This is a genomic window from Nocardia sp. NBC_00565 (assembly GCF_036345915.1).
Lineage (GTDB): Bacteria > Actinomycetota > Actinomycetes > Mycobacteriales > Mycobacteriaceae > Nocardia.
On record NZ_CP107785.1, the window covers coordinates 3,146,108 to 3,203,275 of the forward strand.

Below are 57,168 nucleotides of genomic sequence, written 5' to 3' on the forward strand. Positions count from 1 at the left end.
GTCCGACCGAGCCGACCTTCGATCGCATATGTTCGGCGTCGTTGACGGTATCGCCGGATACCGTCTCGGTCAGCCCGTACGCATCGGCGAACCAGGCATTCGGGAAGGCGGTGGCGATGCGGTCGAGCAGCGGTATGGGCATCTTCTCGCCACCACCGGTGATGAACCGGATCGATGAGGTGTCGCGCTCGGCCAGGTCCGGCAGCTGCAGCAGCGCGTTCATCATCGATGGAGCCAGCCACACATTGGTCGGGCGCAGTCGTTCGATCGCGTCCACGACCGCGGCGGCGTCGAAGCGCCGAAGCAGGCTCAGCCGTCCCCCGGTATGCAGGGTGGCCAGGCCGGGCAGATCCATCCCGCCCACGTGATACAGCGGACCGCACACCAGGGTGTTGTCCTCGGCGGTGAGCGAGAATTCGAGGATATGGGCGAGGTTTTTCCAGATCAGATTCTGATGCGAGATCATCACGCCCTTGGGACGTGAGGTCGTCCCCGAGGTGTACATGAGTCGTTGCAGCGCATCGGGTTCGACATCGACCACCGGAATCGACCGGCACCGGGAGCTCCGCAGCAGCGTGTCGTATTCCAGCCACGAAGGATCCGCAGCGGCGTCCAGCGTCACCTTGTGCCGCAGCCGGGGCAATGCGGGGACCAGCGCATCGATACCGTCGACGAACTCCGTCTCGGTGACGATCGCGACGGCGTCGGAATGCTCGATGATGTACTGCCATTCCGCCGGGGACAGCCGATAGTTGAGCGGCAGAATCGCGGCGCCGATCCGGTTGGCCGCCAGCATGGTTTCGACGAATTCGACGCGGTTGTACAGCAGTACCGCGACGATGTCCCCCGAGTTGACCCCCAGGTCGCGCAACGCCCCCGACAGCGCGTTCACCCGGGTGCGCACCTGGGCGTACGTCAGTTCCCGATCTCCCTCGGACAGAGCGATCTTATCGGCGTACCGGTGCGCGTTCCGCTCGAGCACCGAGGCGAAGTTGAACATTGACGGGCCTCGCTGTTGGGTCGAGGAAGAACCTCGAAGTTTTATGTACCGACTAGACTAATAAACTATGGTGTCGCTGACAACCACCTGATCACGGCAGCGAGTAGCCACCATCGACGACCAGGGAATGCCCGGTGACCCAACGGGATTCATCGCTGGCCAGATAGATGACCGCACCGGCGATATCGTCCGGGGCGCCGAAGCCGAGCGGATGCTTGGCCTCGATCGCGCTCATCGCCTCGACGGGCAGACCTTCGTGCACGGCCGTGGGAAATGTGCCGGGACATACGGCGTTGACCCGTATCCCCTCCTTGGCGTATTCGAGCGCCGCGACCCGGGTCAGGTGGATCACCCCGGCCTTCGACGCGCAGTAGGGCGCCGCATACGCCCACGCGGTCAGACCGCTGACCGATGCGATGTTCACGATGGCGACATTTCCGCGTTTGCGCAGCGCACGCGCGACCGCGCGGATGCCATGGAAGGTTCCGGTCAGGTTGACCGATACGGTGCGCTCCCAATCCGCAGTGGACAGATTGTGGATTCGCGCGTTGGGCGAGACGATGCCGGCGGTATTCACCAGCACATCGACCGCGCCGTACCGCTCGACAGCGGAACTGATGAGCGCGTCGAATCCGTCGCCGTCGGCGACATCGAGCCGCTGCGCCGTCGCGGTGACACCTTTGTCGCCCAAGGTGCGCGCCAACTCCGCCATCGCATCGACGTTCAGGTCGGCGAGGACGAGATTGCGGGCGCCCTCCTCGGCGCAACGCAGCGCGACAACAGATCCGAGCGCGCCGCCCGCGCCGGTCACCACGACGGTCTTTCCTTCGAGCCTGGAACCCATGTTCGGCCTCCCTGATGGGATTGTAACGATTTATTCGAACAACCGGTATAAGAAACCATCCGGACAATTCTGTCAAGATGTGTCTCTGCATGGGCTCACCCGGCGCCGGCTATACGCGCGCACGCCGAATCGAAAGACGCCGACGGAGGCTTCGGCTCAGATCTTGTAGGCCTCGACCGCCGACTCGAGTGCCGCGAGATCACACTTGCCATCGGCGAAACCGTTGAACAATGTCGCGCAGTAGGTCTTGGACAGGAATTTCGCATCCCATTGCTGTCCCGGTTTGACCCACTGGTAGGTGTGATTGTGCATATTGAGAAATTGCAGCATGGCCAAGGTCGGATCGGACTTGCGGAAAGTTCCGTCCTCCATCGCGTCCGTCAGCAGCGACCGCACGATGTTCTCGAATTCGTGACGCCGCTCGAGCATCCGAGTGAGATTCGCCCCGGTCAGCTGGCGGTAATCGTGTTCGTACACCCAGATATGGTCCAGGCGCTCGAAGATGAGATTCAGTAACTCCTCCGAGAGCAGGCGCAGCTTGATCGTCGGCGGCGCGGCCAGATCCTGGATCTTCGCGGCCACGGCCAGCAATGGGTCGAGCACCCGCTCCTGAATTTCGACGAGCAGGTTTTCCTTGGATTTGATGTAGTAGTACAGCGCGCCCTTGGCCAGACCGACCGTATCGCCGATCTCGGTGATCCCGGTCGCGGCGTAGCCCTTCTCCGCGAACAGCGCGGCGGCGGTATCGATGATCTCCTGCCGCTTGACCTCGTATCCCGGTCCATGTCCTGGTGGTCGAGCCATCTGATCCCTCGGGTCGTCGAAGTCGCGTGAGAGGGCAATTATACGCAGAGTCGAACAGTCGGTCGAAACTAGCGTGCTTCGGTGTGTCGCGCACGCCTGTCACGAGCGGGTGTCGAGCGTTTCGCGGATCGCGGCCTCGATACGCGCCTCATCGGGCAGCCAGATCTTCTCCAGCGCCGGAGTGTAAGGCGCGGGCGTCGCACCGGCGGTCACCCGGATCACCGGTGCGTCGAGGTGCCAAAACCCTTCCCGCACCGCGCGGGCCGCCAATTCCGCGCCGACGCCGAACTCCCCGACGGCCTGATGCACGACCACCAGCCGGTTCGTCTTCTGCAGCGAGGTCAGCACGGTGTCGAAATCCAGGGGACTGATGGTCCGCAGATCGATGACTTCGACCGAGATACCCTCGGCGGCAAGGCGATCGGCGACGGCGAGGCAGTCGTACATGGTCTTGGAGTAGGACACCACGGTCACGTCGGTGCCGGGCCGCCGCACGATCGCCTTGCCGAGCGGCACCAGGTGGTCGGCCGGCGGTTCGGCGCCTTTCATGCCGTAGAGCAGACGGTTCTCGATGAAGATCACCGGATTGGGATCCTGGATCGCGGCCCGCAGCAACCCGTAGGTGTCGGCCGGTGTCGACGGCATCACGACCGTCAGGCCCGGAATATGCGCGACCAACGCCTCCAGACTCTGCGAGTGTTGACTGCCCGAGGATTTGCCCGCGCCGAACTGGGTGCGAACGACCAGGGGCATCGTCACCGCGCCGCCGGTCATGAAGCGCAACTTCGCCGCCTGGTTCATCAACTGGTCCAAGCAGACGCCGATGAAGTCGAAGTACATCAACTCCACGACGGGACGATAGCCCGCCATCGCCGCGCCCACCGCGGTACCCATGATCGCGCTTTCCGAGATCGGCGTATCGCGGACGCGACCCGGGTACTGCTCGGCCAGACCACGGGTCAAACCGTAGACATTGCCGCCCTTTCCGACATCGATGCCCGCCAGGAAGACGGTCGGATCGTCCGCGAGTTCCTTGGTCAGAGCGTTCGTGACCGCGTGCATGATCTTCCACGAGCCCGCGGTCGGAGTCGCCGGTTCCGGTATGGCCGCACGCGGGGTTATGACGTAGTCCCCCGCCGTCTCCTCGGCGGGGTACGGCGCGGCGACGGCCTTCTCGATGGCGCTCTCGATCACGGCGTCGACCTCGCGCTCGATGGCTGCCAGGTGTTCGGCCAGACCCTGTCCGCGCATGGTGTCGCCGAGCACGGTCAGCGGGTCGCGTTCTTTCCACGCGGCGAGTTCCGCTGCGTCCCGGTAGCTTTCGGGATCCCCCTCGTAGTGTCCGTGCCAGCGGTACGTGCTGGCTTCGACGATCACCGGTCCCGCTCCGGCGCGCAGGCGATCGACGAGCGTGCGCTGCAACGTCGCCACCTGCACGACGTCGTTTCCGTCGACCTGGTGGAACTCGACACCGTAACCCGCCGCGCGTTCACGCAGCGTGGCCCGGTGCTGGTCGACCGCGGCGGAGAATTCTGAGTAGCCGTTGTTCTCGCAGAAGAAGATGACCGGCAGGTCCCAGACCGCGGCCAGGTTGACCGATTCGTGGAAGACGCCCTGTGCGACGGCGCCGTCACCGAAGAAGGCGACGACCACGCCGCCGCTGTCGCGCAACTGGGCGGCGGTACCGGCACCGACGGCGATGGGTAGTCCGGCGCCCACGATCCCGTTCGCGCCGAAGATCCCCTTGCGCGGATCCGCGATATGCATCGAACCGCCACGGCCCCGGCAGGTTCCGGTTTCCTTGCCCATCAGTTCGGCGAACATGCCTTCGACGTCCAGGCCCTTGGCGATGCAGTGACCGTGTCCGCGATGGGTCGAGGTCACCACGTCGCGGTCGTCGAGCGGCCAACACGCGCCGACCGCGGAAGCCTCCTGGCCGATGGACAGATGCAGGAACCCGGGTATCTGGGTCGCGCGATAGAGCCGAGCGGCGTGATCTTCGAACTTCCGGATCGTCAGCATTCTGCGATACAGCTCCGTCAGCGTCACCGCGCCGCCGATAGCCGTTGTGTCCGAGTTCGATTCAGTCATTGTCATAGGTCTCTGCCGATCGGTTCGTGGAGTCGCACTCGACCCGCCGGTTGACGTGGAGCATCGACTGTCAATATTATACCGGTTGTTCGAAAAAACAAGGCGTCGCGTCGGCGACGGATGCACAGGACGGACTCGACATGGACCTAGACCTGCCCGCCGAGGCAATCGAGCTGCAGAAGTTGTGCCGCGATTTCGCCGAGAAGGAGATCGAGCCGCACGCCGAGTCCTGGTCTGAGCAGGAGCGATTCCCCAGTGATGTCTTTCTGAAGATGGGCGAATTGGACCTCACCGGACTGCTGATTCCGCAGGAATACGGCGGCACCGACGCCGGGTACGTCTCCTACGTCGCGGCCATGGAGGCCATCGGCGCCGCCGACCAGTCCTTCGCCGCCGCGTGGAATGCCCATTCGACGATCGCCTCACTCCCCTTGGCTGCCTTCGGCACCGAGGAACAGAAACACAAATGGCTCACGCCGCTGGCGAAGGGCACCCACATCGGAGCCTTCGGACTGACCGAACCGACCGCGGGATCGGATGCCGCGGGCATTCGGACCACGGCCCGCCAGGACGGCGACGGCTGGGTCGTCAATGGCACGAAGATGTTCATCACCAATGCGGGCACCGTGATCAGCCTCGGGGTCACGATCCTCGCGGTGACCGGCACGAACGACGACGGCACCAAACGGTTCGGCACGTTCTATGTCCCGACCGGCACGCCGGGATATACCGTTAGCCAGCCACTGAAGAAGATCGGCTGGCACGCGATGGATACCCGCGAACTGGTCTTCGACAATTGCCGGATCCCGGCCGAGAACCTGATCGGCGAGGAGGGCAACGGCCTGCGGCAGTTCCTCGATGTACTCGACGGCGGCCGCATCAGCGTTGCCGCACTTGCGCTTTCGCTCGCCCAACAAGCCCTCGAACTCGCGGCCCAGCACGCCGGCCAGCGCGAGCAATTCGGCAAGCGCCTTTCGGCGTTCCAGGCGGTGCAGCACAAACTCGCCGATATGGCCACCGAGGTCGAGGCGGCGCGCAGTCTGGTCTACCGAGCCGCTTGGCTCGCCGACAATGGCCGGCCGTTCGGCCAGGCGGCGGCCATGGCGAAGTTGTACGCCTCCGAGGTGGCCAACCGGGCGGCCAGCGCCAGCGTCCAGATCCACGGCGGCTACGGCTACATCCGGGAATCGAAGATTTCGCGCTTCTACGCCGATGCCAAGATTCTCGAGATCGGCGAGGGCACCAACGAGATCCAGCGCAATGTGATCGCGCGGCAGGTAATCCGTTCGGCCGGAACATAATTCGATATCCCGGTCACGACTACCCGACGGTGGCCGACCTAGTCGGCATTCGAGTTCGCGAGGAAACGCTGCCAGACCGCATGGTCTGTGCGAGGTCCGCCGGGAGTGTCCGCACCGTATCGGGCGATCTCGGCCGCGATATCGAGCGGCACGGACGGCGCGGTCATTTCGCTCAAGGCCTGCTCGATCGCCGAGTCGGGCACCAGCCAGCACACCTCGAATTCGATGCCGTCGGGGTCGGCTCCGTATAGCGCCTTCGTGCAAGCGTGATCGGAGGCGCCGGTCAGCGCCCCGGCGGCCCGCAGCGCGTCCTGGACCCGCCGCAGTTCGCTCAGCGTATCCACCTCCCAGGCCAGGTGGTACAGACCGACCCGTCCGGTGCGGTGCGGCACGGCCGGATCGGGTGACTGGAACAGCCCCAGGTCATGGTCGTTGGCCGAATCCGCCGCCTGCAGGAACACCCCGCCAGGCATACCGCCGATCCGCCGGAATCCGAGGACCTCACCATAGAAAGCGGCCGAGCGCTCCACATCGGAGACGAACAGGACGGCATGGTTCAGTCGCTGAATAGGCATCGAAGCGGCTCCTTTTCGGTTGGTCTGCGCGTACGAGCCGATCACGACCGTGCGCCCGAGACAAGCGAGCGACCCGCTGGGCGGGCGATATCGGCGAACTTACGAACGGGCCGAGCGGTCGATCACCGCCCGGCCCGTATGTCGTTGTCTCCGATTACCTCCACTGGTGACCTATCACGGGAACGGTGAGAAGAAGCCGATCGCGGCACCGATGGCTGCGCCGATGGCGCATCCGACGATGGCTCCGACCAGGAAGAACCAGATCCCGATCAGAACGCCGACCGCACAGCCGATGGTGGCGCCGACGGCGATCGAAATCGGTCCCCAAGCCTGCTGCACGCCGGGCATATCCTGTGACGCGACAGCTTCTTGTGTCGGCCCGCTGACCGGTGTCAGGGTCAACTGCGTGCCGGAGCTGTCCAGCCACGGTGTCACCGCGAGATTCTGTCCGGTCTCCGCGCGCAGTGTCGTCGGGATGGTGCCGACCACCGCACCGTCGTTCGCGAGGACCGTGACCGCGTCGGGGGTGATGACGAATCTGCCGGAGGCGAGGGTCACCAGTGCGCTCGAGTGATCGGCCGCGAGGCTCGTCGTATAGGCGAGCGGGCCGTCCACACCGGTGACGTCGACATTCGCCAACGTCGCCTCGCCATGCGCTGTCACGGTGGCTATGCTGGTCGCCGCGACTGCCATGAACGCGGTTGCCATGAACTTGGTGATGAACATTTGACCTCCAAACATTGCCGGCACCTTGACATTCCCCCGACGAATGTTCTCCGGATAGGTACAATCATGCACCGATGAATTGAGCAATGTCGATGGGGTATTCGGTTACCAAATTACCGAATTGCTGTCTGTTTTCACCCCGGGGGAAATGCGTCTGAATCGGATTTCCCGTCGGTTCAAAGGCACCAGGTAGTTATTGTTTGAATCTGCCGGCGAATCCGCGGAGCGGGAGGTCGGCGCTGGTGAGGATGCCGGGGGGCGCGGCGACCACCGATCGGATCGAGTTGAGGGCGGGTAGTCCGGTGACGGTCATGCCGATGGATGCGAACGATGCCGGGTCCGACAGATCGGTGCCGCGTTTGGGGAGGATCATATGTTTGCTGTAGATGCTCGGGTCGCCGGTGATCTTGGTGATGTAGCAGCCTTTCACATTCCATTTCGGATCCGTGTGAGGTGTCATCTGCCATTCGAGGTGGGACTCGATCCTGGGTTCGCCGTCCACGATGCCCTGGTATTTGATGTAGTTCGCACCCAGCGAGCCTTTGGGCAGGACATACCAGCCGAGATCGACGTCTTCGGTGCATGCGCCTAGTTCGTAGGTGAAGGTGACGTCGTCGAGTTCGAGTCCGAAGCAGTCGGCCATCATGTACACCGAGTCGGCGAATACGCGGGTGAACTTTTCCAGTGATGCCGGGATGGCGGGATCGTCGACCGGGCGGCCGTAACCGACAGCTATCCAGGTCTCGGCCGAGTGATGGCAGGACACGTCGACGGATTCGATGACGGTGACATTCTCGATATCGGCGACGTCGCAGGAGTGGGTGATCCCGAGGATCTGGCACAGGCCGGGATTCATGCCGGTGCCGTAGAAGGTGGAGCCACCGCGCCGGCACGCCGCTTGCAGCACCTCGGTGACCTTTTTCCCCGAGGGGTGTGGGTGGTTCTGGTCGCGGTGGTGGCCGGTGATCCAGTCAGCGGTGGTCACGACATTGATACCGGCTTCGAGGACGCGTTCGTAGAGGGCTTCGTCGGGGAAGACCCCGTGGAAGGTCACGACATCCGGTTTCGCGGCGATGATCTCCTCGACCGTGCCGGTGGCCGCCACTCCGATCGGCGCCAGGCCCGCGATCTCACCCGCGTCGCGGCCGATCTTCTCCGGGGTGTAGCAGTGCAGTCCGATCAACTCGAGATCGGGGTGGTTGCCGAGGCGTTTGATCATCTCGGTACCGACATTGCCGGTCGCGACCTGAAATACGCGGATCTTCTGCTGGGTGTGCACGTCGGATATGGCCTTCCGTTATCGCAGCGTCGGGGTGATAGCTGGGTCGGGGTAGAACTGAGCTGCCCAGTGCCGCAATGCCTTGAATCCCTCGAATTCCTTCTGCGACAGGCCGGGCGGGTCGGAGTAGCGCTGGTGCGCCCAGATATGGATGTCGGCCTCGAATTGCTCGATGACAGCGTGCGCCAGTTGCTGAGCCTTGGCTGCGGCGTTGGGCCGTTCGTCGCCGGGCGGGCGGCCGATCCACACCGAGAAACGAACGTCGGAGGTCTCGTCGTCGACGGGTGTGACCGCGGACAGCGTGCGGTTGTCGATCATTCCCCAACTCTTGGTGACCGCCGCCCCGAGTCCGGCGTTGATGGCGTGGACGCCGCTGTTGATTTGCCCGGCCGCGGTCGTGTCGTCGAAGGCGATCGTGAAATCCACATACGACACCGGCTCGTCGAAATCCTGCCGGGTGAAGGTCGGAATGATCGGGACTTTGTGGACGTATTTGAAGTGGGCGAAGTCCACCCCGTTCTCCATGATGTATTGCGGGTGCAGTTCCAGCCGCTGCCGATACAGCGTGGAGTGCGGATAGGCCGGGAAGTAGTCGGCGGCACTCATCCCGTCGTCGAATCCGGTGAACACGTCAGGGACCTCGAAGAAGGGCGGCCGCCCTTGGACATCGTGCCAGATCCAGATCGACTCATTGCGCTCCACGACCGGATAGCTGCGGATACGTCTGCCCTTATTCGGATGCTTCTCGTACGGAACGCAGACGTTGCGACCTGCACGGTTCCACTCCCAACCGTGGAATGGGCACACGATTCGATCCCCTTCGACGCGCCCGCCGAAACCCAGATGCGCCCCCAAATGCTCGCAGTAGGCGTCCATGACCGCGACCCAGCCGTCCGCCGAGCGCCACGCGATCATCTCGCGACCGAAGTACTTCATCCGGTGCACGTCACCGACACCGACCTCGGCAGCCCACGCGACCTGGAACCATCCCGTCGGGTGCATCGATAGCGGCGGTTTGGCCATGCCGACAGTCCTCTCATCCGATATGCAGTGGAGAGCACTTATGGTAGAGACTTCTTTGAAACTATGCAAGAGACCTCTGTCAAACTGGAAATGGTTCTGTCCCAACGTGTTTGCGGCTGTTCGGAGGACCGAAGGGAGGGCGTCTAGGATTCGTACAATGACCGACGCGGGTACGACGGGCAGGCGTAGCAACAAGCGGGGCATCGCCACCCGCGAGAACATGCTCGAGGCAGCGCTCGAGGCACTGGCCACCGGCGACCCCGGCGCGGCATCGGGCAACCGGATCGCCAAGGAAATCGGCGCCACCTGGGGTGTGGTGAAGTACCAGTTCGGCGACATCGATGGACTGTGGGCAGCGGTGCTGCACCGCACCGCTGAACGCCGAGGCGACCTGCCCGTACGGATCGATCCGGCCGCATCCTTGCGCGAGCGCGTCGCCGGCATCATCGACTTGATGTACACGGGGCTGAGCTCGACCGATTCCCGCGCCATCGAGACGCTGCGCGCGGCGCTACCCCGTGACCACGCCGAATTGGAACGGCTCTACCCACGCACCGCCGCGGAACTTGCCTCGTGGCAGCCGCTGTGGCACGACGCCTGCCAGAAAGCGTTCGCCGATCTGGACATAGACCCAGCCCGCGTGCACGAAATAGCCGCACTCATCCCCGGCGCGATGCGCGGGCTGGTATCCGAGAAACAACTCGGCAGCTACTCCGACCTCGACGAAGCCCGCCGGGGCCTCATCAACGCCATCGTCGCGTACCTCGAACACTCCCACTAGGAGCCGAACAGCGGAAGTGCCGAGAATGTGTGGCCTTGCCACAGTCGGCGGGATTTCTCCTCGGGATAGCGCACAACCGTCGGCTCCGCGTCGAAGATCCGCGTCGGTCGATGTTCGGGATCGTAGGCGGCCCAGCCGGTTCGCCGGTCGCGGCGAAGGTGCACGTCGCGCGGATGTAGGCCGAGAGCGCGTGTTGCGGCTAAGGCGAATCCGACGGTCCGGCCGAATCATTCTCGTCGAGGCCGGAGGTCGATCGGCGGTGCGCGGCGCGCAACTGGTGCTCCGCCTTGATGGACATCGGATGGTCCGAACCGAGGGCGCGCAGGCAGCTGGCGTGGGTTGCCATATACCAATAGAGCGCTTCGTCCTGCTGCCCCGACGCCCAGCACGCATCGGCAAGTACCAGCTGGGCCCCGAGCGTGCGCGCATCCTCCGCGCCGAACGTGTCGATACATTGACCGACCTCCCACCGGCACTGGGCGACATCTGGATTCGCCGCCGGCGCGCGTTCCGCCGCCGCCGTTCGCACGCCCAGCCGGTTGCCGAACCGCCACGCGAGGACGCCGGCGACCCCGGTCGCCGCATAGGCACGCCAGTAGCCGTTGTCGGCAAACCACGATCCGACCGCGAAGATCGTGCAGTACACGGCCACCCCCGCCCCAATCCTGCTACCCCAGAACCAGAACGCCGACCTACGCATTGATCTCCTTCGCAACGAATAGTGCGTACTAGGCATCTGTTCGTAGCCGAAGGGGTTCACGATTGGTGCGCGCCCGCACCGATGTGCCGCCGGGTGGGGTCAGGCAACTTTGCGGCCGGGGTCCGCACCGATCGCTTGCTCTCGCAGCGTGTCCAGCGTCCGGGCGAGAATGCGGGAGACCTGCATCTGGGAGACGCCGAGTCGCTCAGCGATCTGGGTTTGGGTCTTGGCTTCGAAGAAGCGCATGATCAGCACCCGACGCTCACGTTCGGGCAGTGCGGCGATCAACGGACGCACCGACATCGCGTCTTCTAACAGTCGATAGCACGGCTCAACGGCGCCGAGGGTATCGATGACCGAGGGTCGAGTGCCTTCGTCGTCGTGGCCGACACCGATATCGAGCGAATTGGTCCGGTAGGCATCGGCCGCGATCAGCGCCTGCGTGATCTCGCCGAGTTCGAGCTCGAGCGATCTGCTGCAAGTCCTCGAACTCCACACCGCGGCCCGCGAACTTGCGAGCGATGTGATCGGCGAAGGGCAGACACCGCCGCACGATCTCCTCGCGCACGACCTGCCGATGGGAGTCCCCGGGCTCCAGGGCAGCCAACTTCTCGAACCATGGCTCGATGTCGTCGTAGCTGTCGCCGGCACCGGTTGCGTGTCGGGATTCTTCGTTTCGAACTGTCGTTCTACTCATTCGAGTTCTCCCTCACTTCACTATGAAGTTCGATTTGAGTCGAGTACCCCGATTTGCGTAATCGAAACGTGACCAAATGGCATCAACCGCCCGAATCGACGCTACTCGAGTCCCGGACCAGCGGGCGATGCCCATGTATTTCGCGCAGCCATACATGACTTGGCGGTACGTTTGACGTTCGGACAACTGGACAGTCGTTCGATGGAACCGAGACCTCAGGAAGTCGCATATTTGACTATTGGCAGACGAGGAGCGAGATGTCAGATCCAAATTTCACCACTGACGACGCCGGGATTCCGGTACCCAGCGACGAACATTCGTTGACCATCGGGCCCGATGGTCCGATCCTGCTCAATGACGCGTATCTGATCGAGAAGATGGCCGCGTTCAACCGGGAGCGGGTACCCGAACGTCAACCGCATGCGAAAGGCGGCGGGGCGTTCGGCACCTTCGAGGTCACCAACGATGTCAGCGCCTACACCAAGGCCGATCTGTTCCAACCGGGTCGGAAAACCGAAATGCTCGCACGGTTCTCCACCGTTGCCGGCGAACGCGGCAGCCCCGACACCTGGCGTGATCCGCGCGGGTTCGCCCTGAAGTTCTATACCGAACAGGGCAATTTCGATATGGTCGGGAACAACACACCCGTCTTCTTCGTCCGCGATCCGATGAAGTTCCAGGATTTCATTCGATCGCAGAAACGCCGCGCCGACAACAATCTGCGCGATCACGATATGCAGTGGGATTTCTGGACGCTGTCACCGGAATCCGCGCACCAGGTGACCTGGCTGATGGGTGATCGCGGCATCCCGCGCACCTGGCGGCATATGAACGGATACTCCAGCCACACCTATCTGTGGATGAATGCGGCGGGCGAACGGTTCTGGGTCAAATACCATTTCAAGACCGATCAGGGCATCGAGTTCTTCACCCAGGACGAGGGCGATCAGATGGCCTCGATGGATACCGATTACCACACCCGCGATCTGTGGGAGGCGATCGAGGGCGGCAACTTCCCGAGTTGGACGCTCAAGATGCAGATCATGCCGTATGAGGAGGCCAAGACCTATCGGTTCAATCCCTTCGACCTGACCAAGGTGTGGCCGCACGGCGACTATCCGCTCGTCGAGGTCGGTCGGATGACCCTCGACCGCAACCCGGCCGACTACCACACCGAAATCGAACAGGCCGCGTTCGAACCGAGCAGTTCGGTGCCCGGCACCGGGCCGAGCCCGGACAAGATGCTGTTGGGCCGCTGGTTCTCCTACCCGGATGCGCATCGGCACCGGATCGGCTCGAATTACAAAGAGCTACCGGTCAATTCGGCGCACGCGAGTGCGGTACGGTCGTATTCGAAGGACGGCGCGATGCGCCACCATAATCCGGGCGATCCGGTATATGTCCCCAATTCCAAGGGCGGCCCGCATGCCGACCCGGCCGTCGCGGGCGAACCGGCGGGCTGGTACTCCGACGGCGAGATGGTGCGACAGGCCTACACCCTGCGGCGCGACGACGACGATTGGGGCCAGGCGGGCACCATGGTGCGCGAGGTGCTCGACGACGCGGCCCGAGATCGCTTGGTGGACAATATCGTCGGCCACCTGCTCAATGGCGTCAGTACACCCGTACTCGATCGGGCCTTCGAATATTGGCGCAGCGTCGACAAGAACCTCGGCGACCGCATCGAAGCCGGAGTACAAGCCAAACAGCACGAACGCGACCCGAAGGCCGCCGAGCAGCGCAACCCCGCCCGCTCCTCGGCCCAAGACAAAGCCTGACGGTCGCACCCCAGGGGTGGAACAGCGACTACCCCTGGGGTAGCTGGGAGATCCCTGAGGTCCCTATTTCTACGGGCCCGGAGAGCCGAGAGTCATAGGTAGCACCTAGGACAGTCTCCGACCCGAAGGAACTACGTGATCCAGCCGAGTTACGTTCAACACGTCAGGCAGCAAGTTTCCGTGTATGGGGACACCAGGTCGTATACCTACCTCCGGGAAGTTGGGCGCGAACTGAGCGAGGAGACCGTCACCTATCGCGAACTCGATCGCGATGCCAGGGGTGTTGCTGCCTGGCTGGCCGGGCGTCCGGAATCGGCGCAGCCGGTGCTGTTGCTCTATCTCGATGGCATGGAGTTCCTGCGCGCCTTTCTCGGCTGCCTGTACGCGGGTGTGGTCGCGGTGCCAGCACCAGTGCCGCACGACGAGCGCAGCACCAAGCGGGTGGCGGCCGTGATCGCCGACTCCGGTGCCCAACTGGTACTCACCACCGCCAGCGTCCAGCCACTTGTCGCGTCGGCCACGGATGCGGCCGTCATCGCAACCGACGGTCCGCTCGGCGACCCGGATGCGTGGCGGATGCCCGATATCGACTCGGGGACGATCGCCTTCCTGCAGTACACCTCGGGATCCACCGGCACGCCGAAGGGCGTCGTCGTCACGCACGGCAATCTCATGCACAACGAGGCCGCCATCGTCGCGATCGGCTTCAACGATGCCGGAATCGGCGTCAGCTGGATCCCGCAATTCCACGATATGGGCTTGATCGGTTCGCTGCTCGGAACCATCTACGGCGGAGCGAACTTGGTGTTCATGTCGCCGACGACATTCCTCAAGCGCCCGGTCCGCTGGCTGCAGGCCATCGACAAGTACCGCGCGACCTTCACCGCCGCACCGAATTTCGCCTACGAACTGATCGCGCGGCGCGTCACCGACGAGCAACTGGCCGAACTCGATCTGTCCACTCTCGAAGTCGCGTTGTGCGGTGCCGAACCGGTTCGCGAACAGACCATGGCGGCGGTAGTGAAGCGGTTCACATCCGCGGGTTGGCGACCGACTGCGTTCCTACCCTGCTACGGTCTTGCCGAGGTGACGCTGCTCGCGAGCCACACCGCGGTCGACACGGTGCCCGCTGTCCTCGACGCCGGTCGCGACAGCCGACTCGTCAGCTGCGGACGCGCGGCCCGTGGTCTCGATATCCGCATCGTCGACCCGCACACGCGGCGGCAAGTGCCGGAGGGCACCATCGGCGAGATCTGGGTTCGCGGCGACAGCGTTGCCGCCGGTTACTGGAACCGGCCCCAGGAGACGCGCGAGACCTTCGATGCCCACATCGGCGCCGAAGGGCCGTTCCTGCGCACCGGCGATCTCGGTGTGCTGCACGACAGTGAACTGTTCGTCGCGGGCCGCCTCAAGGATCTACTGATCATCAACGGTCGCAACGTCTATCCCCAGGACATCGAGGAAATGGTGCGCGGGCTGCATCCGGCGCTCGACAACCCCGGTGTCGCCGTCTCTGTCGACGCCGGAGGCCGGGAACGACTCGTCCTGGTACAGGGTGTCAAGAAGGCACTACAGGGCGAGACCACGCTCGCCGAACTGACCTCGGCGATCAAGCTCGCGGTCGCCCGCGGTTTCGACGTACCCGCGCCGAATGTCGTGCTGGTAGCACCCCGATCGGTACATCACACCACCAGCGGCAAGGTCCAGCGCAGTTCGATGCGAGCGGCGTTCCTGCAGCATCGCGTCGAAGGTGTCCTGCACGAAGATCTCGAACCGGCACTGAGCCGATCACTCACCGTCTGACCGACCTGTATCGAGCCGAGGAGACCACATGTTCAGCACCGCCGCCACTCACCCGACGACGATCCAGGGTTGGCTCGTGCAGCGCGTCGCCGACTACACCGATCGCGCTCCGCACCAAGTGGATCCGACGGTGCCGCTCGCGGAGCTCGGCATGGACTCGGTATCGGCGGTGAACCTGTGCGGTGAGATCGAGGACCGGTGGTCACTCGATATCGACCCGACCCTGGTCTTCGACTACCCCACCATCGCCGATATCGCCGCCTATCTCGCCGCCGAAGTCGCCGTCGCCGCATGACCGATATCGCCATCGTCGGTCTCGACTGCCGATTCCCGCAGGCGCCCGATCCGGCCGCGCTGTGGCAGTTGCTGATCGACGGACGTGACGTGATCTCGGAGGTGCCGTCGAGTCGCTGGAACGCCGACGACTTCCACGATCCGGCCGGTGCACCCGGCACGATCAACACCCGCAGTGGCGGATTCATCGACGATGCGGACGCGTTCGATCACGACTTCTTCGGTATCACACCACGCGAGGCGGAGGCGATGGATCCGCAACAGCGATTGCTGATGCAGGCCACCTGGCGCGCCTTCGAGGATGCCACCCTCGACCCGCGCGCCCAATCCGGTTCGCGGACCGGAGTTTTCGTCGGCGTGATGGCCAACGAGTGGGCGAATCTGCAGATGAGCGATTACGCCGCGATCACTCCGCAGCACGGCTCCGGCAACGGGTATTTCATGACCGCCAACCGGCTGTCCTACCAGTTCGATCTGAAGGGCCCGAGCCTGGCGGTCGATACCGCTTGCTCGTCGTCGTTGGTCGCGGTCCACCTCGCCTGTGCCGCACTGGCTTCCGGCGAATGCGATCAGGCCGTCGCCGGTGGCGTGAACCTGGTGCTGACCCCGGCGGTCGGGGTGTTCTATACCCAAGCCGGTCTCTCCGCGCCGGATGCCCGGTGTAAACCGTTCAGCGGCAATGCCGACGGGATCGTTCGCGGCGAGGGGGTCGCCGTGCTGGTGCTGCGCCGGCTTGCCGACGCACAAGCCGCGGGTCTGCCGATCTACGCCGTGATCAAGGGCAGTGCGGTCAATTCCGATGGGCGCAGCAATGGCATCACCGCGCCGAATCGGTGGGCGCAGCAGCAGGTGATCGGCGAGGCGTATCAGCGGGCCGGGGTCCGGCCCGAGGATGTCGACTTCATCGAGGCGCACGGCACCGGGACGGTGCTCGGCGACATGATCGAGGTCAAGGCGCTCGGGCAGTTGCATGCGAAGAACCGGGGGAAGGCCTGTGGAATCGGTTCCATCAAGGGCAATCTCGGGCATACCGAGGGCGCCGCGGGCGTGGCGGGGCTCATCAAGGTCGCGCTCAGCTTGCACCACGGTGTCGTTGCGCCGTCTAGGTTTGCCGAGCAGGAGAACCCGCAGCTGCGGATGGCCCAGCACGGCCTGCGCTTACTCGCCGAACCGATGCCGCTCGAGGGGCCCGCGCACGGTGGCGTCAGCAGCTTCGGCATCGGCGGCACCAATGCGCACATCGTGTTGGCCAGTGCACCCGCGATCGAAGCTGCCGCGGTGACAGTGGCTCCCTCGGCGAGCGGGAGCAGCGTGCTCACACTGTCTTCGGACAACGCGGAAGGGCTGCGGCGCAACGCACTTCGGCTGGCGGATGTACTGGAATCGGTAGCACGGGATCAGTTCGCGCAGCTGTGCTGGACGAGCAACCGGGTCAAGTCGTCCGGCCGCAGTCGGCTCGCCATCGTCACAACCGATCGCGACGATGCGATCGCGCGGCTGCGCGACGGCGCGGAATCCAGTGTCGCGGCGCCGGTCAGTGTCGGTTGGATGTTCACCGGCCAGGGCTCGCAATTCCCTGGAATGGCAAAGGCATTGGGCGCGACGAGCCCATCGTTCCGGCGCGCGCTCGCGACGGTCGACGACACCATGACGGCCCACCTCGGTCGCTCGGTGCGCGATCTGCTGCTCGACGAGAACGCCGACATCGACCGCACCGAACTCGCGCAACCCGCGATCTTCGCGATGGAATACGCATTGGCCCAGTCGCTTGCCGACGCGGGTGTCCGGCCCACGTGGCTGATCGGGCACAGTATCGGCGAATTCGCGGCTGCCGCGGTGGCAGGGGTGTTCGGCCTCGACGACGCGTGCAGACTGGTTGTGGCGCGCGGGCGGCTGATGCAGCGGTTGCCGGAGGGCGGCGCGATGCTGGCCGTACATGCTACTACCGCAGAGGTTTCCGATCTACTCGCCGACGAACCGGAGGTGGCGCTGGCCGCCGTCAACGGACCGAGGGACCTCGTGCTCTCCGGTACCACCACGGCGATCGCACGGATCCGCGCTGCACTCGAGTCGCGTCGGATGACAGCGAAGGCACTCAACGTGTCGCACGCGTTCCACAGTCCCTTGATGGCACCGATGCTGGCGGAGTTCGAGGCCATTGCCCGCGAATGCACCTACAGTGCGCCCAATCTGCCGATCTACTCGACCGTGCGTGGACGACTGCTGTCCGCGCACGATGCGATGGATGCGGCGTATTGGACCGAACATGTCCGAGCCACTGTCCGCTTCGGCGACGCCATCGAGGCTGCTCTCGGCACCGAACCGACGCATGTCATCGAGGTCGGACCGCGCCGCGTCCTGGCTCCGCTGGTCGGCCGGATGTGGCCCGACCTGGCGGGGCGCTGCCTTGCGCTCAGCCCCGGGCCCGGTGCGACAGGCCGCGAACTGGCTGATGCCATCGCCGCGATCTACCGCGACGGTCTCGACCCCGACTGGGACCAACTCTACGAACCGGAGCAGCGTATCCGGCGTCGCCTGCCGGTGTACGAGTTCGCCACCGAGCACCGGTTCTGGGTCGAACCACCCACTCTCACAACGCCTTCCATCCCCTCAGAGGAAACCACCATGGACCAGTTGATCGCGCTCTTCCGCGAGCAGAACGCCGTGCTGGCGAGCTTCGTTGCGGCTCCGACCGAGCGGCGCCTGCCGCAGGCCGGTGCCGCGCAGGCGGTCGTCCCGCAGCCTGTTGCCGCGCCGGCCGCCCTCGCCCCGGACACGGTCGCCGGTATTGTGCACGCGGAACTGGCCAGGGTGAGCGGATTCCCGATCGACCGGCTCCGCGAAACCCAAACCCTCAGCGACGGACTCGGATTCGACTCGCTCATGCTGACCGACCTGTTCGCCGGGCTCATCCGCAAGCTCCCCGGCCTGACCATCGACCCGACCTGGTTCACTGCCGCGACGACACTCGGCGACGTCGTCACCTATGTCATGAGTCGGCTCGCGGACGCGCCCGGCGGCACCGGCGGCACGCCTGCTCCCACCGCCATGCCCGCTACCACCACTACGGTCGCTCCCAACACCGGCGCACCCGGTCCCAACACGGGCGCACTCGCTGGCGTCGGTCGCGCGACTAGTCCCGCCACCGGCATATCTGATCCCATTCCCAATGCCGCCACGCACATGTCGGCCGCCGCACCAAGGCCGACGGCTGTCGCACCCGAGTACCAGATCTCCGCGTTCGCCGAGGTCAAGGCGATCGCCGATCGACTCTCCGGTGCCGAGGCGCTCGGCCTGTCCAACCCGTACTTCCTGATCAACGACGGAGTCACCAGAGACACCTCCGTCATCGACGGCACACCGGTAGTCAACTTCTCCAGCTACAACTACCTCGGCATGTCCGGCCACCCGGCGGTCGTCGCCGCTGTCCAGGACGCCGTGGCACGCTACGGCAGCTCGGTCTCGGCCAGCCGGGTGCTCTCCGGTGAAAAGCCCGTGCACCGCGAACTGGAGGCCGAACTCGCCGCACTGCTCGGCACCGAGGATGCGATCGCGCTCGTCGGCGGACACTCCACGAACGTCACGATCATCGGCCACATCGTCGGACCGCAAGACCTCGTGATCCACGACAGCCTGGCGCACGACAGCATTCTGCAGGGCTGCAAGCTGTCGGGCGCGACCCGACGGCCGTTCCCACACAACGACCATGCCGCGCTCGACGGGCTGCTCACCGAAATCCGGCATCAGTACCGCCGGGTCCTCATCCTGATCGAGGGCGTGTACAGCCAGGATGGCGACATCCCCGATCTGCCCGCGATCATCGAGATCAAGAAGAAGCACCGGGCACTGCTGATGATCGACGAGGCGCACAGCATCGGCGTGCTCGGCGCGACCGGCGGCGGGATCGGCGAGTACTTCGGCGTCGACCGGTGCGATGTCGAATTATGGTCCGGCACAATGTCGAAGGCGCTCGCCGGTTGCGGCGGCTATGTGGCGGGCAGCGCGGAACTGATCCGCTTCCTCAAGTACACGACGCCCGGATTCGTCTACAGCGTCGGCATGACACCGATGAACGCGGCCGCCTCACTGGCCGCAATGCGACAACTGCGAGCCGACCGCGAGCCGCTCGAACGCCTGCGGCACAACTCGCAACTGTTCCTGCGGCTGGCCCGCGACGCCGGAATAGACACCGGCGACAGCAATGACACCCCGGTCATCCCGTGCATCATCGGCGACTCGCTGAAGACGCTGAAACTGTCCAACGCGCTGCTGCGCCGCGGCATCAACGTCAACCCGATCATCTACCCTGCGGTCCCGGAAGATCTTGCGCGCCTTCGATTCTTCGTCACCGCCTGCCACACCGAGGACCAGATCCACGAAACCGTCAAGACCCTCACCGAGGAACTCGCCCTGGTCGCGTAGCACCGACGCCGCCACAGGATCAGGTTGGTGGATCCGCGGATGCGCCACGCGCCCAAGAGATTCCATCGAGGTCATCGCCGTACGCGGCGACCTTCCATCGGCCGCCGTCTTCGACCGCCAGTCCGGTCTGGTCGGCCAACACCGGATTGACGCCGATCAGCAGCAATTCTCCTAGGGAGTGAAATCGGAGAGCAGCAGGGTGTAGGTCAACGAGCGCCACGAGCCCGCTACCAATCGGCCGTCTGGTGTCGGCCCGGTCTGCTCGGCGAACGTTGTGATGAGCGCATCCTTCACACCGAATACGCAATCCGAATCGATGTACGCACCACCTTGCACGAAAAGGCGCCCCCGGGACAATGCCGTCGAGATACGTTTCATGGCGTCGGGCACCGGTCCGACCTGGTGGTCTTCACACCGGCCTCGGTCTCCCATTCCGCGATGAGTGGTCCCCGATGGTCCGGGCCTCCCCGATGCCTGATCGCCCGCTGTCGGGCCGGGCACCGTCAGACCAGGATGCCGGAGTCGATGGCAAGGTCGGCGGCGGTAGCCGTGCGTACCTCATCGACGGTGATGCCCGGTGCCGTTTCCACCAGCAGCAGACCGTGTTCGGTGATATCGAGCACCGCCATATCGGTGATGATCCGGTGTACGCATCCCAGGCCGGTCAGTGGCAGCGTGCACTGTTCGAGGATTTTGGGTTCGCCCTTGCGGGAGAGGTGTTCCATCATCACGATCACGCGGCGGGCGCCGTGCACCAGATCCATGGCGCCGCCCATGCCCTTGACCATGGTGCCGGGGATCATCCAGTTGGCCAGGTCGCCACGGGCGCTGACCTGCATGGCGCCGAGTACGGCGACGTCGACTTGGCCGCCGCGGATCATGCCGAAAGACTGCGCGGAGTCGAAGTAGGACGCGCCGGGCAGCACGGTGATGGTTTCCTTGCCCGCGTTGATCAGTTCGGGGTCGAGTTCGTCCTCGGTCGGGTACGGGCCGACGCCGAGGACGCCGTTCTCCGAGTGCAATACCACGGTGATGTCGTCGGGCAGGTAGTTCGGCACCAGCGTCGGCATGCCGATGCCGAGGTTGACGTATTGACCGTCCACGAGCTCCGCGGCGACGCGGGCCGCCATCTGTTCGCGAGTCAGCTTCATGAGCGCACTGTCCTGTTCTCGATTCCGACCGCGACCTTGCCGACATGCACCACGCGCTGCACGTGGATACCGGGGGTGTGGATCTCGTCCGGGTCGAGTTCGCCCGGCTCCACGAGATGTTCGACCTGGGCGATGGTGATACGGCCCGCGGTGGCGGCGGGTGGATTGAAGTTGCGGGCGCTTGCTCGGTATACGAGGTTGCCGTGTCGGTCGCCCTTCCAGGCGTGTACCAGGGCATAGTCGGTGACGATGCCGCGTTCCAGCACATAGGTGACGCCGTCGAAGACCCGGGTCTCTTTCGGCGGACTGGCGACCGCGACGCCGCCGAGTCCGTCGTAGCGCAATGGGAGTCCGCCGTCGGCGACCTGGGTGCCGACACCGGCCGGGGTGAAGAAGGCCGGGATGCCCGCGCCACCGGCCCGCATGCGCTCGGCGAGGGTGCCCTGCGGGGTCAGTTCCACCTCGAGCTCTCCGGCCAGATACTGGCGCGCGAACTCCTCATTGGCGCCGACGTAGGAGCTGACGGTGCGCCGGATCCGGTGCGCGGCCAGGAGTACACCGAGCCCGAAACCCTGTGTGCCGCAATTGTTGCTGACCACTTCCAGGTTGCCGGCGCCCTGCGCGAGCAGCGCGTTGATGAGCGCTTCGGGAACTCCGACGAGGCCGAAGCCGCCCACGGCCAGCGCGGCGCCGTCCGGGATATCGGCGACCGCGTCGGCGGCCGTGGCAATGACTTTGTCCATCACGAGCACCACCATAACCGAGGCTGTGCGTATTGTGAACAGCTATCCGCATCGCGAACATTTGGACTCCGGAACGTTGCTCGGATCACACGCCGCGCTCTATGCTGTTCGCATACCGCAAAGATGTCCACATTCCGAACGCGAGGTCCCGAGCATGCTCTCACTACCACCGCGGTACCGCGGGATCGAGAAGGGCGAGGAGGCGCCACTCGACTTTCCCGATTACCGGACGACCGCACTGCGCCACCCGAAGCAGCCGCTGACCCTGCTACCGCAGCGGCTCGGCGAGCTGACCGGTCCGGTGCTCGGCGAGGAGCGGGTCACCGCCTCGGATGCCGATCTCACGCTCGTCAATCGGGGCGAGGCGAGCGGGCAGCGGATCGTCGTGCACGGTCGCGTGCTCGACAGCGACCGAAAGCCAGTACCGCACACTTTGCTCGAGATCTGGCAGGCCAATGCCGCCGGACGGTACCGACATCAGGGCGATCAGTGGCCCGCACCGCTGGATCCGCACTTCGACGGGGTCGGGCGCGCGATCACCGACGCCGACGGCCACTACTCGTTCACCACGATCAAGCCAGGCGCCTACCCGTGGGGCAACCATTACAACGCGTGGCGACCCGCCCACATCCACTTCTCGCTGTTCGGCCGGGCATTCACCCAGCGCCTGGTCACGCAGATGTATTTCCCGGACGATCCGCTGTTCTTCCAGGACCCGATCTACAACTCGGTGCCCGACGGCGCGCGCCAGCGGATGATCAGTGTGTTCGACTACGCGGCCACCACCGATAACTGGGCGTTGGGCTTCCGCTTCGACATCGTGCTGCGCGGCCGCGACGCGACCCCGTTCGAGGAGGACGACCACGATGAGTGACAACCGCTTCGCACCCCGCTACCCCGTAGTACCCGGCGACTTCACCACCGTCGATTTCGGGCCGACCCCATCCCAGACCGTTGGCCCCTATCTGCACATCGGGCTGCCATGGCCGGACGGACCCGAGGTGGTCACGCCGGGCGCCGATGGCGCGATCACGATCTCGATCACGGCGCTCGACGGCCGCCGCGAGCCGATGGCCGACGCGCTCGTCGAGATCTGGCAGGCCGATGCCGATGGCGTCTTCGCGCATCCGGATGATCCACGGCCGCAAACGAATCCGGCTTTCCGCGGGTTCGGGCGCTGCCCCGCCGACGCGACCGGCACCGCCCGGTTCAGCACCGTCAAACCGGGCACCAACCCGACCGGCGACGGCGGGACCGAGGCGCCGCACCTGAACGTATCGCTCTTCGCGCGCGGCATGCTGAACCGGCTCGTCACCCGACTGTATTTCCCGGACGAGGCCAACGCCGCCGACCCGGTGCTCGAATCGCTGCCGGAATCTCAACGGCCGAAGCTGATCGCCACCGCGACCGCGGAGGGCTACCACCTCGACATCATCGTGCAGGATCCGAATCCGGACGGCGACGAGACGCCGTTCTTCCACTTCTAGGAGCCCGCGTGTCACGAGGAGAGCTGTTCGATCCCCTGTTCGGCGCGACCGCGGTCGGCGCCGCGCTGTCCGACCGCGCCTGGATCACGGCGCTGTTGGATGTGGAGGCGGCGCTGGCCAGGGCCGAGGCCGAACTCGGCGTCATCGAGCCCGGCCACGCGGACGTCATCGACGTGACCGCGAAACAGCTCGCCGACCGCATCGACCCGGCCGAATTGGGGCAGGCGGCGGTGGCGGGTGGCAACCCGGTGATCCCCCTGGTCGGACAATTACGTGCGGCCTGTGCTGCGGCGGGGGTGCCCGCGGCCGCCGTGCACAAGGGCGCCACCAGCCAGGACATCTCCGATACCGCGCTGATGCTGCTGGCCCGGCGCGCCGGTGTCCTCGTGATCACCGATCTGCGGGCCGCCGCCGACGCCGCGGCGGCACTGGCCCGCACACACCGCGACACCCCGATGGCCGCCCGCACCCTCGGGCAGCAGGCCCTGCCGACCACCTTCGGCGCACTGGCCGCGACCTGGTGCGCCGGCCTGGACCGTGCTGCGGGCGGACTCACCGCCGTGCTGGCCGAACTGCCGGTCCAATTCGGCGGCGCCGCAGGCACGCTCGCCGCGCTGCACCCCAACGGACTGGCCGTCGCCACCGAATTGGCCGCCGCCCTCGGACTGGCCGACCAGGGCATCCCATGGCATGCCGAGCGGACGCGGATCGGCGAACTCGCCGCCGTGCTGGGCGTCGCCGCCGGTGCGATCGCCAAGACCGCCACCGATATCATCGCGCTGGCCGCGACCGAGATCGGCGAGGTCGCCGAGGACGCCCCCGGCGGCTCCTCGGCAATGCCGCACAAGCGCAACGCGATCGCCGCGATCACCGCCCGCGCGGCGGCCCGCCGGGTCCCCGGACTGGTCGCCGACGCGCTCGGATCGATGGATCACGAATTGCAACGCGCGGCCGGAGCTTGGCATGCCGAGTGGGAGACGATCACCGATCTGCTGCGACTCACCGGCGGCGCCGCGCATCGCTCGGCGCAGAGTTTGACCGGCCTGCACGTGTATCCAGCGGCGATGGCCCGCAATCTCGCGGTCACCAAGGGACTGCTGCTCGCCGAACGGGTCACCGGAGCCCTCTCGGCGCATACCGACGACGCGCGGGAAATCGTCACCGCAGCCGCCATCAAGGAAAATCCGGAACTGGCCACCGATCCCGCCATCACCGCATACCTCGGACCGGACCGATTGCACGAATTGCTCGACCCCGCTGACTATCTCGGTCACGCTCGCGAAATCGTCGACCGAGTGCTGACCGAGCGCGGCGGTGTGGTGGGACTCGAATCCCCCACGGCGCCAGCAAATCCAGGACCGATGGAGCCCTCGTTATGACCGTTGAACTCGCCTACGACCGCATAGGACCGGACGGCGACGCCCCGGCCGTGGTGCTACTCGGGTCTCTCGGATCCACGCGGGCCATGTGGGATCCGCAGGTCGCCGCGCTGTCCGCAGCACATGAGGTGATCGCCGTCGACCTGCGCGGCCACGGCGAATCCCCCACGCCCGCAGGGCCGTACAAGATCGATGAACTGGCCGGCGATGTCCTCGCGCTGCTCGACCGGCTCGGCCGCGGCACGGTGCACCTGGTCGGGCTGTCGCTCGGCGGCGCGGTCGCGCAGTGGCTCGCCGCGCACGCGCCGACCCGGGTGCGGTCGCTGACACTGCTGTGCACGGCCGCGAAATTCGGTGCGGCGCAAGGATGGCTCGACCGCGCGGCGACGGTCCGGGCGGACGGCACTGCCGCGATCGCAGATGCGGTGGTGGCCCGCTGGTTCACCGATGGGCTCGCCGAACGGGATCCGGCGCTGATCGAGCGCAGCCGGACCATGATCGAGAACACCGACGACGAGGGCTACGCCGCCTGCTGCTCGGCAATCGCGAGCTGGGACGGCCGCGCCGATCTGGCCCGGATCACCGCACCCACCCTGGTGATCGCGGGCGCGCAGGATCCGGCCACCACTCCCGCGGATCTGCGCCTGGTCGCCGAGGGCATCGCGAATTCCACACTGCACGTGCTGGATCCGGCCGCCCACCTGGCCAGCATCGAGCAGGCCGGGCCGGTCTCGGCACTGATCGCCGCGCATATCGCCGGGCCGGTACCGCGCGCCGAGACGAGCACCGCGACCGCATTCGACGCGGGGATGCGGGTGCGTCGGGCGGTGCTCGGGGACGCGCACGTGGATCGCGCGGTCGCCGCCACCACCGAATTCACCGCGCCATTCCAGGACTTCATCACCCGAACGGCTTGGGGCGATGTGTGGCAGCGCCCCGGACTCGACCACCACACCCGGCGGCTGCTGACCCTGGCCATCCTCACCGCGGTCGGCAATACCCACGAGCTGGATATGCATATCCGCGCGGCACTGCGCGCCGGTGTGGACCCCGCCGAACTCGCCGAGGTGTTCCTGCACACCGCGATCTATGCGGGTGTGCCGAACAGTAACCTCGCCTTCGGACTCGGCAAAGCGGCGCTCGCGGAGGGCGTCGGGCCAGTCGAGGCCGACACCGAGGAGGAACCGCACCAACCATGACCGAACCATCGCCGGATTATGTGCAATCGCTCGGCCGCGGGCTGGCCGTCATCCGATCGTTCGACGCCGAACACCCGCGTCGCACCCTCAGCGACGTCGCCAAGGCCACCGACCTGACCCGAGCCACCGCCCGGCGCTTCCTGCTCACCCTGGTCGAACTCGGCTATGTCCGCTCCGACGGCGCACTGTTCTGGTTGACCCCACGCGTGCTGGAACTCGGCTACAGCTACCTGTCCAGCATCACACTGCCGGATGTGGCCGGGCCGCACCTGGAATCGCTGGCCAAGCAGGTACACGAGTCGACCTCGGTGTCCATCCTCGACGGTGCGGACGTGGTGTACATCGCGCGGGTTCCGGTCAGCCGGATCATGACGGTATCGATCAATATCGGCACCCGCTTCCCGGCGTACGCCACCTCGATGGGCCGGGTGCTAGTGGCCGGGCTGTCCGATACCGAACTCGACGACTACCTCGCAACCATCACGCTGGCCCCGCTCACCGGGCGGACCATCATCACCGTGGACGGACTGCGCAAGGAACTGGCCAAGGTGCGCGCCGACGGCTACTGCGTCGTCGACCAAGAACTCGAGGAGGGGCTGCGATCACTGGCCGCGCCCATCCGCGACCATACCGGCACCGTGACCGCCGCGGTCAACATCTCCACCCAGGCCGCCCGCTACTCGGCCGCCGCCGTGCGCAAGGATCTGCTGCCCCCGCTGCTCGCGACCGCCGAGGCCATCCACCTCGATCTCACCCGCGTGCAGACGCAAACCTGAATCACCTACCACCGCAAAGGAACTCCCTCATGCCAGACGCAGTCATCTGCGAGCCGCTGCGCACCCCGGTCGGCCGCTTCGGCGGCGTTTTCAAAGACATTCCGCCGGCGACCCTCGCCGCAACGGTGATCTCGGAACTGTTGTCCCGCACCGGAATCAACGGCGACCAGGTCGACGATGTCATCCTCGGCCAGGCCACCCCCAACGGGGAGGCCCCCGCCATCGGCCGCATCGCCGCACTCGACGCCGGACTGGGCGTCGACGTGCCCGGCCTGCAGGTGGATCGACGCTGCGGATCCGGACTCCAGGCCGTCCTCCAGGCCTGCATGCAGGTCAGCACCGGCGGCAGCGACCTGGTGCTCGCGGGCGGCGTCGAATCGATGAGCCGGGCCGAGTTCTACGCCACCGGCATGCGCTGGGGCATCAAGGGCGACGGCGTGGCACTCGACGACCGACTGGCCCGGGCTCGAATCACCGCGGGCGGCAAGAACTTTCCGGTCCCCGGCGGCATGATCGAGACCGCCGAGAACCTACGCGCCGAATTCGCCATCAGCCGCGCGGATCAGGACGCACTCGCGGTGCAGTCACACCTGCGCGCGGTCGCCGCACAGATTTCCGGCCGGTTCGCCGAGGAGATCGTGGGAGTCGCTGTACCACAACGCAAATCGGATCCCATCGTGATCGACACCGACGAGCACCCGCGGGCCGACACCACCATCGAGGCCCTGTCGAAGCTGCGCCCGATCCGCGCTAGCATCGACCCCGAATCTACTGTCACTGCGGGCAATGCCAGCGGCCAGAACGACGGCGCCGCCGTCTGCATCGTCACCACTGCGGACAACGCCCGCGCATTCGGTCTGCGTCCGCTGGCCCGGCTGGCCTCCTGGGCGGTTGCCGGAGTTCCCCCGCGCACCATGGGCATCGGCCCGGTACCCGCGACCGAAAAGGCCCTCGCCCGACTGAATCTCACCCTCGACGATATGCACGTCATCGAACTGAACGAGGCCTTCGCCGCACAGACGCTGGCCGTCCTGCGCACCTGGAAAATCGAACCCGACGACAGTCGGTTGAACCCCAACGGTTCCGGTATCTCCCTCGGCCACCCGGTCGGCGCCACCGGCGCCCGCATCCTGGCCACCCTGCTGCGCGAACTGGACCGCCGCGAAGGCCGCTACGGACTGGAAACGATGTGCATCGGCGGCGGACAGGGCCTCGCCGCGGTCTTCGAACGACTGGCATAGCTCAGATCGCGAATCCGGAGCAGGTCGAGGTCGCCCGGCCGCGTCGGCGAACTACCTCCCGGCGAGCGAGGTCTGACGCATCTGAGCGGCGAGGCGGACGGCGGCATTGGTCTCGCCATAGCCTTGGTAGTCGCCGACTCGTTGGACGACCTCGAAGAACAGGTCGGCGCCTACGGTTCGGGTGAACAGGTGGAAGAATTCGCCGTCGCCGTAGGCGTCGTAGAGGATACCGTCGGCGCGCATGCGGTCGAGCAGGTCGGGAGCCAGCTCGAAGCGGGCTCGCAGGTCCTCGTAGTAATTGCCCGAAATCGGCAGCGGCACATAGCCGTTGGCGCGCATATCGGCGGCCGTGGCGAAAATATCGGTGCACGAGAACGCGATGTGACCGATGCCGCCGCGGCGCGGTGCGGGTAGGTCGGCGGTGCCGGAGACGCTGCCCGGCACCATATTCAGCAGGATGCGCACGGTGCTCTCGCCCGGCCCGGAGGTCAAGGTCAATGCCTGCGAATGGATCAGGCCCATCGCATCGGCGACATCGAGGCCCTCGTGCGGCTGCATGCCGAATACCGAACGCAGCAGCAGCATGATGCCGTCCCAGCTGTCGGCGGGCACCGCGAGTGCGATGTGGTCGACACCGGTGAGCAGCGAACCCTGCCCGCGCCACCACTGCTCGTGACGCGGATAGATATCGAACGCCGACAGCCACGCCGCCGCGCTGGCCGGACCGCGCAGATCCAGCGACGTCGCGTCGGTCACCTCGAGTCGCACCACATCCGAGCCCGGACCCTGGTCGGCGCCGGGCAGTTCGACGTCGGATACGGGCACCGCGAGCGCCCGGGCCCGGCGCGCCCATGCTTCCGGATCGTTCGAGCGAATGCCGATCTGGGTGAGGGTGGGTAGATCAGCGGGAATACCGGGCGCGGTCCACACCGTCCCCGGGGTCGCGTCGACCGCGATGGTGAGCGCGCCGTGCCGCCACAACTGCAGATCGTGGTCACGGTGTCGGCCGACCAGATGAAACCCGATGTGCGCCAACGCCGTGGACAACTCGGCCTCCATACCGGGCCCGGCCGCCAACCGCAGCGACACCACCCCATCGATCGGCGCGCGCGGCGGTGGATCGAACAGGTCGAGTCCGCGCGAAGGCGATTCGGCGGCCTGCGTGCGGGCCACCTCCTCTTGCAGGTGCAGCAGCGAGCGATGCGCGTCGACGGCGGTGCGCCCGGTCGCCGCCTGCCGGAATACATCGTTGAACACCTCGAGCGACCACGGACCGGTGTAACCGGAGGCCTGCACGTGCGCACCGAAGGCGGCGAGGTCGAAGTTGCCCTGTCCGGGGAAGTTACGGTGATGGCGGCTCCAGGACAGCACATCCAACGACAGCCGGGGCGCGTCGGCCAGTTGCAGGAAGAAGATCTTCTCGCCGGGGATGTCGCGGATGCCGCTGGGATCATCGCCGCGCGAAAGGATGTGGAAGCTGTCCAGGCAGGTGCCGAGGGCCGGATGGTCGGCGTCGGCGACGATACGCCAGGCGTGCCGATAGGTGTCGACGTGCGCGCCCCACGCGAGCGCCTCGTAGGCGATGCGCAGTCCGTGCCGATACGCCCGCCCCGCCAGCTCGTACAGCTGTTCGGCCAGCCGCGCGTCATCGCGCACCGCCGTCGGCAATGGCGACGAGCAGACCAGCATGGTCTCGCAGCCCAGCGCCCACATCAGATCGAATTTGCGTTCCGCGCGGACGAGATTGCGCAGAAACTGGTCGTGGTCCACCGAATCCAGATCGCGGAACGGCTGGTACAGATCGATGCTCAAGCCCAGATCGGTTGCCCTGGAGCGCAATTCGACCGGTGTCAAGGCCGAGCTCACGAAATCCGGCTCGAATACCTCGAATCCGTCGAAACCCGCCTCGGCGATGGCGGTGAGCTTGTCCTCCAGCGAGCCGCTCAACGACACCGTCGCCACCGAGGTCCGCACCCGCGCCGGGGGCGCACTGCGCATCGCATCGCCACGCTCTGCTCGATTCATCGGACCGCCTCCAGTTCCTCGCGTCGCACCAGGTCCGTCAGGTGCGCGTACATTCGGTCCGCGTCGGGTTCGATGCCGGTGAAGAGCCGGAACGCGTCCACCGCCTGATACACGGCCATCCCGCCGCCGCCGAGGGTGCGGGCACCGACATTCCTTGCGGCCCGCAGCAATTCGGTGTCCAATGGCCGGTAGACCACCTCGGCCACCCACAGGTCCGGGCGCAGCAACGCCGCGGGCACGGCGGACCCCGGATGCTCGGCCATGCCCATCGGCGTGGCGTGCACAAGGCCGTTGGCGTCGGTCAGGAGTTCGGGCAGGTCGGCCGGATCGGCACTATCGATGCGAGCCGCCGGGAACAGCACCGCCATGGCGTCCGCCAACCGCCGTGCGCGGGCGCGCTCGTAGTCGACGATCACCAGATTCCGGGTCTCGCGGGTCGACATCGCGTAGGCGACCGCCGCACCAGCCCCACCTGCACCGAGCTGAACGACCCGATCGACGCGGGCACCGGGCAGTCCGCGGTCGAAATTTCGGCCGAATCCGGTCCAGTCGGTGTTGTAGCCGATGGTCCGCCCCTCGTCGAAGAGCACCGTGTTCACCGCACCGAGCCGCGCCGCGTCGGGTGCGAGTTCATCGAGGCATTCGATGACCGCCTGCTTGGCAGGGTGGGTGATATTGAGGCCGCGAAAACCGAGGTCGCGCGCGTCGCGCACCAGCCGGGGCAGGTCGGCCACCGTCGATCCGAGCTGATCGAGGTCGATGCGCCGGTAGGTGTAGTCCAGCCCCTGTCGCGCGCCCTCCACCTCATGCAACGACGGGGTGAGCGACGGCCCGATACCGGCCCCGATCAGACCACAAACCACGGAATCGGTCACGGAATCTCCTGGGTGTCGACCTCGAGCTAATGTACGAACTAGTGAGTTAATTAACGCGCACAGTGCCGCACCCGTCAAGTCACCGAAGGTCCGGACAACCCCCGGCTCGCTAGAGTTGACCCATGCCTGCGAACGACACCAGCCTCGACCAACCGGCCAAACGCAGGCGCAACAGCGATCGCACCAAGGAGAACATCCTGGAGGTGGCGACCAAGGAGTTCGCCGACAACGGCTACGCCGGTGCGCGGGTGGATCTGATCGCCGAGCGCACGCACACCACCAAGCGGATGATCTACTACTACTTCACCGATAAAGAGGGGCTCTACCAGGCCGTTCTCGAACGGTCCTACGGTGCGATCCGGGCACTGGAACGCGAACTAGATATCGCCGGCCTCGGCCCGGTCGAGGCGATCCGAGCCGTCGCCGAGTTGACCTTCGACCACCACGAGCAGCATCCCGACTTCATTCGGCTGGTGGCCAACGAGAACATGCTGCACGGTGAGCACATCCGCCGGTCCGAGGTCCTCAAACGACTCGGCGCACCCGCCGCCGACCTGCTGTCCACCATCCTCACCGAGGGGCAGCACGCCGGACTGTTCCGCACCGATGTCGACGCTCTCGATGTGCACATGATCATCAGCAGCTTCTGCGTGTTCCGGGTCGCCAACCGCCATACCTGGCAGGCACTGTTCGGTCGCGACATGATCGCGCCCGAATCGCGCGAGCACCAACGCCGCATCATCGCCGATATGGTCGGCGCATTCCTGCGGCCCGCCGCCGACTGAAAAGCCCCTCGGTCAAGACCTGTACACAACCGGCTGCCCCCGATGAGCAGCCGGTTGTGGCATCTAATGAACTATTTGGTTAATACTGTTGATCCGACTCCGTGACGTGAGTTACATTCGTGTCGCCGCAATACGTACAGCCGTTCACTATCCGAACATTTGCGGTGGCAGAACAGCAGGAGACGACATGACCGCCAGCACGCTGGACGCGCCCACCCCGGGCGCTGAGCCACCGGCCGACACCACCAAGGTCAAGCGGGCCGCCATCGCCAGCTTCCTCGGCAGCATGCTCGAGTACTACGACTTCTACATCTATGCCTCGGCCGCGGCGCTGGTGTTCGGCAAGGTGTTCTTCGCAAAATCCGATCCCGCGATGGGCACCCTGCTCGCGCTGGCCACCTTCGGCGTCGCCTATATCGCCCGGCCGATCGGCGCGGTGCTGCTCGGTCACTTCGGTGATCGGGTCGGGCGCAAGCGGATCATGCTGCTGACCCTGGTGCTGATGGGACTATCGACCTTCCTGATCGGTTGTCTGCCGACCTACGCGACGGTCGGCGTCATCGCCCCGATACTGCTGGTGGTGCTGCGCGTGTTGCAGGGCATCTCCGCGGCGGGCGAACAGAGCGGCGCGAATTCGCTGACCCTCGAGCACGCTCCATTCGGGCGCCGGGCCTTCTTCACCAGCTGGACCCTGACCGGCACCCAGGCCGGATTCATCCTCGCGACCGTGGTCTTCCTCGCCGTATCCAGGTTGTCGGAATCGACGCTGCTGGCATGGGGCTGGCGCGTGCCGTTCTGGTTCAGCCTCGTGGTCGTGGTGCTCGCCTACGTGGTGCGCCGCCGACTGGAGGAGCCGGAGGTGTTCCAGGAGGAACAGCAGGCCCACCAGGTCGCGAAATTCCCCGTGGTCGAACTGTTCCGCACCCAGGCCGCCGACGTGGCACGGGTGGTGCTCTGTGCGCTCATCGCGGTCTGCAGCACGGTATTCGCGGTGTTCGGCCTGGCCTTCGCCACCAGTCACGAGGTCGGGATCAGCAAGACCACCATGCTGTTGGTGGCGGTCTCGGCGAACGTACTCGCCCTGATCATGCAGCCGTCGCTGGCGCTGCTGGCGGATCGGATCGGCCGCAAACCGGTGTTCATCACCGGCGTACTCGGTTGCGCCGTCATGATTTTCGTGTACTTCCAGGCCATCATGTCCGGCAACGTGCCGCTGATCTTCCTGGCCGCCCTCCTCCTCATCGGCGTCTGCTACAGCGCGCCCAACGCGATCTGGCCCTCCTTCTACGCCGAAATGTTCAGCACCAAGGTGCGCTTCTCCGGGATCGCGATCGGCACCCAGATCGGCTTCGCCGCAGCGGGTTTCGCTCCGACCATCGCCTGGACCCTGGTCGGCGACAGTCGCACCCACTGGTTGCCGGTGGCGCTGCTGGTCGCCGTCTGCTGCCTACTCGCCGCGATCTCCGCGACGACCGCACGCGAAACCTACCGAGTCCCACTGACCGAACTCGGTAAAGCCTGAGCGGACAGGTGCCGCACGCCGCGGCTCGGCCGAGGCGCAGCGCGAGCTCCCGTCGTCGGACGACCGTGGTTGCGGTGTCCCGCTGCTGCGGAGCGCGAGCCGTCGCCGATCAGGGGCGGTCATGTCCCCTCAGCCAGCCGACGTAGTCCGGTACGGCCAGGATCGACGTCAGGAGCCGAGGGATCGTCGAATTCCCTGTGCGGCCACTTGAAGGGCGGCGAGGTAGCGGTTGCGATCGCGCCGGAGGTTGGCGACGACGATGCCGATCGCGGCTATGACGGTGTCATCCGCGCGGCGCACCGGGACTGCGATAGAGCAGGCACCGAGCGTCATTTCTTCGACGGTGGTGGCGTATCCGTCGCGCCGTATCTTGTCCAGCTGCTGCCGAAGCCGATCGGGCTGGGTGATCGTGTACGGGGTCAGGCGCGTGAGGTTGGCCAGTACATGATCCTGTACGTCCGGCGGTGCGTGTGCGAGCAGGACTTTGCCGACTCCCGCAGCGTGCATCGGTAGGCGGCCCCCCATGTGGCTCACGACCGGCACCGATGCGCGCCCGGACAGCCGTTCGAGGTAAAGCGCCTCCATCCCGTCGCGGACCGCGAGATGCACGGTGGCGAGAGTGGCGGCGTGGATGTCGTTGAGGAAGGGAGAGGCAACTTGGCGCAGCCCGGTCTGCACCGAAGCGAGCAACCCGACATCCCAGAGTCGCCGACCGACGATGTACTTGCCATTGGGCCGACGCAGTAGTGCTCCGCCAGTGACCAGCTCACCGACCAGCCGGTGCGCAGTAGGCGTCGGGAGGTCCGCACGTCGGGACAGCTCGGTGAGCGTCAGTTCACGATGCCGCTCGTCGAACGCATACAGCAACGCGAGCGTGCGTGAAACCACCGAGGCACCCGGGGTAGAGGTATTGCCGGCCACTGCACATTCCTTCCGCTCAGCGGAAGCCTAGTCTCGCCGCGGACACAGGTCGCGACAGACCATGCTGACGTGAGCAACAAGCCCGTGCACCGCATCGTCTCCACCACCACCGTCGGCATCATCGGCGGCGGGCCCGCCGGTCTGATGCTGTCCCACCTGTTGCAGCTCGCGGGCATCGAGTCCGTGGTCATCGAAACCAGATCGCAGCAGGAGATCGTGCACACCCACCGTGCGGGGATTCTCGAACGCGACAGCGTGCGGCTGCTCGTCGAGTCCGGGGTCTCCGACCGCGTGCTGCGCGAGGGACACGAGCACCAAGGCATCGCGCTGCGCTTCGACGGTGTCAGCCACCGCATCGACTTCCAAGACCTCGTCGGTGCCTCCACCTGGCTCTACCCGCAGACCGATGTTTTCACCGACCTCGCGGCGGCACGCGAACGCGATGGCGGCGACGTGCGCTACGCCGTCACCGACACCGCCGTCGTGGACGTCACCAGTGACCGCCCCGCGATGCGTTTCACCGACAGCGATGGCGTCGCGCACGAAATCCACTGCACCGCGCTGGTCGGCGCGGATGGCTCGCGCAGCATGACCCGCGCTTCGGTGACCGGCCGCAAGGAGTACTTCCGGCAGTACCCCTTCGCCTGGTTCGGCATCCTGTGCGAAGCGCCGCCGAGTGCGTCGGAGCTGATCTACTGCCGCTCCGACCGCGGTTTCGCACTGATCAGTCGGCGCACCGACGCGGTCCAGCGCATGTATTTCCAGTGTTCCCCTGACGAGTCGGTCGACGACTGGTCGGAACAGCGGATCTGGGCCGAGCTGCAGACCCGTCTGGCCGGCGCGGATGGCTTCTCCCTGACCGAGGGACGGATTCTCAGCAAGTCGGTTCTGCCCTTCCGCTCCTACGTCTGCGAACCCATGCGGCACGGCAACCTGCTCCTCGCCGGAGACGCCGCCCACACGGTGCCGCCGACCGGCGCCAAGGGGCTCAATCTCGCCTTGGCCGATGTGCGAGTACTGGCCGAAGTGCTGGAGCGGACCGTGCGTAAGAACGACCGATCGGTTCTGGACGAGTACACCGACCGCGCGCTCAACCGCGTCTGGAGGGCACAGCACTTCTCCTACTGGATGACCACCATGCTGCACTCGCGCATCGACGCCACCGATTTCGACGCTCGCCGCCAGCTCGGCGAGCTGGCCGCGGTTGTCGGATCGCAACACGGCAAGCGCTACCTCGCCGAGGCCTACACCGGCTGGCCGCGCTGACCCAGGGAGCGGAACCCTGTCAGTGGGCTGCCATCACCGTCCTCCGCGCAGTCCGAGCAACTGGAGTGCGTTCTCCTTGAGCACGAGCGGTATTACCTCGGGCTTCATCTCCAACTGCGCGAAATCGGCCAGCCAGCGGTCCGGCGCCAGGACCGGGAAGTCCGACCCGAAAAGCACCTTGTGCTTGAGCAGGCTGTTTGCCTGCCGCACGAGCTGCGGCGGGAAGTACTTGGGCGACCAGCCCGACAGGTCGATGTAGACATTCGCCTTGTGGGTCGCGATCGAGATCGAGGAGTCGACCCACGGCACAGACGGGTGCGCCAGGATCATGGTCAGGCTCGGAAAGTCGGCGGCGACGTCGTCGAGGAGCATCGGGTCGGAGAAGCGCAGTTTGATTCCCCGCCCACCGGGCAGGCCGGCCCCGATGCCGGTCTGCCCGGTGTGGAAGAGCGCGACCACACCGAGCTCCGCCAGCGTTTCCCAGAGCGGGTAGTAGGCCGGGTCGTTGGGGACGAAGCCCTGCAGGCTGGGGTGGAATTTGAAGCCTCGAACGCCGTACTCCTCGACCAGCCGCCGTGCCTGCGCGACCGCCGCCGCCCCTCGGCGCGGATCGACCGAGCCGAAGGGAATGAGCACGTCGGCATGCTCCGCGGCCTTCTCGGCGATGTCTTCGCTCGACAAGGCGGATCGACCGAGGCTGGTGGTGGCGTCGACCGTGAAGACAACCGCGGCCATGGAGCGTTCGCGGTAGTAGTCGGCGACCTGGTCGATGGTCGGGGTGCGCGGGTGTTCCGCGCGGAAGTACTTCGCCGACGCGTCCATCAGCTCCTGGTCGAGGGAGAGGTGGCCGTGGGCGTCGGACTCGATATGGGTGTGGACATCGAGCGCGACGATCCGATCGACATCGATGCGGGGGGTGTAGCGGGTAGTCATCTCTCTTCTTTCAGCCATCAAGGAAGTGCGGTCCGCAGCGCCTTGCGTTCGAGCAGCTCGACCAGGAGTGCGTCGCGGTCGGCGACCAGCCGGCGCTGGTCGATCCCGGCCAGCTCGTCATCGACACCGCGGACGAGGAGTTCGGCGAGCCGCGGGGTCAGTTGGGGCTCACCGAGGTCGTCCATCCATGCCTGGGTGGGCGGGCCGAGGTGCTCCAGGATGTGAGCGAGGCCGCCGTCACCTCCGGAGAGGTGCTGGTTGACCAGCGGGCCGAGCAGCGCCCACCGCAGGCCGGGGCCGTACGAGATCGCGGTGTCGATGTCGGCGACCGTCGCGACACCGCGTTCGACGAGGGAGTACGCCTCGCGCCATAGCGCGGCCTGGAGCCGATTGGTGACGTGCCCGGGAACCTCGTGCCGCACCAAGACCGGCCGCTTGCCCATTGCGGTGTACAGCTCCATCGCCACCTCGACGACCCGGGAGTCTGTTTCCTTTCCCGGGACGACCTCGACGAGCGGGATCAGGTATGCCGGGTTGAAGGGATGCCCGACGAGCACCCGCTCGGGATGTCGCCCACACATCGCCTGCAGCTGCGATGGCATCAGCCCCGAGGAGCTGCTGGCGATCGGTGTCGATGCCGGCGCGGCCTCGTCCAGCTCGGCGAACAATCGCTGCTTGAGCTCTACACGCTCGGGCCCGCTCTCCTGGACGAACACCGCGTCCGCGACGGCCTCGGCAGCGCTCGATGTGAACCTCAGCCGATCCGTCGAAGCGCCGTCGGCGAGTCCGAGACGGATGAGCGTCGGCCATGCCTCCCCGACTGCCGACCGCAGCGCCTGCTCGGCCGCGGGAGCAGGATCGAAAGCCATGACATCGCGGCCTCGCGCCAGGAACAGCGCGGCCCACCCGGCACCGATTACGCCGGTGCCGATCACCGCGATCGGAGCATCGGCGGTCATCACGAACCCTGCCGTCCGCGGGCGTACTCGACAAAGGCGTCGAGCGCGCTGGGGTCGATGAGTGCGCCGGGCGAGGCGACATCGGCCGGCCGTGCGCCCCGCAGGATCCGCTTCACCGGGATCTCGAGCTTCTTGCCGGTCCGGGAGTACGGCACGGCTGCCACGGAGACGATGCGGTCGGGGACGTGACGTGGGGAGAGCGCGGTGCGGATCTCCGCCGCCAGCCGACGCTCGAGGTTCTCGTCGACGACGACACCCGGGGCGGGTACGACGAACAGGATGAGCTCACCCATCCCGCCCGCCGAATCCTCGAGGTGGACAACGACGCTGTCGACAATGTCGTCCACATCTTGCAGGACGCGGTAGAACTCGCTGGTTCCGAGCCGCACGCCGCCCCGGTTGAGAGTCGCGTCGGAACGGCCGGTTATGACGCACGACCCGACGGCCGAGAACCGGCACCAGTCGCCGAAGCGGAACACGCCCGGGTACTCGTCGAAGTACGCCGCACGCAGTCGAGTGCCGTCGTCATCGCCCCAGAACCCGACCGGCATCGACGGCATCGGTGACGTGATGACGAGCTCGCCGACTTCGCCGGTGACGACGTGACCGGTTTCGTCGAAGGCCTTGACGTCGACGCCGAGGCTGGCACCGGACATCTCGCCGGCCCACACCGGTTGGAGCGGGGAACCCTGGACCAGACCGGTGCAGACGTCCGTGCCGCCACTGCCGACGTTGAGCAGCACGCGGCTGCCGAACTCCTCGGCCACCCACCGGAAGCCTTCCGGTGGGAAGGGACTGCCGGCGGCCCCGATCTGCCGGAGTCGGGACAGGTCGAACTCCTCGGCGGGATGCAGTCCCTCCTTGCGGCAGCTCATGAGGTAGCCGGGACTGGCGCCCATCAGCGTCGCGCCGGTCTCCTGGGCGAGCCGCCACTGCGCCCTCAGGTCGGGATAGAGCGGGTTGCCGTCGATCATCACGATCGAGCTGCGGACCAGCAGCGCCGCGATCAGTGCGTTCCACATCATCCACGCGGTCGTGGTGAACCACAGCAGCCGGTCCCCCGGGCCGAGATCCCAGTGGAAGGCGTGGTTCTTCAGATGCTCCAGTAGGAGCCCGCCGTGCCCGTGCACGATCGGCTTCGGTTTGCCGGTCGTTCCCGAGGAGAAGAGCACACAGAGCGGGTGTTCGAACGGCACCGGATCGAAGGCCAGCGGTTCCTCGGTCACCGCCGCGAGCTCGCTCCAGCCGAGCGCACCGTCGATCGTCAACGGCCCGTACGGGACGTGCACGATGTGCTCGACCGTCGGCAGGCAGGCGCGGATCTCCGCGACCTCGATCCGCTTATCGATCTGCTTGTCGCCATAGGTGTAGCCGGCGACCGCGATGAGCACCTTCGGCTCGATCTGATCGAACCGGTCGACCACGCTGCGCGGACCGAACTCGGGTGCACAGCCTGCCCAAATGGCACCCAGGCCGGCGGTGGCGAGGAATGCGATCAGGGCCTCGGGGCAGTTCGGGAGATAGCCGACCACGCGGTCGCCGCGGCCGACACCCAGCCGACGCAGACCAGCACGGACCCGCCGTACCTGCTCCGACAACTCGGCGAACGTCAGCTGCACCGGCTCCCGGGTCTGGGAGTACGCCACCACAGCGGTCTCGGTGGCATCCTCGGGCGAGCCGAAGCAATGCTCCGCGTAGTTGACGGTGGCACCCGGGAACCACTGCGCGCCCGGCATTGTGCGATCAGCGAGCACCGCGTCGTACGGCGTTCGGGACCGCACTCCGAAGTACTGCCAGACGCTCTCCCAGAACGCCTCCAGCTCGGCGACCGACCACCTCTGGAGCTCGTCCCAGGTCGAGACCTCTGCGCGGCCGTTCTCCGACAACCAGGCCATGAAGCTCCGAACCCGGGGGGTTCGGTCGGATTGCGGCAGGTACAGCAGCTCCGGTTCGGCGCCTGTCGCGGCGGTCATCGGGCCGCCTCGGCATCGACCTTCGCGGCACGGCCTTCGAGGAACGCATTCATCCGGTCCTTGGCCTCCTGGCTGCTCTGCGCGACCGCGGCCATGAGGGACTCCATGAGCAGGCCGACCTCCGGTGACGCTTCCGCGATCCGCGGGAGCGCCTGGATGATGGCGTAGTTGGTGACCGGGGAGTTCTCGGCGATCTTGCCCGCCAATTCGAGTGCCTTGTCGAGGCCTTCGCCGTCCCCCACTCGGTAGTTGGCGAGGCCCGCGGCCGCCCCCTCGTCCGCGCCGAGCACTCGGCCGGTCAGCATCATGTCGGTCATACGGTGCGTCCCGATCAGGCGCGGGATCCGCACCGATCCGCCACCGCCCACGAAGAGACCGCGCTGCCCCTCGGGCAGCGCGAAGAAGGTGGAGTCCTCCGCGACCCGCAGGTGGGCAGCGGCGGCAAGCTCGAGACCACCGCCGACGACAGCCCCCTTGAGGACCGCGATGACCGGAAGGGCACCGGATTCGATCCGCCGGAAGGCTTCATGCCACGTCCGCGAGTGGTGCAGCCCGCCGACGGCGTCTCGGTTGCCGAGCACGCTGAGGTCCAGGCCCGCCGAGAAGTGCTCACCGGAAGCCGCGAGGACGACTGCCTTCGCCCATTCGGGCGGGGCCTCGAAGAAGGCGGACAGTGCCCTGATCGTCGGGTCATCCAGGGCATTGCGTTTGTGGGCCCGATCCAGGGTCACCACCGCGATCTGGTCGCGCTGCTCGACCGCCACGGATGGTGGCAACTCCTGTTTCACGAGGCTCATGTTCCGCTCCTTCTTGCCATCGAATCATCAGGAACCTTGATAGTTGTAATAGTTAGCCATCATCAGGGTTCCTGTCAATTGAAGCTGGTCGGGATCATACTCGTCGCTCCGCATCCGCAGGCAGATCCGCGAGGTTCCCTTCCGAAAATAGGTATGCGACAAGTAATTTCGCGCGTTCACCGGGCTCCGCCCACCAGGCAGGCGAAGACGGACCAGCAGGGCCAGCCCGACTGGCCGGATCGAAGCGCCCGCGGAGGGCCACTACCCGACCCCTTCGCCCCGCTTGCCTACGCGGCGGCGGTCACTATCCCCCGCCGCTGGCCACCGGCGTCTGCATCCTTCCGCAATACCACCCGATTCAGCTGGCCAAGATCTGCGGAACGCTCGACACGGTCGGGTGGCTGTGCGAGGAATTCCAGGCGGAGGTACATCTCACCGCAGCCCGAATCGAGGACCTATCCCCGACCGGAGAGGGCCGATTCGCTCGGCGTGGGTGGGCCGATCGTGAACGATGCGCTGCGTCCGCGCGCATCCAGTCGGCCATCTCCCCAGCTCGCGCTGCCATAGGCGTCGACCTCGATGGCGTACTCGCCGTCGGCCAGCCCCTCGGGCAACCGCACCGACATTGCCGACCGTCGGTCCACGATGTCCAGATATATCCGCCGCGGATCACCGCCCAGCGGCACCAGAAAGATCCGCGCGCACGCCAACTCCGTGGGCGCCGCCGATGCGAACGACCATCCGACGCCGAGCGATCGCCGCAGGGTATCGGAGAATTCGACGTCGACCCGCAGCGTCGCCACCCCCTCGACCCGATCCCGCACCGCTTCCTCCTCGAGCGCCCGAACCCGCCGCGCGCAGGACGCACCGGCCAGGCTTTCCACCTAGGTCCAGGCTGGCACGGACACTCCCCGACTATCAAGGAAGGCGACGAATCCCCCTAGCCGAGGCTGACCCGCAGCATCTCCGCGCGCTCGACGACCTTGACTCGCTCGCGTCCCGCACGCGCACCTCGCGCCCGCTCATGCGCGTCGAGGCGATACCAACCCGGCCAGGTCGTGAACGGAATGCCCTTGGCCGTCAGGAAGGCGATGACCGACTCCGGCGCGGGATCGACTGCGCCCGGGCAGCTTTCGCGATCGAAGGCACCAGCAACGATCGGGCGTGCACGAATCCCGCGAAATTAACTTCCCCTTGTGACGTCCCATCGATTAACGTATCGTTATATAGCGGCACATTAATTGGCGGGAAGATAGCTCATGGAGATCACAACTAAGTTCTGGACAGTGCGCCGAGTGGTGGTGGCGACGCTGATCAGCATCGCACTGGTGATGGTGACGATTGCCTCACCCCACCTTTTCGCGGCCTCGGCCGGACCTCGGGATTCACACAGCCCCGGGGGCGGCCACGGCTACGGATCGGGATCGCGCCCCAACAGCAGCGACCACAGTCAGCAGAACGGCGGCTACGGCTACGGAGTGCGCTCCAAGAGCGACAACCACGATCAGTACCGAGGCCGCAACGAGAACCCTTGCCAGTACACCCCCACGGGGACGTGCGGAGCGCGCTGACAACGAGGTCGACGATGCCGGTACCGGCCGACGATGCCGGAGGGCGCGGCGAAGACGCCGGGTGATCAGCGGCAAGGCTCGTGCGATTACCCGGCTCGGCCGCGATCACCGCCGGGATCGCATTCGCGATCCTTCCGGCGGCCGCCACGATGGCGGCATGGTTGCGGTCGCCCCGGCGGCTGGTGGGCCGGATATCCATCAGATATGAAGACTCGCCGACGATTTCGACGTGGTACGAGCCGCCCGGCTGGGGTTGCGGCCACGCCGGGTACAGATACTCGCGCAGTCGCGTGATGTGCTCGATGACGATCACCAACTGGTCCCCCACTATGGCGCGCACCGCCGCAAGGCCACCCTCGGGAATAGGTCCGGCCGCGACATCGACGGACTTTGGCGCCGGGACGCGCTCGTAAACCTCTGTAGTGGCGTCGATTTCGACACCCAGACCGGCTGCCAGCTGCTGGATCGCGGGACCCCAGGCCGGTATCAGGATCCCGGGCCGCAGCAGCATCGGCCCGTCGTCGAGCGGTTTGCCGAACCCATGACATCGACCATGACGATCGCGCCGCCGTAGGTGAAGCATGCCCGCGCACCGAGGAGCACGAGCTCGAGTTCGCCACCGCCTGAGATCAGGCCGACTCGACGTTCGACGCCACCTGCGCTTCGAGGCATTTCTCGATCCGTCCTTGCGCACGGTCGCAATCAGAACTATGTTCCGAACATCTGTCCAGACATATTATCGGCAAGCTTTATGAACGGTGTTGTCTCTACGAAAGGCCCCAGGGCTGCGCCCGCACGACCCGGCTGCTGGTACCGCGCGCCGCCTACGACGATGCCAGCGAGGTCACGAAATCAACAGGTAGGACAGGGTTTTGGACAATTCAGCACTGCACGCGAAGTTCGAGTCGATGGCCGCCGAGTTCGCCGCCGCCGGAATACGCGTCAACGCGCTGGCTCCCGGGTCGGTCGACACCGATATGGTCCGGAACAATCCACCCGAGTTCGTGCAGGCCATGGAGACCGCCTCGCTCATGCAGCGCATTGCCGAACCCGACGAAATGGTCGCTCCGGCATTGCTTCTGGTGTCCGACGCGGGCAGCTTCATCACCGGTCAGACCCTGATCGCCGACGGTGGAATGGTGGCGCGCTGATGTCTTCCGCGTTCACCCTCGAACATCTCGACGACGGTGCCATCGTCGTGCTGACGATCGATCGGCCACGCCGCGGCAATGCGCTGGACTCGCAAACTCTGGCCGAATTGCACCGAGCGCTCGACTCGATCAACGGCGATCCCGCGATCCGTGCTGTCGTGCTCACCGGCAGCGGCACGGTGTTCTGCGCCGGGGCCGACATCAAAGCCACTCCAGCTGATTTCACCGATGTCGACGCCACCCCCTACGCGTCGCTGCAGGCGCGTTCGGCCGCGCCCATCGCGATCACGATGGCCGCGCAGGAGCTGATGACATCGGCCTTCGAGAAGATCCACCGGTTACGTCAGCCCGTTATCGCGGCGGTGAACGGAGCCGCCGTCGGCGGTGGCTTCGCAATGGCGCTGGCGTGCGACATCCGCTATGCGAGCACCGGCGCGAGCTTCGGTGCGGTCTTCATCCGCCACGGTGTGTCCGCCTGCGATATGGGCACCAGCTATCACCTGCCGCGGCTGGTGGGCGCCTCCCGTGCCGCGGAGCTGATGCTGACCGGCCGGGTCTTCGATGCCGCCGAGGCCGTGGCCATCGGCCTGGTCCTCGAGGTCGTCGACGCCGAGGTCCTGGTCGACCACGCGATCGCCAAGGCCCGCGAAATCGCCTGTCACTCACCGCTCGCGGTGTGGATGACCAAGGAAACCATGTGGCAGAACGTCGATGCCCCCAGCCTGCGGCACGCTCTCGACATCGAGAACCGCACGCAGGTCATGTGCACGTTCACCGGTGACCTGACGAATTCCTTCGCGGCGTTTCGCGAGAACGGGGCCGCAAGCGGAACCGATGGCAACGCCGATGCCGCCACCAGTTCCACGTGATCAACCGATCAGATGGTTGAGGGCGAGTTGGTGGAGTCGGACGAAGCCGAAGTCGCGTTCGGCGGCCTTGTTCGGGTCGAAGTCGTCTGTGGTGGAGAGGAATTCCGCTAGTGTCTCGCCGGCGGCGAGGGTGGGTTCGGCGAGATCGAGGATGCCGGAGTAGGCCATTGCCTCCTGAACTCGGGGGTCGGCGCGGAACGCTCGGGCCTTGTCCGCCAGCAACAGGTAAGTAGACATGCATGCCGCGGCCGATTCCCAGACTCCCTGCAGGTGCTCGGTGCGGGACGGTTTGTAGTCGAAGTGCCGTGGACCGGTGTAGCGCGGACCGTCGGGATATCCGGGGAAACCGTTCTCGAGCAGGTCGACGGTGAAGAACGCCGAGACCAGGTCGCCGTGTCCGAAAACCAGATCCTGGTCGTATTTCAGGCCGCGCTGGCCGTTGAGGTCGATATGGAACAGCTTGCCGCTCCAGAGCGCCTGCGCCAGGCCGTGGGTGTAATTGAGGTTGGCCATCTGCTCGTGGCCGGTTTCCGGATTGAGGCCGACGATATCGCCGTGCTCCAATTCCGCGATGAAGGCCAGCGCATGCCCGACGGTGGGCAGGAAGATGTCGCCGCGCGGTTCGTTGGGTTTGGGTTCGAGTGCGATGCGCAGGTTGTATCCCTGCGACTTGATATGCGCGGCAACGGTATCCACGCCCTCCCGGTAGCGTTGCAGCGCGGCGTAGAGGTCCTTGGATCCGTCGTATTCCGCGCCTTCGCGCCCACCCCACATCACGAAGGTGGTGGCGCCGACCTGGGCGGCGAGATCAACCGCGCGCAGGATTTTACGCAGGCCGAAGCGGCGGATCGAGCGGTCGTTGGCGGTGAGTCCACCGTCCTTGAAGACGGGGTGGGTGAAGGTATTGGTGGTGACCATCTCGATGGTCAGACCCACCCGATCGGTGGTTTCCTTCAGCTGGTTGACGATCCGTTCCTTGGTCGCGTCATCGGTGTCGAACGGAAAGACGTCGTTGTCGTGGAAGGTGATACCCCAGGCGCCGAGTTCGGCAAGTCGTTCGGCGTAGTCCCAGGGGGCGAGGGTCGGCCGGGTGGCGGCACCGAATGGATCGACACCCGTCCATCCGACCGTCCACAGGCCGAAGGAGAACTTGTCCTGAGCAGTGGGTTGGCGAATCACGGCACTCCTTTGAATCGCTGATGGAGTGAACGTAATGCCGCACGTGGCCGGAGGTCTCGAGTTCAACGCGAACACGCTGCCCTCAGATGCGTTAGCGGCGGATGCCGGAGGCTCGGTCGAGCGGCTAGTGCTGCGACGACAGCATTGAAACCCCGCTGGACCACGTGGTGATGAATTCGTCGGTAACCCACTGTGCGACACCCGCGGGGTAGGGCGCCGGCAGGCCGAGAACGATGTGCTGGAAGCCGGCCTCGATCGCTGCGCCGATCGCGTCCTGAGTGCCGCCGGGCTGGTCGTAGGAGATCGGCAGGTGGATCGAGCGGGTGATGGAGGCGGGGTCGCGACCGATGTCGGCACAGTAGCGGTCCAGCAGTGCGCTGCGGCGGACGGCGTCCTCGATATCGCCGCCGGGGATGTTCCACAGGTCGGCGTGCTCGGCGACCACGCGCAGCACCTGGGCCGAGCGTCCGCCGATAAGGATCGGCGGGTGCGGGCGCTGGATGGGTTTGGGGTTGCAGAACGCTCCGGTGAGTTGGACGTGGGTGCCGTGGACGTCGAACGGTTCGGTCTCGGTCCACAGCCGCCGGATCACTGTGCACGCTTCGGCGAGGCTTGCCACAGCATGGGCGGCGTCGTGGAAGGGCAGGCCGTGTGCTTCGTACTCGCGCCGAGCCAGCGGGTGGCTGGGTCGTGAGCCTGCGCCGATACCGAAGTCGAGCCGTCCGCCGGAGACGATGTCGACGGTCGCGGCGATCTTGGCCAGCATCGCGGGTGGTCGGAAGCGGTTGCTGGTCACGAGCAAGCCGAGCCGCAGTCGTCGGGTCTGTGCGGCGAGGGCTGAGAGCAGTGTCCAGCCTTCGTGGGTCGGTCCGTTCGGGTCGCCGCCGATCGGCATGAGGTGATCGAACAGCCACGCGTGCTCGATCTCCGGGATTGCGTCCGCCTCGCGCCAGACCCGCAGGACGTCGTGGTAGTCGACCTGCATCGGAGCGGTCATGATCCCGAAACTGGGCCGGGGTGTTCGTGACATGGTTCCGTTCGTCCTTTCGGTCCGGGGTGGGCGATCAGCGACGTCGCTGCGCCGCGTCGAGCAGGGCGGGAGGTGTGTCGTGCTTCTCGTGTGCGGCGAGGTCGACGCCGGGAGCGACGATCGCGTCGATCGCGTCGAGCACGTCGGCGGAGAGCACGGTGTCCGCGGCGGCGAGCTGAGAGTGCAGGTGGTCCATGGTGCGGGGCCCGATGATCGCGCTGGTCACGGCCGGGTGCGCAGTAACGAATCCGAGCGCGAGCTGGATCATCGTCAGACCGGCCTGGTCGGCGACTTCGGCCAACTGCTCGACCGCGTCCATTTTGGCCCGGTTGACGGGGATGGCGGTATCGAAGCGTTGCGGCATGAATGTCGAACGGCTGGTGGTGATTTCGCGGCCCGCACGGATCGCGCCCGACAGCCAGCCCGACGCCAGCGGGCTCCACACCAGCACACCGAGTCCATACTGCTCGGTCACGGGCAGGACGTGGGTCTCGATCCCGCGCTGCAGGATCGAGTAGCCGGGCTGTTCGGTGACGTACCGGCTCAGGCGATATTCGCGGGCGGCCCACTGGGCTTGCACGATTCGGTACGCGGGGAAGGTCGAGGAGCCGAAGTAGCGAATCTTTCCCGCGCGCTGCAGGTCCGTCAGCGCCGACAGCGTCTCCTCATCGCTGGTGGTCGGGTCCCACCGGTGGATTTGGTACAGATCGACATGGTCGACACCCAGTCGGCGCAGGCTGTTGTCCAACTCGGTGATCAACCAGCGGCGCGAGCTGCCCCGGTGGTTGCGCTCCTCGCCCATGGGCAGGTACGCCTTCGTGGCCAGCACGATGTCGTCACGGCGGCCTGCGATGGCTTTACCGACCATCTCCTCCGACTCGCCGTCGCTGTAGGCGTCGGCGGTGTCGATGAGGTTGATCCCGCCCTCGAGCGCGGCATCGACGATAGCGGTGGCCTCGTCCTGGGTGGTGCGCCCGATCCTGCCGAAGTTCATCGCGCCGAGCACGAGGGTGCTGACCTGCACACCGGTGTGCCCCAAGGTGCGGTACTGCATGACTGTCCTCCTCGAGAGGTGAAGCGAGTTCGCGACGCGTGGCTTGGTTTCGACTCGCCTGTTCTGGCATCCTGAAAACGGAGCGTTGTTCCGATAACTAACATACGGAACATTGTTCCGTTTGCCAAGTGGCGTGAAGGAGGTAGCGGCGCAGTGGTCGACATCGACAGTGGGTCAGGGTCGTCAGCCCCGCGGAAGCGGGCCGACGCCCGACGTAATGAGCAGACACTGCTGGACGCGGCCGCCGCGGCTTTCATCACTTCCGGCGTCGATGTGCCCGTGCGCGATATCGCCGCCAGGGCCGGCGTCGGCGTCGGCACGATCTACCGCCACTTCCCTACGCGAGCCGATCTCATCGTCGCCGTCTACCGACACCAGGTCGAGGCATGCGCGGCGGCCGGCCCGACATTGCTGGCGAATAGCAGCACACCGCACGCCGCCCTGGCGGGTTGGATCAACCTCTTCGTCGACTTCCTGGTCACCAAGCACGGCCTCGCCGAGGCGTTGCAATCCGACAACGCCACCTTCGAGACTCTGCACGCCTATTTCCTCGACCGCCTCCTCCCCGTGTGCGCCCAGCTGCTCGACGCGGCTGCCACGGCGGGTGAGATTCTCCCCGATATGGATCCCTACCTACTGCTGCGTGGCGTCGGCAATCTCTGTATCGGCGGGGACAACAACCCCCGCTATGACGCACGTCGCATGGTCGACCTCGTGATCGCAGGACTGCGGCTCCACTAGGCAGAGTCAGCCGGGTGGGTGCCGAATATTTTCGGAAGCCTCGCGGATCCGATTGCGGGTGCGTTGCTTGGGGCGGTCTTGTCGCGCTTTCTACTAGTGTCGAACCGGGCTGCTACATGAAATTCGACGTAGCCCGGCTTCCGCTCGCAGGCAGTCTCCTCCATGTGAGATCCCGAAATGGAAGGAAATCTGATGAACCGCAGCAGCTTCGCAATAACCGGACGGCAGCTCTGCGCTGCCGTGGCCTTGAGCGCAATCGCTGTCGCGGGATGCCTGTGCACACCGGGCTCAGCTGTCGCCGAACCGATTCCGGTGCCCGACGCGGATCCTTTCTATGCGGCGCCGCCCGACCTTGCCACCCTCGACAACGGCGCCATCGTGCGATCGCGGGAGATCCAGCCCTATCAGCTCACTGTGGGCCTGCCCATCAAGACCTGGCAGGTGCAATACAAATCCACGGACGGAACGGGCGGTCCGACGACCGGAGTCACCACGGTCGTGGTGCCGACGACACCATGGACAGGACCGGGAGAACGGCCCCTGGTCAGCTATCAGATAGCCGAGGACAGTCTCGGAACACGTTGTACCACTTCGTATTCCATCCGAGCGGGACTCGGCGCAGGCGGACTGCTCACGAACAACACCAACTTCGAGGCACCAATCACCGCACTTCTACTGCAACGGAATTGGGCCGTCGTCCTGACGGACTACCAGGGCCCCGAATCACACTATCTCGACGGCATGCAGGCCGCCCACGGTGTACTCGACGGAATCCGAGCGGCCCTGGCATTCGGCCCGGCAGGCCTTTCACCCAAATCTCCCCTCGGCGCAATGGGCTACTCGGGTGGGAGCTTCGCGACAATCTCGGCAGCAGTGCAACAGCCGAACTACGCACCCGAACTCCACTTGGACGGGATCGCCGTGGGCGGTGTCGGCACGGACTACGGCCACGCCCTGCGGGTTACCAACGGCAGCTACTACGCCGGTCTCGGACTGCTGGTGCTCGCGGGGCTCAATCGCAGTTTCCCCGAAGCAGACATCCCGTCACTGCTCAACGACCGCGGCCGCACCATGCTCGCCGAGAACTCCCAGTCCTGCGGTACGGAGTTCCTGGCCAAATACATGTTCGCGAACTTCGACCAATACACCGCGGACCCGAACATCGACATGAACCCCCGAATCGCGGCGTTATCCGAACAAGCACGCCTGCAGCAGGAAGTCCCGGCCGCACCGACCTATATATGGCACTCCATCGGGGACGAGCTCCTACCCATTGTCGATACCGACGCCCTGGTCCAAAGCTGGTGCGCCGCAGGCGCGACCGTGACTTATGTCCGCACGAGCGCTCCGACCCACATCGGCGCCGCGCTCGCCGGCACTCCGGGAGCGATCGACTATCTCGGCCAGCGATTCGGCGGCGTGGCCGCACCAACGGGTTGCGGATAGCGGCGTTGCCCCGCGCGCACAGGAGATCCTCGGAGTGCAGCATCCGAGCGGCGGTGGATCCGTGGAAATACTGTCGATACCGCGCGTCGCGCCGGTATGCGGCGCGTGCGTTCGATATTCCTGATAGGAAGTCTCGATGGATTGCCGCCGTTCGTTGCGTTGTTGGCTGACCATGGCCGCGGTGTCGGTACTGTCGGCCGCGGCCTGTCTGTCGGCCGCATCGGCGTCCCCCGATCACGGCGATGCTCGCCGCCCCAATGTCGTGATGATCCTCGCCGACGACCTCGATGCGATGACCACGCCGGTGTGGCAGGCGATGCCACGCACCGCCGAGCTGATTCGTGACCGTGGGATGGATTTCTCCAACAGTTTCGCGCCGATGCCGATCTGCTGCGCGGCCCGGTCGTCGATTCTGACCGGCGAATACGGGCACAACACCGGCGTCCTCACCAACAGTGGCGAAGTAGGCGGCTTCGAAACCTTCCGCGCCAACGGCAACGAATCCCACACCATCGCAACACATCTGCATGACGCCGGCTATCGCACCGGAATGGCCGGTAAATATCTCAACGGCCTCGAACACGACCCCGACCACATCCCGCCCGGCTGGGACGACTGGAACGCAGGCATCGACAACTTCCTCTACGCCGGCTACAACTACACCCTCAACGAAAATGGCACCCACGTGAAATACGGTGTCGCACCGAAGGATTACGAAACCGACGTCATCGGTGACAAATCGGTTCGGTTCATCACCGACGCCGCCACCACCGGGCAACCGTTCTTCTGGTATGCCGCTTCCACGGCCCCACACTTCCCGATCCCACCCGCACCACGGCATCTGGCCGAGACCACCCCGACCGCGGCGCCGCGGTCACCGAACTTCCAGGAGCCCGACGTCTCCGACAAGCCGAGTTGGCTCGTCGACACCGCGGCCGCTCGTGCGGCGACGATCGCGGCGACCAATGACATCGACTACACCAACCGGCTCGGTGCACTGAAATCGCTGGACGAAATGGTCGCCGCGATCGTCGATACCCTGGACCGCACCGGCCAACTCGATAACACCTACCTGATCTTCACCTCCGACAACGGCTATAGCCTCGGCGCCCACCGGCTCACCCAAAAGATGGCCCCCTACGAGGAATCCATGCGCGTACCCCTCGCGGTCGCCGGTCCCGGTGTCGGCCACGGCAGCACTGATGCGATGGGCCTGTCGATCGACCTCGCACCCACCATCCTCGACTGGGCCGGTGTCGCCATCCCCGACCGGATGGACGGTCGCTCACTCACACCGGTGCTGCACGGTGACACCAGCGGCTGGCGCACCGACTTCGCCGCCGAGTACGGCGGCCCGGGCGGCAACGGCCGCAACGGCATTGTTCAGGAACAGATCCCGGGCACCGAGACACCAGCGATATATGCTCTCGACATGCCGTCCTGGATCGCGGTGCGCACCGAGCGGTATCTGTATGTGCGCTGGTACGAACGCGAACGCCCGCTCACCGACCGCGAATACGAGCTATATGACCTCGCCACCGATCCCTTCCAACTGACCAACCTGATCAAGACACCGACCGGCCGAGCCGAGCACGCCACCACCGTCACCGAACTCGACCTTCGCCTCACCGAACTGACCACCTGCGCCGGACTCGCCTGCCGCTAGGCCCCGAATCGATCAGACCTTGTCGACGGTCGCGAGGAATTCCTGGAGGTATGCGGTGATCGCCGCGGGCTGTTCCAGGGTGCTGGAATGGCCGCAGTTCGGGATCGGGTGCAGGCGGGCGGACGGGATCAGTTCGGCGATGCGTTCGGATCGCGGTGGGGGCGTTGCCTTGTCGTCCGCGCCGACGATGACGAGGGTGGGCGTGGTGATGGCGGTGATCTCCCGGTCCACCGGCGCGCGATCGGCCACGGCGAGGACCGCCTTGCGAACGGCGGCACGGTTGCTGCGAGCGAGGTGGGTGGCCCACTCAGCGATGACGGCCGCATTTGCGGTGTCCGCGAGGTAGTCGGGGCCGAACAGGTGCGATGCGACCCGGCCGAGGATCGGTTTGGCCCCGAAGAGCCGCAGGACCAGCGCCAGCCGCTTGTACTCACCGATCTTGCTCGGGTCTTCGGGCTCGGAGCTGGTGTCCAGCAATGTCAGTGAGCGCAGCAACTCACCGTGGCGGGCCGCGATGCGCTGTCCGACGAAGCCGCCCATGGACAGACCGACCCAGTGCACCGGAGCGATCCGGAGGCCCCGAATCACCTCGACGGCGTCGTGGGTGAGGGTGTCCATATCGTAACCGCCTGCGGTCGGCGGGGTTTCGCCGTGCCCGCGCCAGTCGATCGCGATGCACCGGTACTGCTCGCGCAGGACATCGATCTGCGACCGAAACATCCAGCCGCCGAACAACAATCCGTGACCGAATACGATCGTGGCCGCATCCGGGCGGTCGGGCGGCGTTCCGGTATCGGTGTAGGCGATCGGCGTACCGTCGGCGATCATGGTCGGCATGGGTCTCATCCCCTCCTGAAAGAGTTGCGCTACACCGAGATCGACAATGTCGCCGGACCGCGCACGTTGATCCGGCCGTTCCAGCGCAACTCTTCGATGACGGCGTCCGGAAAACGCTCGACGAAGTGCGTGAAGGCGACTCGGGCCTCGAGCCGGACCAGCGCCGCACCTAAACAGTGGTGGATGCCCGCGCCGAACGAGAGGTGCTGAGCCGCGTTCGCCCGGTCCAGGCGCAGTTCGTCGGCATCCGCGCCCCAGAAGTCCGGATCCCGATTGGCCGCGGCCACACAGGCGATCACCAAATTGCCGTCGGGGATCTCCGCGTCGCCGATGGACAGGGATTCGACGGTGATCCGGCGCATCAGCTGCACGGGGGTGTCGTATCGGAGAATTTCCGCCACGGCATTGTCGGCGAGTTCGGGCTCCTCGCGTAGGCGTCGCGCCTGGTCGGGATGGCGCAGTAGGGCGAGGATTCCGCCCGCGAGGTGATTCACGGTCGTTTCGTGACCTGCGATATAGAGCAACATGACCTGAGCGATCAACTCGTCCTCGCTCAGTACATCGCCCTCGATTTCCGCGGTGATGAGCCGGGTCAGCAGGTCGTCGCCGGGAGCGCCACGTTTCCAGCGGATCAGTTCGCCGACCATCGCGAACAGTTCCTGGTTGGCCGCCCGGATCCGAGCCTGCAGGTCCGGATCGGCGAGCGGTTCGAGGGCGAGCACCAGCACCGCGGTGAGCTCGCGCAGCCGCGTGTGTTCCACCACCGGGACGCCGAGCATTTCCGAGATGATCGCGAAGGGCACCGGAAATGCCAGTTCCGCAACGATATCCGCGGTGCCGGCCTCGGCAATCCGGTCCAAGGCGGCCCCCACGAGCTTTTCCACGCTCGGCTGCAATGCGTCGAGAGCTCGGGGGGTGAAGGCTTTGGCGACGAGGCGGCGCAGCCGGGTGTGATCGGGCGGATCCCGGTCCAGTATGGACAGTCCGCGCATCATGCGGTTTTCCTTGCCGAGCCTGCTGCTATCGCTTTTCCATGCGGGTAGGCGCGTCAGATGCTGCTCGTCGACCGATTGCGATGAGCGCTGTAGTCCGGCCACATCCTGGTACTTCGATACGACCCAGAACCCGAGTGGATGCTCATGCGTCGGCGCGGTAGCGCGCAACTGCGCGTAGTGCGGATAGGGGTCGGCGGCGAATCCGGTGGCGAACGGATCGAAGACGAATGCCTCGGGGCTCATGACTACTCTCGGCTCAGGAGTTGAACAGTTTCACGTTGCGCATGGTTACCAGCGCTGTGGCACAAAGGGTTTCGTCGTCGCCATCGACGGAGAAGACGTCCGCGGCGGCGATCGTGATGAGTGCGCCCGGTTTGATCACCCGGCCGCGGGCCACGACATTCGGGCCCTTCGCCGGGGCGAGGATCTTCACCGTGTAGTCGATGGTCATATTCACCCATCCCGGCGGCAGCAGGGTGCCCGCCGCGGAACCGGCGGCGAAGTCCGCCAGTGCGCCGAGCACTCCGCCTTGGAAGAATCCGTCGTGCTGGGTGAGTTCCTTGCGATGTGGCTGGATGATCTCGGCCTCGCCGGGCGCTATCCGGCCGAACTCGAAACCCAGGTGCTGAGCGGCGGGCATGCTGAGTACCGCGCCCTTCACGGCCGGTTCGAAATCGGGGTTCGTTGCTTGCCAGGTCTGCACGTTGTCAGCTCCTCGGTCGTTCTGTCAGTTCTTCGGGTGTGCGCGGCATCCAGGTCTCGAATTCGCCTGCCAGATAACGTTTTCTGGCCGCCGCCCGCATGATCTTGCCGCTGCTCGTCTTCTGCACCTGGTCCGGCGCGGTCAGGACCACCTCGGCGACCGCGAGTTCGTGCTCCTGCAACACCGCCGCCCGGATCGCACCCGCGATATCGGTGGCATCGGCATCCGGCGCGCAGTCGCGCCTGATCTCCTGGACGACAACCAACTTCTCGTCGTCGCGTCCCGGCACCGAGAACACCGCGCCGCTGCCGACCCGCACCGCCGGATGCGCCTGCTGCACCGTGTGTTCGATATCGTGCGGATAGTAGTTCCGGCCGCGAATGATGACCATATCCTTCAGTCGGCCCACCACATACAGCTCACCGTCAACGACCACGCCGAGGTCGCCGGTGCGTAGATAGTTTTGTGCCGGCTCGTCCGCGCGGCGGGCGCGGAGAATCTCCGCCGTCGCCGTGGGGCGCCCCCAATAGCCCTGTGCGATATGGTCTCCCGCCACCCAGATCTCACCGATTCGATCCGCCGAGCACGGCTGCCCGGTCTCGGGATCGACGATGCGCACATCTTCGCCGGGTAGCACGCGCCCCGAACCGACCAGCGTGCGGCCCTGGCCCTGCGTCGCACCGACATAGCGCCGACGGCCGAGCGCTTCGATATCCGCATCGAGCATGCGCGGGCCCCGGCCTTTCGCACCGCCCGAGACGAGCAGCGTCGCCTCGGCGAGGCCGTAGCACGGATACAGCGCCTGCTCGGCGAATCCATGCGGTGCAAATGTTTTCGCGAACCGCGACAGCGTCTCGGGACGAATCGGCTCGGCCCCGTTGAATGCCACCCGCCAGCTGCTCAGATCCAATTCGGGCATATTCCCGGCGACCGCGCGCGCGACACAGGCGTCGAAGGCGAAGTTCGGGCCGCCGCTGGTGTGCGCGCGGTACCGGGAGATGGTCTCCAGCCACAGCAGCGGCCTGCGAATGAATGCGATCGGCGACATCAGGATGCTGGTCGCCCCCACATAGAGCGGCTGCAACACATTGCCGATCAGACCCTGGTCGTGGAAGAAGGGGGCCCAGCCGACCACCGTCGAGTCCCGGTCGTGGCCGAAGCCCTGCCGGATCATCTCCTCGTTCGCGATCAGGTTCCGATGGGTGACCATGACGCCCTTGGGCGCCGAAGTGGAACCGGAGGTGTACTGAAGGAACGCAACGGCATCCGGATCGGCGGATGTCGGCGTCCAGCCGGTGTCGGCCGCGGGCATATCGTCGACGGCGAGCCAATGGCGGGCCGAGCAGATCGGCTCCAGATCCGGCCGCAGCGTCTCGATCATCGCGCCGATCGTGAGCACCGCGGCGGGGCGGCAGTCACCGACAATGGATCGGGTCGCCGCCTGAACTCGGTTGCGGCGCGGCGGATTCACCGGCACCGCGATGATATGCGCGTAGAGGCAACCGAAGTACGCGACGATGAAGTCGAGGCTCTGCGGAAACACCAGTAGAGCGCGATCACCGGGCGCGCACCGGGACCTGAGTTGCTCGGCCACGGCGAGCGCCCGGTCGTGCAGTTCGCGGTAGGTCAGTGTGGCTGTCTCCGAACCGGTTTCGTCCAGGAACACATATGCCGTGCGGTCCGGCTCGTCGACGGCCCGGTTCTGGAGGATATCGGGAAGCAGAGTCGATTGCGGCACGTCGGTTCCTCACTGCAATGCTGCGGTCATCGTCGCCGCGATGGCCACTCGATGCCGATGGTGGAAGAGATGGTCGCCGGGGAATTCGTAGCTCGCGAAGGCACCGTCGGTCAGCTCGTGCCAGGCCTCGATCTCGGCCGGATCGACCACCGGATCCTTGGTTCCGTGGAAGGCGGTGATCGGGCAGCCGAGCCTGGGCAGCGGGTGGTAGCGGTACTCCTCGGAGAGCTCCAGATCCGCTCGGGTGAGCGGCAGCGCATAGTGCAGGAAGGCGGAGCTGCGGCCCGCCGCGCCCCACGCACCCATCGCGGCGAGCGCTGCGGCGAAATCGTCATCGGGTAGGCGGTGCAGCGGCATCCGGCTGGCGGGCAGCTGCGGTGCCCGGCGGCCGGAGACGAACAGGTGTACCGGCGGCCTGCCAGCGGCGACGAGTGCGCGGGCCAGTTCGAATGCCACCAGTGACCCCATGCTGTGGCCGTATAGTGCCAATCGGGTATCGCCCGATCGCGTCAGCTGCGGCAGCAACCCGTCCACCGCGTCGCCGACGCGGCGCAGCGCCTGTTGGTGCGAGACATCCTCGCGGCCGGGCAACTGGACCCGGACCGCGGCGATATCCGGCGGGAAAAGGCCGAGCCAGCGGTTGAACGATGACGCGCCCGCGCCGGCGTGCGGAAGACAGATCAGCCGCACCGCCGCGTCGGCAGGCTCGCACCGCAGCCACGTCTTCGTGCCCGTCATCCGGCGTTCCGCAATGCGATCGGCAGGCTTTTCAGCCCGCGGACGATGAAACTGTGGTCTTGCCAATCGAGTTCGTCGGTTCGGAGCTCGAGGTTCTGCGAGTGTCGGTAGAGGTATTCGAAGGCGACCTCGGCCTGTAGTTCGGCGAGCAGCCCGCCGAGGCAGCCGTGCATACCGTGGCCGAAGGCGAGGTGGTCCCCGGCCGCGCGGGTGAGGTCGAACTCATCCGGCCGGTCGAAGACCGCGGGGTCGCGGTTGGCTGCCCCCAGACACACCAGCACCTGATCACCCGCCGATATCCGCTTGCCATCGATATCGAGATCTCGGGTGGCCAGGCGCTTGGTCAGCTGGAGCGGGCAGTCGTACCGAAGGGTCTCGGTGACCGCGGCCTTGCTCAATTCGGGACGGCGATGCAGCAGCGCGGCCTGGTCCGGATGCCGCAGCAGCGCGAGCACGCCATTGCCGATAAGGGATTTCGTGGTCTCGTTGCCCGCGACGAAACACATGATGCAGACGAAGACCACCTCCTCATCGCTCAATTGGTCGCCACCCGCGGTGCACGCGGCGAGCAATCGGCTGATCAGGTCCGGGCCGGGACGGGCGCGGCGCTCGGCGAGTACGGCGTCCATGGCGGCGGCGAACTCCTCGACCACCGCACAGACCCGCTCGAAGTCCCCGGCCTTGATCAGCCCCGGCTCCAGTAGGAACCGGATGTCGTGGGTCCAGGGACCGACGCGCGCACGCACGCCCTCGGGCAGCGCCATCCACTCGCACAGGACCGCGACCGGCAGTGGCGCGGCCAGATCGGTGATCACATCCACGCCACCCGCACGCCACGCCTGCCGCATCAAGTCCTCGGCGATCCCTGCGACCAGCGGGCGCAACTCGGCGACGGCGCGGGCGGTGAACACCCGGTTCACCAGTCCGCGCAGTCGCGCATGGTCCGGATTGTCGGTGAATACCAAGGACTTTCGGCCGAGCCGCTCGATTCGCCCGACCTCGTGCTGCCCGAGCCGCTCGGCCTGCTCGCTGACCAGCCGGGGAATCAGCCCCGCGCTGAACGAGCGGTCGTGCAGGACGCCGCGCACATCGGCGTGTCGGGTCAGCACCCACATACCCAATGTCCGGTGCACCGGCTGCGCCTCGCGCAACTGCTGGTACTGCGGGTAGGGATCACGCCGGAACGCCGCGCTGAAGGGGTTGAACCGGACCCGCGCCGGGGTCGGATCGTGCGACTGGACCGTCATCGGGCCCGTACTCGATCGGCGAAGAATCCGGTGCCGTACGGCACCAGCACGAG

At 66.0% G+C, this 57,168-nt stretch carries 53 protein-coding genes and 2 pseudogenes (2 of these 55 only partly in view); 22 read left to right on the top strand and 33 right to left on the bottom strand.

The features are described from left to right. From OG874_RS15095 to OG874_RS15110, 4 genes are all read right to left on the bottom strand, one after another. Positions 1-1,000 carry the 5' portion of an acyl-CoA synthetase gene (locus OG874_RS15095; RefSeq protein ID WP_330255771.1) on the bottom strand. 524 nt of this gene lie to the left of the window's left edge, so the window shows 1,000 of its 1,524 coding nt (coding positions 1-1,000); the start codon lies at positions 998-1,000; its stop codon lies off the left edge, out of view. Positions 1,001-1,091: 91 nt separating this feature from the next. Further along, on the bottom strand, positions 1,092-1,844 hold the full coding sequence (locus OG874_RS15100) for an SDR family NAD(P)-dependent oxidoreductase (protein ID WP_330255772.1): 753 nt from the start codon (positions 1,842-1,844) through the stop codon (positions 1,092-1,094). Between the two features lie 156 nt (positions 1,845-2,000). Then, entirely contained in the window at positions 2,001-2,648 is a 648-nt protein-coding gene (locus tag OG874_RS15105; RefSeq protein WP_330255773.1) for a TetR/AcrR family transcriptional regulator, read from the bottom strand. Between the two features lie 99 nt (positions 2,649-2,747). After that, on the bottom strand, positions 2,748-4,739 hold the full coding sequence (locus OG874_RS15110) for an alpha-ketoacid dehydrogenase subunit alpha/beta (RefSeq protein WP_330255774.1): 1,992 nt from the start codon (positions 4,737-4,739) through the stop codon (positions 2,748-2,750). A 140-nt stretch (positions 4,740-4,879) separates the two neighbouring features. Between OG874_RS15110 and OG874_RS15115 the strand changes: the two genes are divergently transcribed. Further along, positions 4,880-6,040, top strand: a complete 1,161-nt coding sequence (locus tag OG874_RS15115) for an acyl-CoA dehydrogenase family protein (protein WP_330255775.1) — start codon at positions 4,880-4,882, stop codon at positions 6,038-6,040. A gap of 38 nt (positions 6,041-6,078) precedes the next feature. On the opposite strand, the gene OG874_RS15120 is transcribed toward OG874_RS15115, so the two are convergent. The 4 genes from OG874_RS15120 to OG874_RS15135 all read right to left on the bottom strand — a co-directional run bounded on the left by OG874_RS15120 (position 6,079) and on the right by OG874_RS15135 (position 9,643). Beyond that, complete coding sequence (locus OG874_RS15120) at positions 6,079-6,615, bottom strand: VOC family protein (RefSeq protein WP_330255776.1); 537 nt, start codon at positions 6,613-6,615, stop codon at positions 6,079-6,081. A gap of 174 nt (positions 6,616-6,789) precedes the next feature. Continuing rightward, a complete protein-coding gene (locus tag OG874_RS15125; protein WP_330255777.1) occupies positions 6,790-7,341 on the bottom strand; it encodes a hypothetical protein in 552 nt (183 codons plus the stop codon). Between the two features lie 193 nt (positions 7,342-7,534). Beyond that, positions 7,535-8,560 (bottom strand): NAD(P)H-dependent amine dehydrogenase family protein, encoded by a 1,026-nt coding sequence (locus OG874_RS15130; protein WP_330257297.1) that lies wholly within the window; start codon positions 8,558-8,560, stop codon positions 7,535-7,537. A 78-nt stretch (positions 8,561-8,638) separates the two neighbouring features. Continuing rightward, entirely contained in the window at positions 8,639-9,643 is a 1,005-nt protein-coding gene (locus OG874_RS15135; protein ID WP_330255778.1) for a Rieske 2Fe-2S domain-containing protein, read from the bottom strand. 157 nt (positions 9,644-9,800) lie between these two features. Here OG874_RS15135 and OG874_RS15140 point away from each other — a divergent pair, with 157 nt between their 5' ends. Next, on the top strand, positions 9,801-10,424 hold the full coding sequence (locus OG874_RS15140; RefSeq protein ID WP_330255779.1) for a TetR/AcrR family transcriptional regulator: 624 nt from the start codon (positions 9,801-9,803) through the stop codon (positions 10,422-10,424). Between the two features lie 199 nt (positions 10,425-10,623). On the opposite strand, the gene OG874_RS15145 is transcribed toward OG874_RS15140, so the two are convergent. Then, positions 10,624-11,124, bottom strand: coding sequence for a tetratricopeptide repeat protein (locus OG874_RS15145; RefSeq protein WP_330255780.1), 501 nt, complete (start codon positions 11,122-11,124; stop codon positions 10,624-10,626). 99 nt (positions 11,125-11,223) lie between these two features. Next, a complete protein-coding gene (locus tag OG874_RS15150) occupies positions 11,224-11,622 on the bottom strand; it encodes a sigma-70 family RNA polymerase sigma factor (protein WP_330255781.1) in 399 nt (132 codons plus the stop codon). A 456-nt stretch (positions 11,623-12,078) separates the two neighbouring features. Here OG874_RS15150 and OG874_RS15155 point away from each other — a divergent pair, with 456 nt between their 5' ends. From OG874_RS15155 to OG874_RS15170, 4 genes are all read left to right on the top strand, one after another. Next, on the top strand, positions 12,079-13,599 hold the full coding sequence (locus tag OG874_RS15155; RefSeq protein WP_330255782.1) for a catalase: 1,521 nt from the start codon (positions 12,079-12,081) through the stop codon (positions 13,597-13,599). A 180-nt stretch (positions 13,600-13,779) separates the two neighbouring features. Next, the gene (locus OG874_RS15160) at positions 13,780-15,402 is read left to right on the top strand and encodes a fatty acyl-AMP ligase (protein WP_330255783.1); all 1,623 of its coding nucleotides are present in this window, start codon (positions 13,780-13,782) and stop codon (positions 15,400-15,402) included. A gap of 28 nt (positions 15,403-15,430) precedes the next feature. Next, a complete protein-coding gene (locus tag OG874_RS15165) occupies positions 15,431-15,697 on the top strand; it encodes an acyl carrier protein (RefSeq protein WP_330255784.1) in 267 nt (88 codons plus the stop codon). Then, complete coding sequence (locus tag OG874_RS15170; protein WP_330255785.1) at positions 15,694-20,118, top strand: aminotransferase class I/II-fold pyridoxal phosphate-dependent enzyme; 4,425 nt, start codon at positions 15,694-15,696, stop codon at positions 20,116-20,118. Before OG874_RS15165 ends, OG874_RS15170 begins: the two co-directional genes overlap by 4 nt. A 19-nt stretch (positions 20,119-20,137) precedes the next feature. Here OG874_RS15170 and OG874_RS15175 read toward each other — a convergent pair whose 3' ends face one another. The 4 genes from OG874_RS15175 to OG874_RS15190 all read right to left on the bottom strand — a co-directional run bounded on the left by OG874_RS15175 (position 20,138) and on the right by OG874_RS15190 (position 22,012). Continuing rightward, positions 20,138-20,284, bottom strand: a complete 147-nt coding sequence (locus OG874_RS15175) for a hypothetical protein (protein WP_330255786.1) — start codon at positions 20,282-20,284, stop codon at positions 20,138-20,140. Between the two features lie 5 nt (positions 20,285-20,289). After that, positions 20,290-20,496, bottom strand: a complete 207-nt coding sequence (locus tag OG874_RS15180; protein WP_330255787.1) for a hypothetical protein — start codon at positions 20,494-20,496, stop codon at positions 20,290-20,292. Positions 20,497-20,621: 125 nt separating this feature from the next. Beyond that, positions 20,622-21,269 (bottom strand): CoA transferase subunit B, encoded by a 648-nt coding sequence (locus OG874_RS15185; RefSeq protein WP_330255788.1) that lies wholly within the window; start codon positions 21,267-21,269, stop codon positions 20,622-20,624. After that, positions 21,266-22,012, bottom strand: coding sequence for a CoA transferase subunit A (locus OG874_RS15190; protein WP_330257298.1), 747 nt, complete (start codon positions 22,010-22,012; stop codon positions 21,266-21,268). Before OG874_RS15190 ends, OG874_RS15185 begins: the two co-directional genes overlap by 4 nt. Before the next feature lie 154 nt (positions 22,013-22,166). Here OG874_RS15190 and pcaH point away from each other — a divergent pair, with 154 nt between their 5' ends. The 6 genes from pcaH to OG874_RS15220 are packed head-to-tail and all read left to right on the top strand — an operon-like array spanning position 22,167 to position 28,094. Next, the gene (gene pcaH / locus OG874_RS15195; protein WP_330255789.1) at positions 22,167-22,886 is read left to right on the top strand and encodes a protocatechuate 3,4-dioxygenase subunit beta; all 720 of its coding nucleotides are present in this window, start codon (positions 22,167-22,169) and stop codon (positions 22,884-22,886) included. Beyond that, on the top strand, positions 22,879-23,499 hold the full coding sequence (gene pcaG, locus OG874_RS15200; RefSeq protein ID WP_330255790.1) for a protocatechuate 3,4-dioxygenase subunit alpha: 621 nt from the start codon (positions 22,879-22,881) through the stop codon (positions 23,497-23,499). The genes pcaH and pcaG overlap by 8 nt, the downstream gene beginning before the upstream one ends. Positions 23,500-23,507: 8 nt before the next feature. Beyond that, the gene (locus OG874_RS15205; protein WP_330255791.1) at positions 23,508-24,878 is read left to right on the top strand and encodes a lyase family protein; all 1,371 of its coding nucleotides are present in this window, start codon (positions 23,508-23,510) and stop codon (positions 24,876-24,878) included. Beyond that, a complete protein-coding gene (pcaDC, locus tag OG874_RS15210) occupies positions 24,875-26,077 on the top strand; it encodes a bifunctional 3-oxoadipate enol-lactonase/4-carboxymuconolactone decarboxylase PcaDC (protein WP_330255792.1) in 1,203 nt (400 codons plus the stop codon). The genes OG874_RS15205 and pcaDC overlap by 4 nt, the downstream gene beginning before the upstream one ends. Then, positions 26,074-26,853, top strand: a complete 780-nt coding sequence (locus tag OG874_RS15215) for an IclR family transcriptional regulator (RefSeq protein WP_330255793.1) — start codon at positions 26,074-26,076, stop codon at positions 26,851-26,853. Before pcaDC ends, OG874_RS15215 begins: the two co-directional genes overlap by 4 nt. Positions 26,854-26,882: 29 nt before the next feature. Further along, the gene (locus tag OG874_RS15220; RefSeq protein WP_330255794.1) at positions 26,883-28,094 is read left to right on the top strand and encodes an acetyl-CoA C-acetyltransferase; all 1,212 of its coding nucleotides are present in this window, start codon (positions 26,883-26,885) and stop codon (positions 28,092-28,094) included. Positions 28,095-28,145: 51 nt separating this feature from the next. Here OG874_RS15220 and OG874_RS15225 read toward each other — a convergent pair whose 3' ends face one another. Then, a complete protein-coding gene (locus OG874_RS15225; protein WP_330255795.1) occupies positions 28,146-30,119 on the bottom strand; it encodes a sugar phosphate isomerase/epimerase and 4-hydroxyphenylpyruvate domain-containing protein in 1,974 nt (657 codons plus the stop codon). Beyond that, positions 30,116-30,994 (bottom strand): shikimate dehydrogenase, encoded by an 879-nt coding sequence (locus OG874_RS15230; protein ID WP_330255796.1) that lies wholly within the window; start codon positions 30,992-30,994, stop codon positions 30,116-30,118. The genes OG874_RS15225 and OG874_RS15230 overlap by 4 nt, the downstream gene beginning before the upstream one ends. A 122-nt stretch (positions 30,995-31,116) precedes the next feature. On the opposite strand from OG874_RS15230, the gene OG874_RS15235 reads away from it, so the two are divergent. Continuing rightward, complete coding sequence (locus OG874_RS15235) at positions 31,117-31,779, top strand: TetR/AcrR family transcriptional regulator (RefSeq protein WP_330255797.1); 663 nt, start codon at positions 31,117-31,119, stop codon at positions 31,777-31,779. A gap of 187 nt (positions 31,780-31,966) precedes the next feature. Continuing rightward, positions 31,967-33,301: an MFS transporter gene (locus OG874_RS15240; protein ID WP_330255798.1), complete on the top strand. Its 1,335-nt coding sequence runs from the start codon at positions 31,967-31,969 to the stop codon at positions 33,299-33,301. Between the two features lie 168 nt (positions 33,302-33,469). Here the strand turns inward: OG874_RS15240 and OG874_RS15245 are convergent, their stop codons facing one another. Then, positions 33,470-34,222 carry an IclR family transcriptional regulator gene (locus OG874_RS15245; protein ID WP_330255799.1) on the bottom strand — a complete coding sequence of 251 codons (753 nt, stop codon included), beginning with the start codon at positions 34,220-34,222 and terminating at the stop codon, positions 33,470-33,472. An 84-nt stretch (positions 34,223-34,306) separates the two neighbouring features. Here OG874_RS15245 and OG874_RS15250 point away from each other — a divergent pair, with 84 nt between their 5' ends. Beyond that, positions 34,307-35,488, top strand: coding sequence for a 4-hydroxybenzoate 3-monooxygenase (locus OG874_RS15250; RefSeq protein ID WP_442943405.1), 1,182 nt, complete (start codon positions 34,307-34,309; stop codon positions 35,486-35,488). A gap of 33 nt (positions 35,489-35,521) precedes the next feature. Here the strand turns inward: OG874_RS15250 and OG874_RS15255 are convergent, their stop codons facing one another. The 6 genes and pseudogenes from OG874_RS15255 to OG874_RS15280 form a co-directional block, all read right to left on the bottom strand. Further along, positions 35,522-36,421 carry an amidohydrolase family protein gene (locus OG874_RS15255; protein WP_330255801.1) on the bottom strand — a complete coding sequence of 300 codons (900 nt, stop codon included), beginning with the start codon at positions 36,419-36,421 and terminating at the stop codon, positions 35,522-35,524. 17 nt (positions 36,422-36,438) lie between these two features. Then, positions 36,439-37,380: a 3-hydroxyacyl-CoA dehydrogenase NAD-binding domain-containing protein gene (locus OG874_RS15260; RefSeq protein WP_330255802.1), complete on the bottom strand. Its 942-nt coding sequence runs from the start codon at positions 37,378-37,380 to the stop codon at positions 36,439-36,441. Beyond that, positions 37,380-39,353: an acetoacetate--CoA ligase gene (locus OG874_RS15265; protein ID WP_330255803.1), complete on the bottom strand. Its 1,974-nt coding sequence runs from the start codon at positions 39,351-39,353 to the stop codon at positions 37,380-37,382. The genes OG874_RS15260 and OG874_RS15265 overlap by 1 nt, the downstream gene beginning before the upstream one ends. Then, the gene (locus OG874_RS15270; RefSeq protein WP_330255804.1) at positions 39,350-40,150 is read right to left on the bottom strand and encodes a crotonase/enoyl-CoA hydratase family protein; all 801 of its coding nucleotides are present in this window, start codon (positions 40,148-40,150) and stop codon (positions 39,350-39,352) included. The genes OG874_RS15265 and OG874_RS15270 overlap by 4 nt, the downstream gene beginning before the upstream one ends. A gap of 455 nt (positions 40,151-40,605) precedes the next feature. Next, positions 40,606-41,034 (bottom strand): hypothetical protein, encoded by a 429-nt coding sequence (locus OG874_RS15275; RefSeq protein WP_330255805.1) that lies wholly within the window; start codon positions 41,032-41,034, stop codon positions 40,606-40,608. Positions 41,035-41,090: 56 nt separating this feature from the next. Beyond that, positions 41,091-41,261 (bottom strand): annotated as a pseudogene (locus OG874_RS15280) (pyridine nucleotide-disulfide oxidoreductase); the annotation flags it as partial. A 148-nt stretch (positions 41,262-41,409) separates the two neighbouring features. On the opposite strand from OG874_RS15280, the gene OG874_RS15285 reads away from it, so the two are divergent. The 4 genes and pseudogenes from OG874_RS15285 (at position 41,410) to OG874_RS15300 (ending at position 43,741) form a co-directional block, all read left to right on the top strand. Continuing rightward, positions 41,410-41,721 carry a hypothetical protein gene (locus tag OG874_RS15285; RefSeq protein WP_330257714.1) on the top strand — a complete coding sequence of 104 codons (312 nt, stop codon included), beginning with the start codon at positions 41,410-41,412 and terminating at the stop codon, positions 41,719-41,721. Positions 41,722-41,950: 229 nt separating this feature from the next. Next, complete coding sequence (locus tag OG874_RS44725; RefSeq protein ID WP_442943345.1) at positions 41,951-42,295, top strand: hypothetical protein; 345 nt, start codon at positions 41,951-41,953, stop codon at positions 42,293-42,295. A 307-nt stretch (positions 42,296-42,602) separates the two neighbouring features. Then, positions 42,603-42,872 (top strand): annotated as a pseudogene (locus tag OG874_RS15295) (SDR family NAD(P)-dependent oxidoreductase); the annotation flags it as partial. Further along, on the top strand, positions 42,872-43,741 hold the full coding sequence (locus OG874_RS15300) for an enoyl-CoA hydratase/isomerase family protein (RefSeq protein ID WP_330255806.1): 870 nt from the start codon (positions 42,872-42,874) through the stop codon (positions 43,739-43,741). The pseudogene OG874_RS15295 and the gene OG874_RS15300, both read left to right, overlap by 1 nt. On the opposite strand, the gene xylA is transcribed toward OG874_RS15300, so the two are convergent. The 3 genes from xylA to OG874_RS15315 all read right to left on the bottom strand — a co-directional run bounded on the left by xylA (position 43,742) and on the right by OG874_RS15315 (position 47,004). Then, complete coding sequence (gene xylA, locus OG874_RS15305) at positions 43,742-44,920, bottom strand: xylose isomerase (protein WP_330255807.1); 1,179 nt, start codon at positions 44,918-44,920, stop codon at positions 43,742-43,744. Positions 44,921-45,044: 124 nt separating this feature from the next. Next, on the bottom strand, positions 45,045-45,917 hold the full coding sequence (locus OG874_RS15310; RefSeq protein WP_442943346.1) for an LLM class flavin-dependent oxidoreductase: 873 nt from the start codon (positions 45,915-45,917) through the stop codon (positions 45,045-45,047). 67 nt (positions 45,918-45,984) lie between these two features. Beyond that, the gene (locus OG874_RS15315) at positions 45,985-47,004 is read right to left on the bottom strand and encodes an aldo/keto reductase (protein ID WP_330255809.1); all 1,020 of its coding nucleotides are present in this window, start codon (positions 47,002-47,004) and stop codon (positions 45,985-45,987) included. Positions 47,005-47,157: 153 nt separating this feature from the next. Between OG874_RS15315 and OG874_RS15320 the strand changes: the two genes are divergently transcribed. The 3 genes from OG874_RS15320 (at position 47,158) to OG874_RS15330 (ending at position 50,857) form a co-directional block, all read left to right on the top strand. Continuing rightward, a complete protein-coding gene (locus OG874_RS15320) occupies positions 47,158-47,745 on the top strand; it encodes a TetR/AcrR family transcriptional regulator (RefSeq protein WP_330255810.1) in 588 nt (195 codons plus the stop codon). 192 nt (positions 47,746-47,937) lie between these two features. Further along, positions 47,938-49,191, top strand: a complete 1,254-nt coding sequence (locus OG874_RS15325) for a lipase family protein (RefSeq protein ID WP_330255811.1) — start codon at positions 47,938-47,940, stop codon at positions 49,189-49,191. 181 nt (positions 49,192-49,372) lie between these two features. Next, on the top strand, positions 49,373-50,857 hold the full coding sequence (locus OG874_RS15330) for a sulfatase-like hydrolase/transferase (RefSeq protein WP_330255812.1): 1,485 nt from the start codon (positions 49,373-49,375) through the stop codon (positions 50,855-50,857). A gap of 12 nt (positions 50,858-50,869) precedes the next feature. On the opposite strand, the gene OG874_RS15335 is transcribed toward OG874_RS15330, so the two are convergent. The 7 genes in view from OG874_RS15335 to OG874_RS15365 are tightly spaced (at most 29 nt apart) and all read right to left on the bottom strand, a layout consistent with a single transcriptional unit that may run on beyond the window. Continuing rightward, positions 50,870-51,694 (bottom strand): alpha/beta fold hydrolase, encoded by an 825-nt coding sequence (locus OG874_RS15335; RefSeq protein ID WP_330255813.1) that lies wholly within the window; start codon positions 51,692-51,694, stop codon positions 50,870-50,872. A 29-nt stretch (positions 51,695-51,723) separates the two neighbouring features. Next, on the bottom strand, positions 51,724-52,932 hold the full coding sequence (locus OG874_RS15340; RefSeq protein ID WP_330255814.1) for a cytochrome P450: 1,209 nt from the start codon (positions 52,930-52,932) through the stop codon (positions 51,724-51,726). 13 nt (positions 52,933-52,945) lie between these two features. Continuing rightward, the gene (locus OG874_RS15345) at positions 52,946-53,392 is read right to left on the bottom strand and encodes a PaaI family thioesterase (protein WP_330255815.1); all 447 of its coding nucleotides are present in this window, start codon (positions 53,390-53,392) and stop codon (positions 52,946-52,948) included. Between the two features lie 4 nt (positions 53,393-53,396). Next, positions 53,397-55,130, bottom strand: a complete 1,734-nt coding sequence (locus OG874_RS15350) for a fatty acyl-AMP ligase (protein ID WP_330255816.1) — start codon at positions 55,128-55,130, stop codon at positions 53,397-53,399. Between the two features lie 9 nt (positions 55,131-55,139). Beyond that, the gene (locus OG874_RS15355; RefSeq protein ID WP_330255817.1) at positions 55,140-55,868 is read right to left on the bottom strand and encodes a thioesterase II family protein; all 729 of its coding nucleotides are present in this window, start codon (positions 55,866-55,868) and stop codon (positions 55,140-55,142) included. Beyond that, positions 55,865-57,115 (bottom strand): cytochrome P450, encoded by a 1,251-nt coding sequence (locus OG874_RS15360; protein ID WP_330255818.1) that lies wholly within the window; start codon positions 57,113-57,115, stop codon positions 55,865-55,867. The genes OG874_RS15355 and OG874_RS15360 overlap by 4 nt, the downstream gene beginning before the upstream one ends. Then, positions 57,112-57,168 carry the final stretch of a cyclopropane-fatty-acyl-phospholipid synthase family protein gene (locus OG874_RS15365; RefSeq protein WP_330255819.1) on the bottom strand. The gene runs 840 nt beyond the window's last position, so 57 of the gene's 897 nt are visible here — the last part of the coding sequence; its start codon lies off the right edge, out of view — the gene reads right to left on this strand; it ends in the stop codon at positions 57,112-57,114. The genes OG874_RS15360 and OG874_RS15365 overlap by 4 nt, the downstream gene beginning before the upstream one ends.

What these genes read in the sequence shown, in the direction of transcription:
- OG874_RS15100 (WP_330255772.1), bottom strand. Translation starts at nt 1,844, where the DNA reads ATGGGTTCCAGGCTCGAAGGAAAGACCGTCGTGGTGACCGGCGCGGGC.
- OG874_RS15105 (WP_330255773.1), bottom strand. Translation starts at nt 2,648, where the DNA reads ATGGCTCGACCACCAGGACATGGACCGGGATACGAGGTCAAGCGGCAG.
- OG874_RS15110 (WP_330255774.1), bottom strand. Translation starts at nt 4,739, where the DNA reads ATGACTGAATCGAACTCGGACACAACGGCTATCGGCGGCGCGGTGACG.
- OG874_RS15115 (WP_330255775.1), top strand. Translation starts at nt 4,880, where the DNA reads ATGGACCTAGACCTGCCCGCCGAGGCAATCGAGCTGCAGAAGTTGTGC.
- OG874_RS15120 (WP_330255776.1), bottom strand. Translation starts at nt 6,615, where the DNA reads ATGCCTATTCAGCGACTGAACCATGCCGTCCTGTTCGTCTCCGATGTG.
- OG874_RS15125 (WP_330255777.1), bottom strand. Translation starts at nt 7,341, where the DNA reads ATGTTCATCACCAAGTTCATGGCAACCGCGTTCATGGCAGTCGCGGCG.
- OG874_RS15130 (WP_330257297.1), bottom strand. Translation starts at nt 8,560, where the DNA reads ATGATCAAACGCCTCGGCAACCACCCCGATCTCGAGTTGATCGGACTG.
- OG874_RS15135 (WP_330255778.1), bottom strand. Translation starts at nt 9,643, where the DNA reads ATGGCCAAACCGCCGCTATCGATGCACCCGACGGGATGGTTCCAGGTC.
- OG874_RS15140 (WP_330255779.1), top strand. Translation starts at nt 9,801, where the DNA reads ATGACCGACGCGGGTACGACGGGCAGGCGTAGCAACAAGCGGGGCATC.
- OG874_RS15145 (WP_330255780.1), bottom strand. Translation starts at nt 11,124, where the DNA reads ATGCGTAGGTCGGCGTTCTGGTTCTGGGGTAGCAGGATTGGGGCGGGG.
- OG874_RS15155 (WP_330255782.1), top strand. Translation starts at nt 12,079, where the DNA reads ATGTCAGATCCAAATTTCACCACTGACGACGCCGGGATTCCGGTACCC.
- OG874_RS15165 (WP_330255784.1), top strand. Translation starts at nt 15,431, where the DNA reads ATGTTCAGCACCGCCGCCACTCACCCGACGACGATCCAGGGTTGGCTC.
- OG874_RS15170 (WP_330255785.1), top strand. Translation starts at nt 15,694, where the DNA reads ATGACCGATATCGCCATCGTCGGTCTCGACTGCCGATTCCCGCAGGCG.
- OG874_RS15180 (WP_330255787.1), bottom strand. Translation starts at nt 20,496, where the DNA reads ATGAAACGTATCTCGACGGCATTGTCCCGGGGGCGCCTTTTCGTGCAA.
- OG874_RS15185 (WP_330255788.1), bottom strand. Translation starts at nt 21,269, where the DNA reads ATGAAGCTGACTCGCGAACAGATGGCGGCCCGCGTCGCCGCGGAGCTC.
- OG874_RS15190 (WP_330257298.1), bottom strand. Translation starts at nt 22,012, where the DNA reads ATGGACAAAGTCATTGCCACGGCCGCCGACGCGGTCGCCGATATCCCG.
- pcaH (WP_330255789.1), top strand. Translation starts at nt 22,167, where the DNA reads ATGCTCTCACTACCACCGCGGTACCGCGGGATCGAGAAGGGCGAGGAG.
- pcaG (WP_330255790.1), top strand. Translation starts at nt 22,879, where the DNA reads ATGAGTGACAACCGCTTCGCACCCCGCTACCCCGTAGTACCCGGCGAC.
- pcaDC (WP_330255792.1), top strand. Translation starts at nt 24,875, where the DNA reads ATGACCGTTGAACTCGCCTACGACCGCATAGGACCGGACGGCGACGCC.
- OG874_RS15215 (WP_330255793.1), top strand. Translation starts at nt 26,074, where the DNA reads ATGACCGAACCATCGCCGGATTATGTGCAATCGCTCGGCCGCGGGCTG.
- OG874_RS15220 (WP_330255794.1), top strand. Translation starts at nt 26,883, where the DNA reads ATGCCAGACGCAGTCATCTGCGAGCCGCTGCGCACCCCGGTCGGCCGC.
- OG874_RS15225 (WP_330255795.1), bottom strand. Translation starts at nt 30,119, where the DNA reads ATGAATCGAGCAGAGCGTGGCGATGCGATGCGCAGTGCGCCCCCGGCG.
- OG874_RS15235 (WP_330255797.1), top strand. Translation starts at nt 31,117, where the DNA reads ATGCCTGCGAACGACACCAGCCTCGACCAACCGGCCAAACGCAGGCGC.
- OG874_RS15240 (WP_330255798.1), top strand. Translation starts at nt 31,967, where the DNA reads ATGACCGCCAGCACGCTGGACGCGCCCACCCCGGGCGCTGAGCCACCG.
- OG874_RS15255 (WP_330255801.1), bottom strand. Translation starts at nt 36,421, where the DNA reads ATGACTACCCGCTACACCCCCCGCATCGATGTCGATCGGATCGTCGCG.
- OG874_RS15260 (WP_330255802.1), bottom strand. Translation starts at nt 37,380, where the DNA reads ATGACCGCCGATGCTCCGATCGCGGTGATCGGCACCGGCGTAATCGGT.
- OG874_RS15265 (WP_330255803.1), bottom strand. Translation starts at nt 39,353, where the DNA reads ATGACCGCCGCGACAGGCGCCGAACCGGAGCTGCTGTACCTGCCGCAA.
- OG874_RS15270 (WP_330255804.1), bottom strand. Translation starts at nt 40,150, where the DNA reads ATGAGCCTCGTGAAACAGGAGTTGCCACCATCCGTGGCGGTCGAGCAG.
- OG874_RS15285 (WP_330257714.1), top strand. Translation starts at nt 41,410, where the DNA reads ATGGAGATCACAACTAAGTTCTGGACAGTGCGCCGAGTGGTGGTGGCG.
- OG874_RS15300 (WP_330255806.1), top strand. Translation starts at nt 42,872, where the DNA reads ATGTCTTCCGCGTTCACCCTCGAACATCTCGACGACGGTGCCATCGTC.
- OG874_RS15310 (WP_442943346.1), bottom strand. Translation starts at nt 45,917, where the DNA reads ATGACCGCTCCGATGCAGGTCGACTACCACGACGTCCTGCGGGTCTGG.
- OG874_RS15315 (WP_330255809.1), bottom strand. Translation starts at nt 47,004, where the DNA reads ATGCAGTACCGCACCTTGGGGCACACCGGTGTGCAGGTCAGCACCCTC.
- OG874_RS15325 (WP_330255811.1), top strand. Translation starts at nt 47,938, where the DNA reads ATGAACCGCAGCAGCTTCGCAATAACCGGACGGCAGCTCTGCGCTGCC.
- OG874_RS15335 (WP_330255813.1), bottom strand. Translation starts at nt 51,694, where the DNA reads ATGCCGACCATGATCGCCGACGGTACGCCGATCGCCTACACCGATACC.
- OG874_RS15340 (WP_330255814.1), bottom strand. Translation starts at nt 52,932, where the DNA reads ATGAGCCCCGAGGCATTCGTCTTCGATCCGTTCGCCACCGGATTCGCC.
- OG874_RS15355 (WP_330255817.1), bottom strand. Translation starts at nt 55,868, where the DNA reads ATGACGGGCACGAAGACGTGGCTGCGGTGCGAGCCTGCCGACGCGGCG.
- OG874_RS15360 (WP_330255818.1), bottom strand. Translation starts at nt 57,115, where the DNA reads ATGACGGTCCAGTCGCACGATCCGACCCCGGCGCGGGTCCGGTTCAAC.